The organism is Nonomuraea sp. NPDC050227, from assembly GCF_044459705.1.
GTDB lineage: Bacteria > Actinomycetota > Actinomycetes > Streptosporangiales > Streptosporangiaceae > Nonomuraea.
Genome location: NZ_JBITJF010000010.1, coordinates 1 through 56,907 on the forward strand (window position 1 = coordinate 1; position 56,907 = coordinate 56,907).

General features: G+C 72.9%; 44 protein-coding genes and 2 pseudogenes (1 of these 46 only partly in view). 23 read left to right on the forward strand and 23 right to left on the reverse strand.

Going from position 1 to position 56,907, the window contains the following annotated elements:
• Both ACIBK9_RS33490 and ACIBK9_RS33495 read right to left on the reverse strand, forming a co-directional pair.
• Window positions 1-255: winged helix-turn-helix domain-containing protein (locus ACIBK9_RS33490; RefSeq protein ID WP_397162597.1), on the reverse strand; the 255-nt coding region annotated here is incomplete at its 3' end.
• A 231-nt stretch (window positions 256-486) separates the two neighbouring features.
• Window positions 487-1,236, reverse strand: a complete 750-nt coding sequence (locus ACIBK9_RS33495) for an SDR family NAD(P)-dependent oxidoreductase (RefSeq protein WP_397162598.1) — start codon at window positions 1,234-1,236, stop codon at window positions 487-489.
• A 358-nt stretch (window positions 1,237-1,594) separates the two neighbouring features.
• Here ACIBK9_RS33495 and ACIBK9_RS33500 point away from each other — a divergent pair.
• From ACIBK9_RS33500 to ACIBK9_RS33510, 3 genes and pseudogenes are all read left to right on the forward strand, one after another.
• A pseudogene (locus tag ACIBK9_RS33500) lies at window positions 1,595-4,051 on the forward strand (type I polyketide synthase); the annotation flags it as partial.
• A 185-nt stretch (window positions 4,052-4,236) separates the two neighbouring features.
• Window positions 4,237-4,485: pseudogene (locus ACIBK9_RS33505) on the forward strand (hypothetical protein); the annotation flags it as partial.
• 180 nt (window positions 4,486-4,665) lie between these two features.
• A complete protein-coding gene (locus tag ACIBK9_RS33510) occupies window positions 4,666-6,888 on the forward strand; it encodes a type I polyketide synthase (protein WP_397163076.1) in 2,223 nt (740 codons plus the stop codon).
• A gap of 60 nt (window positions 6,889-6,948) precedes the next feature.
• Here ACIBK9_RS33510 and ACIBK9_RS33515 read toward each other — a convergent pair whose 3' ends face one another.
• The 4 genes from ACIBK9_RS33515 to ACIBK9_RS33530 all read right to left on the reverse strand — a co-directional run bounded on the left by ACIBK9_RS33515 (window position 6,949) and on the right by ACIBK9_RS33530 (window position 17,239).
• Complete coding sequence (locus ACIBK9_RS33515) at window positions 6,949-13,410, reverse strand: PKD domain-containing protein (protein ID WP_397162599.1); 6,462 nt, start codon at window positions 13,408-13,410, stop codon at window positions 6,949-6,951.
• A 206-nt stretch (window positions 13,411-13,616) separates the two neighbouring features.
• Entirely contained in the window at window positions 13,617-15,143 is a 1,527-nt protein-coding gene (locus tag ACIBK9_RS33520) for a prenyltransferase/squalene oxidase repeat-containing protein (protein WP_397162600.1), read from the reverse strand.
• The gene (locus ACIBK9_RS33525; RefSeq protein ID WP_397162601.1) at window positions 15,136-16,086 is read right to left on the reverse strand and encodes a terpene synthase family protein; all 951 of its coding nucleotides are present in this window, start codon (window positions 16,084-16,086) and stop codon (window positions 15,136-15,138) included. The genes ACIBK9_RS33520 and ACIBK9_RS33525 overlap by 8 nt, the downstream gene beginning before the upstream one ends.
• 52 nt (window positions 16,087-16,138) lie before the next feature.
• Window positions 16,139-17,239, reverse strand: coding sequence for a polyprenyl synthetase family protein (locus tag ACIBK9_RS33530; protein ID WP_397162602.1), 1,101 nt, complete (start codon window positions 17,237-17,239; stop codon window positions 16,139-16,141).
• A gap of 287 nt (window positions 17,240-17,526) precedes the next feature.
• Here ACIBK9_RS33530 and ACIBK9_RS33535 point away from each other — a divergent pair, with 287 nt between their 5' ends.
• The gene (locus ACIBK9_RS33535) at window positions 17,527-18,279 is read left to right on the forward strand and encodes a hypothetical protein (protein ID WP_397162603.1); all 753 of its coding nucleotides are present in this window, start codon (window positions 17,527-17,529) and stop codon (window positions 18,277-18,279) included.
• Here ACIBK9_RS33535 and ACIBK9_RS33540 read toward each other — a convergent pair.
• The 7 genes from ACIBK9_RS33540 to ACIBK9_RS33570 all read right to left on the reverse strand — a co-directional run bounded on the left by ACIBK9_RS33540 (window position 18,194) and on the right by ACIBK9_RS33570 (window position 29,515).
• Window positions 18,194-19,987: an ATP-binding cassette domain-containing protein gene (locus tag ACIBK9_RS33540; RefSeq protein WP_397162604.1), complete on the reverse strand. Its 1,794-nt coding sequence runs from the start codon at window positions 19,985-19,987 to the stop codon at window positions 18,194-18,196. The genes ACIBK9_RS33535 and ACIBK9_RS33540 overlap by 86 nt on opposite strands.
• Complete coding sequence (locus tag ACIBK9_RS33545; RefSeq protein WP_397162605.1) at window positions 19,969-21,804, reverse strand: ABC transporter ATP-binding protein; 1,836 nt, start codon at window positions 21,802-21,804, stop codon at window positions 19,969-19,971. The genes ACIBK9_RS33540 and ACIBK9_RS33545 overlap by 19 nt, the downstream gene beginning before the upstream one ends.
• A gap of 170 nt (window positions 21,805-21,974) precedes the next feature.
• Entirely contained in the window at window positions 21,975-22,127 is a 153-nt protein-coding gene (locus ACIBK9_RS33550; protein ID WP_397157544.1) for a hypothetical protein, read from the reverse strand.
• A 101-nt stretch (window positions 22,128-22,228) separates the two neighbouring features.
• Complete coding sequence (locus tag ACIBK9_RS33555) at window positions 22,229-24,004, reverse strand: alpha/beta hydrolase family protein (RefSeq protein WP_397162606.1); 1,776 nt, start codon at window positions 24,002-24,004, stop codon at window positions 22,229-22,231.
• Window positions 24,001-26,760, reverse strand: coding sequence for a class IV lanthionine synthetase LanL (gene lanL, locus ACIBK9_RS33560; protein WP_397162607.1), 2,760 nt, complete (start codon window positions 26,758-26,760; stop codon window positions 24,001-24,003). The genes ACIBK9_RS33555 and lanL overlap by 4 nt, the downstream gene beginning before the upstream one ends.
• Window positions 26,761-26,992: 232 nt before the next feature.
• A complete protein-coding gene (locus ACIBK9_RS33565) occupies window positions 26,993-27,130 on the reverse strand; it encodes a hypothetical protein (protein WP_397162608.1) in 138 nt (45 codons plus the stop codon).
• A gap of 66 nt (window positions 27,131-27,196) precedes the next feature.
• On the reverse strand, window positions 27,197-29,515 hold the full coding sequence (locus ACIBK9_RS33570) for a hypothetical protein (RefSeq protein WP_397162609.1): 2,319 nt from the start codon (window positions 29,513-29,515) through the stop codon (window positions 27,197-27,199).
• 85 nt (window positions 29,516-29,600) lie between these two features.
• Between ACIBK9_RS33570 and ACIBK9_RS33575 the strand changes: the two genes are divergently transcribed.
• The 7 genes from ACIBK9_RS33575 (at window position 29,601) to ACIBK9_RS33605 (ending at window position 36,786) form a co-directional block, all read left to right on the forward strand.
• A complete protein-coding gene (locus tag ACIBK9_RS33575; RefSeq protein WP_358299708.1) occupies window positions 29,601-30,824 on the forward strand; it encodes an ROK family transcriptional regulator in 1,224 nt (407 codons plus the stop codon).
• Window positions 30,821-32,044 carry a 6-phospho-beta-glucosidase gene (locus ACIBK9_RS33580; RefSeq protein WP_397162610.1) on the forward strand — a complete coding sequence of 408 codons (1,224 nt, stop codon included), beginning with the start codon at window positions 30,821-30,823 and terminating at the stop codon, window positions 32,042-32,044. Before ACIBK9_RS33575 ends, ACIBK9_RS33580 begins: the two co-directional genes overlap by 4 nt.
• Window positions 32,041-33,042, forward strand: a complete 1,002-nt coding sequence (locus tag ACIBK9_RS33585) for an N-acetylglucosamine kinase (protein ID WP_397162611.1) — start codon at window positions 32,041-32,043, stop codon at window positions 33,040-33,042. Before ACIBK9_RS33580 ends, ACIBK9_RS33585 begins: the two co-directional genes overlap by 4 nt.
• 77 nt (window positions 33,043-33,119) lie before the next feature.
• Window positions 33,120-33,881 (forward strand): beta-N-acetylglucosaminidase domain-containing protein, encoded by a 762-nt coding sequence (locus ACIBK9_RS33590; RefSeq protein WP_397162612.1) that lies wholly within the window; start codon window positions 33,120-33,122, stop codon window positions 33,879-33,881.
• Window positions 33,882-33,890: 9 nt separating this feature from the next.
• Window positions 33,891-35,129: an ABC transporter substrate-binding protein gene (locus ACIBK9_RS33595; RefSeq protein WP_397162613.1), complete on the forward strand. Its 1,239-nt coding sequence runs from the start codon at window positions 33,891-33,893 to the stop codon at window positions 35,127-35,129.
• Window positions 35,126-35,983, forward strand: a complete 858-nt coding sequence (locus ACIBK9_RS33600; protein ID WP_397162614.1) for a carbohydrate ABC transporter permease — start codon at window positions 35,126-35,128, stop codon at window positions 35,981-35,983. Before ACIBK9_RS33595 ends, ACIBK9_RS33600 begins: the two co-directional genes overlap by 4 nt.
• Window positions 35,980-36,786 (forward strand): carbohydrate ABC transporter permease, encoded by an 807-nt coding sequence (locus ACIBK9_RS33605; protein ID WP_397162615.1) that lies wholly within the window; start codon window positions 35,980-35,982, stop codon window positions 36,784-36,786. The genes ACIBK9_RS33600 and ACIBK9_RS33605 overlap by 4 nt, the downstream gene beginning before the upstream one ends.
• 18 nt (window positions 36,787-36,804) lie before the next feature.
• Here the strand turns inward: ACIBK9_RS33605 and ACIBK9_RS33610 are convergent, their stop codons facing one another.
• Together ACIBK9_RS33610 and ACIBK9_RS33615 are read right to left on the reverse strand one after the other, a co-directional pair.
• On the reverse strand, window positions 36,805-37,461 hold the full coding sequence (locus tag ACIBK9_RS33610) for a TetR/AcrR family transcriptional regulator (RefSeq protein WP_397162616.1): 657 nt from the start codon (window positions 37,459-37,461) through the stop codon (window positions 36,805-36,807).
• 84 nt (window positions 37,462-37,545) lie between these two features.
• A complete protein-coding gene (locus ACIBK9_RS33615) occupies window positions 37,546-38,358 on the reverse strand; it encodes an alpha/beta hydrolase family protein (RefSeq protein ID WP_397162617.1) in 813 nt (270 codons plus the stop codon).
• 114 nt (window positions 38,359-38,472) lie between these two features.
• On the opposite strand from ACIBK9_RS33615, the gene ACIBK9_RS33620 reads away from it, so the two are divergent.
• Entirely contained in the window at window positions 38,473-39,594 is a 1,122-nt protein-coding gene (locus tag ACIBK9_RS33620; RefSeq protein ID WP_397162618.1) for a PucR family transcriptional regulator, read from the forward strand.
• Here the strand turns inward: ACIBK9_RS33620 and ACIBK9_RS33625 are convergent.
• Complete coding sequence (locus ACIBK9_RS33625) at window positions 39,566-40,960, reverse strand: carboxylesterase/lipase family protein (protein ID WP_397162619.1); 1,395 nt, start codon at window positions 40,958-40,960, stop codon at window positions 39,566-39,568. The genes ACIBK9_RS33620 and ACIBK9_RS33625 overlap by 29 nt on opposite strands.
• Window positions 40,961-41,077: 117 nt before the next feature.
• Between ACIBK9_RS33625 and ACIBK9_RS33630 the strand changes: the two genes are divergently transcribed.
• From ACIBK9_RS33630 to ACIBK9_RS33640, 3 genes are all read left to right on the forward strand, one after another.
• On the forward strand, window positions 41,078-41,611 hold the full coding sequence (locus ACIBK9_RS33630; RefSeq protein WP_397162620.1) for an RNA polymerase sigma factor: 534 nt from the start codon (window positions 41,078-41,080) through the stop codon (window positions 41,609-41,611).
• Window positions 41,611-42,537: a CU044_5270 family protein gene (locus ACIBK9_RS33635; RefSeq protein WP_397162621.1), complete on the forward strand. Its 927-nt coding sequence runs from the start codon at window positions 41,611-41,613 to the stop codon at window positions 42,535-42,537. The genes ACIBK9_RS33630 and ACIBK9_RS33635 overlap by 1 nt, the downstream gene beginning before the upstream one ends.
• Before the next feature lie 131 nt (window positions 42,538-42,668).
• Complete coding sequence (locus ACIBK9_RS33640; RefSeq protein ID WP_397162622.1) at window positions 42,669-43,031, forward strand: nuclear transport factor 2 family protein; 363 nt, start codon at window positions 42,669-42,671, stop codon at window positions 43,029-43,031.
• Window positions 43,032-43,155: 124 nt separating this feature from the next.
• Here the strand turns inward: ACIBK9_RS33640 and ACIBK9_RS33645 are convergent, their stop codons facing one another.
• Window positions 43,156-44,166: a serine hydrolase domain-containing protein gene (locus tag ACIBK9_RS33645; protein ID WP_397162623.1), complete on the reverse strand. Its 1,011-nt coding sequence runs from the start codon at window positions 44,164-44,166 to the stop codon at window positions 43,156-43,158.
• Window positions 44,167-44,366: 200 nt separating this feature from the next.
• Between ACIBK9_RS33645 and ACIBK9_RS33650 the strand changes: the two genes are divergently transcribed.
• From ACIBK9_RS33650 to ACIBK9_RS33660, 3 genes are all read left to right on the forward strand, one after another.
• Complete coding sequence (locus ACIBK9_RS33650) at window positions 44,367-45,377, forward strand: aldo/keto reductase (RefSeq protein ID WP_397162624.1); 1,011 nt, start codon at window positions 44,367-44,369, stop codon at window positions 45,375-45,377.
• Window positions 45,377-45,976 (forward strand): TetR family transcriptional regulator, encoded by a 600-nt coding sequence (locus ACIBK9_RS33655; protein ID WP_397162625.1) that lies wholly within the window; start codon window positions 45,377-45,379, stop codon window positions 45,974-45,976. The genes ACIBK9_RS33650 and ACIBK9_RS33655 overlap by 1 nt, the downstream gene beginning before the upstream one ends.
• A 96-nt stretch (window positions 45,977-46,072) precedes the next feature.
• On the forward strand, window positions 46,073-47,008 hold the full coding sequence (locus tag ACIBK9_RS33660) for an NADP-dependent oxidoreductase (protein ID WP_397162626.1): 936 nt from the start codon (window positions 46,073-46,075) through the stop codon (window positions 47,006-47,008).
• 196 nt (window positions 47,009-47,204) lie between these two features.
• Here ACIBK9_RS33660 and ACIBK9_RS33665 read toward each other — a convergent pair whose 3' ends face one another.
• The 3 genes from ACIBK9_RS33665 to ACIBK9_RS33675 all read right to left on the reverse strand — a co-directional run bounded on the left by ACIBK9_RS33665 (window position 47,205) and on the right by ACIBK9_RS33675 (window position 50,608).
• Window positions 47,205-47,984, reverse strand: a complete 780-nt coding sequence (locus ACIBK9_RS33665; protein ID WP_397162627.1) for a hypothetical protein — start codon at window positions 47,982-47,984, stop codon at window positions 47,205-47,207.
• A gap of 333 nt (window positions 47,985-48,317) precedes the next feature.
• The gene (locus tag ACIBK9_RS33670; RefSeq protein ID WP_397162628.1) at window positions 48,318-50,294 is read right to left on the reverse strand and encodes a sigma-70 family RNA polymerase sigma factor; all 1,977 of its coding nucleotides are present in this window, start codon (window positions 50,292-50,294) and stop codon (window positions 48,318-48,320) included.
• A complete protein-coding gene (locus tag ACIBK9_RS33675) occupies window positions 50,294-50,608 on the reverse strand; it encodes a YciI family protein (protein ID WP_397162629.1) in 315 nt (104 codons plus the stop codon). Before ACIBK9_RS33675 ends, ACIBK9_RS33670 begins: the two co-directional genes overlap by 1 nt.
• A gap of 63 nt (window positions 50,609-50,671) precedes the next feature.
• Here ACIBK9_RS33675 and ACIBK9_RS33680 point away from each other — a divergent pair, with 63 nt between their 5' ends.
• A complete protein-coding gene (locus ACIBK9_RS33680) occupies window positions 50,672-51,334 on the forward strand; it encodes a DUF998 domain-containing protein (RefSeq protein ID WP_397162630.1) in 663 nt (220 codons plus the stop codon).
• 228 nt (window positions 51,335-51,562) lie between these two features.
• On the opposite strand, the gene ACIBK9_RS33685 is transcribed toward ACIBK9_RS33680, so the two are convergent.
• Entirely contained in the window at window positions 51,563-52,423 is an 861-nt protein-coding gene (locus ACIBK9_RS33685; protein ID WP_397162631.1) for an aminoglycoside phosphotransferase family protein, read from the reverse strand.
• Between the two features lie 245 nt (window positions 52,424-52,668).
• Between ACIBK9_RS33685 and ACIBK9_RS33690 the strand changes: the two genes are divergently transcribed.
• The 3 genes from ACIBK9_RS33690 (at window position 52,669) to ACIBK9_RS33700 (ending at window position 55,031) form a co-directional block, all read left to right on the forward strand.
• The gene (locus ACIBK9_RS33690; protein ID WP_397162632.1) at window positions 52,669-53,244 is read left to right on the forward strand and encodes a GNAT family N-acetyltransferase; all 576 of its coding nucleotides are present in this window, start codon (window positions 52,669-52,671) and stop codon (window positions 53,242-53,244) included.
• 531 nt (window positions 53,245-53,775) lie between these two features.
• A complete protein-coding gene (locus ACIBK9_RS33695) occupies window positions 53,776-54,237 on the forward strand; it encodes a nucleoside deaminase (protein ID WP_397162633.1) in 462 nt (153 codons plus the stop codon).
• A gap of 242 nt (window positions 54,238-54,479) precedes the next feature.
• Entirely contained in the window at window positions 54,480-55,031 is a 552-nt protein-coding gene (locus ACIBK9_RS33700; protein ID WP_358299645.1) for a DUF2165 domain-containing protein, read from the forward strand.
• An 18-nt stretch (window positions 55,032-55,049) separates the two neighbouring features.
• On the opposite strand, the gene ACIBK9_RS33705 is transcribed toward ACIBK9_RS33700, so the two are convergent.
• On the reverse strand, window positions 55,050-55,613 hold the full coding sequence (locus ACIBK9_RS33705; RefSeq protein ID WP_397162634.1) for a TetR/AcrR family transcriptional regulator: 564 nt from the start codon (window positions 55,611-55,613) through the stop codon (window positions 55,050-55,052).
• 152 nt (window positions 55,614-55,765) lie between these two features.
• On the opposite strand from ACIBK9_RS33705, the gene ACIBK9_RS33710 reads away from it, so the two are divergent.
• Complete coding sequence (locus tag ACIBK9_RS33710; protein ID WP_397162635.1) at window positions 55,766-56,575, forward strand: nuclear transport factor 2 family protein; 810 nt, start codon at window positions 55,766-55,768, stop codon at window positions 56,573-56,575.
• Between the two features lie 110 nt (window positions 56,576-56,685).
• Here the strand turns inward: ACIBK9_RS33710 and ACIBK9_RS33715 are convergent, their stop codons facing one another.
• Window positions 56,686-56,907 carry the 3' portion of a M4 family metallopeptidase gene (locus ACIBK9_RS33715; RefSeq protein WP_397162636.1) on the reverse strand. It continues 2,022 nt past the right edge of the window, so only the last 222 of its 2,244 coding nucleotides appear in the window; its start codon lies beyond the right edge, outside the window — the gene reads right to left on this strand; the stop codon is at window positions 56,686-56,688.

The window sequence follows — 56,907 nt, forward strand, 5'->3', positions numbered from 1 at the left end:
CCTCGGCCGCGACCGCGCAGGCCGATCACGCTCAATCGCCCGCCGCAAATGCGACACATACGACTGCACCGTCGGCAACGCCGTCACCGGCGGTGAGTCCTTGTAAAGATCGTCGACCAGGGTGTCGATCGGGACGAGCTGCCCCCGGGCGGCGAGCAGCCGGGCCAGCACCGCCCGCTGACGCGGCCCGCCCACCTCGACCCGCCGGCCGCCGTCGTCGTAGACCTCCACCGGACCCAGAACCCGGAACTCCACCGCGTACTCCCTTGTCGGCCGGCCCGGACAGCGCCCAGGCCGCGACGTGGTCAGGGGTGCGACGCCTGCGCGACGTCACACCCGCGACCCTCGTCGCCGGACTGCTCTCGGCCTCACGGCCCCCAACAGCCGGGGAATGTATGCCGGAACCACCGCCCGAGTCGTCCGCCTCGCGGGTGATTTCCACGCCTGCGCCGGCCGCGGGGAGCGTCGGGCCGGCGCAGGCAGCCGTCAGGCGTTGTAGCCTCCGTCCACGTTCAGGACGGCGCCGGTGATGTAGGAGCCGCCGGGGCCGGCGAGGAAGACGACAGGCGCGGCGATCTCCTCGGGCCGCGCGTACCGGCCGAGCGGCACCGAGGCGAGGAACGTGGCCGCCGCCTGGCTGTCGGCCGGATTCATGTCGGTGTCGACGCACCCGGCCTGGACGACGTTGACCGTGATGCCGCGCGGCGCGAGGTCGCGCGCCGCCCCCTTGGAGTAGCCGACGACCGCGGTCTTGCTGGCGACGTAGTCGGCCAGCCCCGGCCAGCCGACCCGGGTGCCCGTCCCCGAGCCGACCGAGATGATGCGGCCGCCCTCCTCCATCACGGCGGCGGCCGCCCGGATCGCCGCCACGACGCCGCCGAAGTTCACCGCGTGCTGGCGGGCGAACGCCTCGGCGTCAGGAACGGACGCGTCGACCGCCCCCACCACCCAGACAGCGGCGTTGTTGACCAGGACGTCGAGCCGCCCGAAGTCGCCGGCCACCGCCTCGACCAGGCCGGTGACCTGCTCGGGGTCCCCCTGGTCGGCCTTGTAGGCACGGGCGCGCACGCCCGTCGCCCTGAGTTCGTCCACGAGGGCCTCGGCCTTGCCCGCGGAGGCGACGAAGCTGATGGCGACGTCGGCGCCCTGCTGGGCGAGCGCCCGCGCCGTCGCGGCGCCGATGCCGCGCGAACCACCGGTCACCAGTGCCACCTTGCCCTCAAGCGTCTTTCCCATGATCACGCCTTCCCGCCGGTCAGTGTCCGATCGCTGGAGCCGGCGCGCCGACGAGCGCCGCCGCGTCCCGGCCGGGGAGCACCATGCCAGCTCCGGTTTGCGGATGATCAGAGCTGTCCGGCCGCAAGGTCTTCTGACGAACGGCAAGCCCCGGACGCATCGTGGGAACCGCCGGCCCGGCGGTGGGCAGCCGGTTCCGCTCGCCGCCACGGCGTCACGGCGTCACGGCGTCACGCCGAGCTCGTGACCCGGCCTACGCGACGTGGGTCCCAGCCTTCGCACAACCAGTACAGAGGACTTCGACATGAGCACGACCGACGACATTCGGTCCGCCCCAGAACCGATCGCCGTGGTGGGCATGGCCTGCCGCCTGCCCGGCGCCCGATCTCCCGAGGAGTTGTGGGGGTTACTGTGCCGCGGCGAGAACACGATCTCCGAGATCCCCGCCGACCGGTTCCCCGTCGACGAGGTCTACGCGCCCGCCTCCGGCACCCCGGGCAGGCTCGCCTCCAGGTACGGCGGTTTCCTCTCCGGCATCGACCGGTTCGACGCGGAGTTCTTCGGCATCTCCCCGCGTGAGGCCGCCGCGACCGACCCTCAGCACCGCATGGTCATGGAGGTGGCCTGGGAGGCGTTCGAGGACGCCGGCCTGGTACTGGAACGCATGCCGGAGCTGACCGGCGCGGTCTTCATGGGCGTCATCACCAGCGACTACTGGGATCAGCAGTCGGGAGCGCTGGACGGCCTCGACGTCCACACGGTCGCGGGCAGCACCCGGGGAGGCAACGCGGGGCGGGTCTCCTTCGCGCTCAACCTCACCGGGCTGAGCGTGGCGCTCGACGCGGCCTGCTCCTCCTCCCTGGTCGCCGTGCAACTGGCCGTGCAGTCGTTGCGGGCGGGCTCGTGCGACGTGGCGTTCGCCGGGGGTGTGAACGCCGTCCTGACCCCCGACCACGCCGTCGGCTTCTCGCAGGGCGCGATGATGGCCCCGGACGGCCAGTGCAAGACCTTCGACGCCCGCGCCGACGGCTACGTCCGCAGCGAGGGCGTCGGCGTCGTCGTGCTCAAGACGCTCTCCCGGGCGCTGGCCGACGGGGACCGCGTCCACGCCCTGATCCGCGGGGCGGCGGCCGGCAACGACGGGCACTCCGACGGTTTCATGGCCCCGCAGGTAGGCGGGCAGCAGGCGACGCTGCGAGCGGCCTACCGCGACGCCGGAGTGGACCCGGCGAGCGTCGCGTACGTGGAGGCCCACGGCACCGGCACCAGCGTCGGCGACCCGGTGGAGATCGCCGCCCTGAACGGGGTGCTCGGGCCGGGCCGGCCGGAGGATCGCCCGCTCCTGGTGGGCTCGGTCAAGACCAACCTCGGCCACACCGAGGGCGCCGCCGGCGTCACCGGCCTGATCAAGGCCGTGCTGTGCGTCAAGCGGGCATGGCTCCCGGCCAGCCTCAACTTCACCACCCCCAACCCCGCCATCCCCTGGGACGACATCCGCGTGCGCGTGTGCGCGGAGGCACAGTCCTGGCCGGCCCAGGACGGGCCACGCCGGGCGGGCGTGAGCAGCTTCGGCGTCACCGGCACGAACGCCCACATCGTCGTCGAGGAGCCGCCCGCCACGGCCGGGCCGGAGCCGGACGGCCCGGATGGCGTCCGTGCGATGTTGCTGCCCGTCTCAGCGCGCACCGCGAAGGCGCTCGGCGCGCTCGCCGGGCGGTACGCGGAGCTGCTCGGCGGCGTGCCGCTGGACCGGGTCGCCCGGGCCGCGGGCGTCCGGCGCAGCCACCACGACCGGCGGCTGGCCCTCGTCGCGAGCACGAGCGAGGAGGCGGCGGCCAGGCTCGCCGCCTTCGCCCGGGACGGCCACGCGGAGGGCGTCTGCGCCGGCGAACTGGAGGATCTCCAGGCCACCCACCGGACGGCCTGGGTCTTCCCCGGGCAGGGGGCGCAGTGGCTCGGAATGGGCCGCGACCTGCTCGGCGAGGAGCCCGTCTTCGCCGAGGCGATCGCCGACTGCGAGACGGCGATGCGCCCGTACGCCGACTGGTCGCTGACCGCCGAGCTGCGCGCGGGGCCGGAGAGCTCCCGGCTCGCCGAGATCGACGTCGCCCAGCCGACGATCTTCGCGGTCCAGGTGGCGCTCGCCCGCCTGTGGCGGTCGTGGGGCTTCGAGCCCGACGCCGTCGTCGGGCACTCGATGGGCGAGGTGGCGGCGGCTCACGTGGCCGGGGTCCTCGACCTGGACGACGCCGCGCGGATCATCTGCGGCCGCAGCGGTCTCGTCCGGGCCGGCATCGCCGGTCAGGGGGCGATGGCGGCCGTCGAGCTGCCGGCCGAGCGCGCCCGTACGCTCGTCGCCGGACGTGGCGGCACGGCGGTCCTCGCGGTGAGCAACTCCCCCACGTCCTGCGTCCTGGCGGGCGAGCCGGAGGAGATCGACGCGATCCTGCGTCACCTGGAGGGCGAGGGCGTCTACGGACGCCGCGTCCAGGTGGACTTCGCCTCGCACAGCCCTCAGATGGACCCGCTGCGCGAGCCGCTGCTCCGGCTCCTCGCCCCTCTGTGCCCCGGGACGGGCGACGTTCCGCTGTGTTCCACCGTCACAGGCGGCTTCGTCGAGGGGCCGGACATGGGCGCGGCGTACTGGGCGGACAACCTGCGCGAGCCCGTCTTGTTCGCGGACGCCGTCCGGCGGCTGGCCGAGGCCGGATTCGACACCTTCGTGGAATTCAGCCCCAATCCCCTGCTCGCGCGGGCGGTCCGGCAGAACCTGCGCCACGCGGGCACGGACGGGATCGTGGTCACGGTGCTCGCCCGCGACGTGCCCGGTCGAAGCGCCCTGCTGGAGGCCGCGGCCGAACTGTACGTCCACGGCCGCGCCGTCGACTTCTCCCGGCTGCAACCCGGCGGGTCGGCCGAGGTCGCCCTTCCCCCTATCCCTGGCAGCACAGGCGGTACTGGAAGACGGCCGACCGGGCGGCGGCACGTACGAAGGCAGCCGTGGAAGGCCACCCGATCACGGGCCGGGCCCTCGTCCTGGCGCCCGGCGACACCCTGGTCTGGGACTTCGCCATGGACCTCGAACGACTGCCGTACCTCGGCCACCACCGGGTCCACGACCTGCCGATGTTGTCGGGCACGACCTACCACGAACTCGCCCTGGCCGCCGGGCAGGAGGCGTACACCGGCGCGTACGAGGTGGCCGACCTCCGGCTCGAACGCGCGCTGTTCCTGCCCCCGGGGACGCCGCAACGGCTTCAGTCCCGCCTGGAGCCGGCGGGGGACGACGGGCGCCGCCGCTGGACCTGTCACGTCGCGGAGGCCGCCGGCGAATGGGCGCTCTTGTGCACGGCGACGCTGCGCGCCTGCCCGCCCGGCGATCGGGCCGGCCGGATCGACCCGCCCGATCTCACCCGCTATCCGGAGGCGGTGGAGGTCCCGGAACACTACGCGGCGCTGCGCCGCCGGGGCATCCAGCAGAGCGGGCCCTTCCGGTCGGTGACCGCACTCCGTCGGGCGGAGGGGGCCGCGGCCGCCGAGGTGCGCGCGGACGACGGCACCGCCGCCGATCAACGGGCCCACCTGTTCCACCCGGCGCTCCTGGACTCCGCCCTGCAGCCGGTGATGACCCTGCTCGGCGACGACACGGCGGAGGACACGTACCTGCCGGTGGCCACGCGACGCTACCGGGTCCACGCCAGGCCGGAGCCCGGCACGCGGCTCTGGTCCACCGCCGTGCGCGTGGAACGGCCGGAGCCGGACGTGCTGGAGTTCGACGTGCGCGTCAGCGATGACGAGGGCCGGCTGCTCGCCTCCGTCGACGGTTTCCGGATCAGGCGGCTGGTCAGCGAGCTTCCCGAGGTCGTCGAGCACCGGGCCGCGCGCCTGCTGCACGCCATGGAGTGGGCGGAGCTGCCGCCCCTGACCGAGCCCGCGGCCGAAGGCGATCACTGGCTGGTCGTGAGCGGTTCGCCGCTCGGCGCCGAGCTGTGCGCCCGGGTGGCGGCGGCGGGCGGCCGGCCGCTCCTGATCCGTCCTGGCACCGGTTACCGCAGGCCCGCCTCCGGCCGCCGCACGCTCGACCTCGCCTCGGCGGAGGACTGGCGGCTGCTGGCCGAGGAGCGGACGGCGGAGGGGGCCTGGCCTCCCCGCGGCGTGGTCGTCGTGCCCGCCCCGCCTTCGGAGCGGGTGCGGGGGTCGGCTGCCCTGGAGGGCTGCCACGACGTCCTGTCCGTCGTCCAGGCGCTGGGCGGTGCGGACTCCGGCGCTTCGCCTCGCCTGTGGCTGGTCACCACCGCCGCCCACGCCCTGGACGGCGACACGGACGTCGTCCCGGCGCAGACCGCCGTGTGGGGGCTCGGCCGGGTGGTCCCCTACGAGCACCCGGAGCTGCGCTGCTCGCTCGTCGATCTGCCCGCCGCTCCCGACGCCTCCACGGTCGCAGCCCTCGTCGCCGAGATGGTGAACGACGGCCCGGAGACCGAGATCGCCCTGCGGCCCGGCCGCAGACACACCAGCCGGCTGCGCCGCCGTCCGCTGCCCGCGGCCGGTCCGGTCCCGGTGCGGCCGGACGGGACGTACCTGATCGCGGGCGGTTTCGGCGGGGTCGGGCTGCTCACGGCGGAATGGCTCGTCGGGCGTGGCGCGCGTGACGTCGTCCTGGTGGGACGCTCAGGCGCGCCGGCGGACGCGGAGGAGCGGATGGCGGCCATGCGCGCGGCCGGGGCACGCGTCCATCCCGTCGTGGCCGACATCGCCTCCCGGCAGGATCTCGCCGAGCTGCTCGACGACCTCGCCCGGCGGCTGCCGCCGCTGCGCGGTGTCGTCAACTCCGCCGTCGTCCTGGACGACGGCACCCTGGCCCAGCTGGACAGGAAGCGGTTCTTCGCCCCGATGCCGCCCAAGGTCGAGGGGTCGTGGCAGCTGCACGAGCTGACCCGCCACCTGCCCCTCGACTTCTTCCTCCTGTACTCCTCCGCGGCCTCGGTGATCGGCTCGCCGGGGCAGGGGAACTACTCGGCCGCCAACGGCTACCAGGACGGCCTCGCCTGGCACCGGCACGCGGCGGGCCTGCCCGCGCTGAGCGTCAACTGGGGGCAGTGGGCCGCCACGGGGCAGGTCGCCAAGGCAGCCAACGATCTCCGGCTGGACGAGCGGGGATTCGCCGGGTTCGCTCCCGCCGAAGGGCTGGCCGTCCTCGACCGCCTGCTCGCCGATCCGCCGGTCCAGGCGTCGGTCATGTCGTTCGACCCGGTGGCGTGGACCCGCCACTTCCCCGCCCTGCGTGGGGCGTCCGCGCTGCGGGAGCTGGTCGAGGGTGAGCAGGTGACCGAGGAGCAGGGAGCCGGGCCGGTGCCCGGCCTGCTCGCCGCCGAGGACGACGAGCAGGCCCTGCGGATCGTCACCGCGTATCTGTGCGCGCAGGTCGCCGCCGTCGTCCAGCTTCCCCTGGAGGAGGTCGGCGCCGGGCTGCGCCCGCACCGGATGGGCCTGGACTCGCTGATGGCGGTCCAGCTCCGCAACCGCATCGCCGCCGACCTCGGCGTCACGCTGCCGGTGGCGGTCTTCCTGCAGCGCAGGACGATCGAGGAGCTCGCCGCCCTGGCCCTCACCCACCTGCGTGAGCAGGCCGGCGCCCCCGAAGGGGCCTGACCGTTCACCTGAGCCGCCGGATCCGGGACGTGTCCCGGGCCCGGCGGCTCTTTCAAGGTGTCAGCCGCTGACGCGCAGGGTCCCGCTCATCGCGGGGGACGGCGAACCGGTGGGCTGGTTGTCGTACAGCAGCCCACCGGTGGCGTCCCAGGCGCGCAGACGCACCTGGTCCGCACGGCCCGGGACCGTCCCGGCGTCGACCGCGGTGAGCTCGAAGACGGCCTTCGTCCTCCCGGCCCTGCCCGTGCCACGCAGCGTGGCGGTGCCGTCGGCCGCCACCAGCACCTGGTAGGAGGTGCCGGTGAGCTCGAACCGGGGGGCGGCGTAGCGCAGCTCACCCTTCGGGCCGCCCTTCCTGCCGTCGTAGCGGGCCAGGACGTCGAACGACGCCTGCCCCGCCAGGTCGCAGCCGGGCTCCAGCCGGCAGGACCCGGCCGGTGAGGCAACGGTGCCCGTGCCGACCAGGGCGGCGGTCCGGTCGTAGACCCGTACGTACACCTTCCGTCCTGCGGCGGTGTCGGCCGTGGCCGCGGCCTTGCCGCCGTCGGTCACCGTCACCGAGATCGGGTAGACGCCCGGCTCGGTGAACACGTACGGCAGGCTGACCGTCCCCTTGCCGGAGCTCTCGGCGAGCGCGCCGGCCACCTGGTCGTCACCGACGTTCCAGGTCGCGGTGTGGGTGTCGCCCTTGCCCTGATCGGTGAACGAGGCGGTCAGCAGCACCGGTTCGCCGGCCTTGGCCACCGTCGCGGGCTCGGTCAGCGTCACCACCGGGGCGGCGTTGCCGACCTGCACCTTCACCGTCGCCGTACCGGTGGCGCCCTGGTCGTCCGTCACCGCCAGGGTGACGGTGAACCCGCCGCTGCCGGTGAAGGCGTGCTCCAGCTTCAACTGGCCGGCGGAGAGGGTGAGCGGCTGCGGGCCCGTCCCGTCGCCGTAGTCGGCGGTGAAGGTCCAGCTCGTGGAGTCGGGGTCGGTGAACGAGCCCCGCCCGATCCAGGTGGCGCCCTGGACCACAGTGGCGGGGCCGGTCAGCGTCGCCACCGGCGCCTTGTTCGACGGCTGGCCGGGGGCGACCGTGACGCGGAACGTCCCACTGCCCTCCAGCTCGCCGTCGTGCACCTTCACCGTGACCGGGTAGACGCCGGCGGCGGCCCACTGGTGCTCCAGCGTGATCGTCTGCCCGGTCGTCGTGACCGGCTGGGCGCCGGCGCCGTCGCCGTAGTCCGCGGTCGCGGTCCAGGACGTGGAGTCCGGGTCGGTGAACGTCACCGTGCGACGCAGCACCTCGCCCACGCCCGCCGTGGCGTCCTGGCCCGCCGCCACCTGCGGAGCGGTGTTCGGCCCAGCCTCCTCGATCACGTACGGGACCACCGCGGTGACCGAGGTGGGGTGCTTGTCGTCCGTCAGCAGCACCAGGGCCATCCCCGAGGTGGCGGCCGTGAAGGTGCGGCTCGAGGTGATCGTCCCGCCGCCGGGTTCCTCGGTCACCTGCGCGTCCACCGGCTCCCCGCCCCAGGAGACCCTGGCGGTGTGGGAGTCACCGGCGTCGGGGTCGGTGAACCGCACCTTCAGCGCGAACGGTTTGCCCACCGTGCCCTTCAGCGGGGCCGGCGGCACCACGATCTTCGGCGGGGTGTTCTCCGTGCCGGTCCCCTTCAGCGTCACCGTGAAGGCGGGCGGCGCGTTCTCGGCGGTGGTGAAGGTCAGCTTCCCGGTCGCCTCGCCCGCCCGGGTGGGGGTGAAGGTCACCTTGACCGGGCAGGCGGCTCCCGCCTCCAGCTCCGGCGGGCAGGCGTTGGTCTGCGCGAACGCGCCTTCGACCGCGATCGCCTTCAACGGCATCGGCGTGTCCGACCGGTTGGTCAGCGTCACCGTGCTCGCGTTGCTCGTCGATCCCACGGAGACCGGCTCCGTCCAGGTGATGCCGGAACCGCTCAGGAACGGCAGCACCTTCGCCCTGGTCGAGGCCACACCGTTGGCCGGGACGGGATCGGAGACCGTGAGGCTGGAGGCCGAGGCTTGCGTCTTCAGCTCGGTGTCCACCGGCAGGTCGGCCGGGATCCTGGCGGTCACCTCGAAGGTCGCCTGCCAGCCGGGCTGGAGCAGCTCGATCGTGTCGCGGAGCCCGTCCTTGATCGCGGTGCAGGCGCCCCGCCAGGCGTCGCAGGTCGCCCCGGCGGCCACGGCGTGCGGGATCAGCACGTCCGCCCGCACCTCGGTCGCGTTGTCCGGGCCCTCGTTGGTCACCGTGGTCGTCCAGGTCACCGTCCCGCCCGGTCCGGGCTCGGCGGGCGACACGGTGTGCTCGATCTTCAGGTCCGCCTGCGCGGTGGTCGGCGTGAGCAGGAACGACCGGGGCGACTGGGTGAACCCGGCCGAGGTCGTCGAGCGGTCGCGGACGTATCCCCGTGCCACGATCTGGCCCGAGGAGTTCACGTCGTTGAGCCACGCCGTGGCGCCCGTGGCGGTGTTGCCGACCAGCCCCATGCACGGGACCGTCGTCTCATCGTCGTCGTAGGGACACAGCGGCCGCGGCAGCAGGGCGGCCAGCAGGTACCGCTTGCCGTCCCGCCACAACGCCGGCTCCGCCGGCTCGTTCTCCGACGGCTGGGAGTAGCCCACGACCAGTCCGTTGTCGTTGACCGCGGTGGCCACGCCCAGGCCCAGGTCGCTGCCCTGACCGTCCTTCCAGGTCATCGCGTGCTGTCGGGTGTTCGAGCTGCCGTTGCAGTCCAGCCACCCGGCCGCCTGTCCCGAGGCGTTGACGTCCAGCGCGTACCCGCCGGGTGACGCGCAATCGGTCGTGACCAGCTTCTCGACCGTCCCGTCCCGGTACACCGCCGGTACGTAGTGCAGCGGATTACCGAAGACGTCCCGTTTGAGCACCTGTGTGGCGCTCACGACGCCCCGGGGGTTGATCCGCGGCCCCACGTCGCCGTTGCCGCGGTCGGCCTCGAAGTCGTCGGGCAGTGCGACGGGCGGTCCCTGGTCCCAGATCGCCGGCTTGCCGCCGGAGAACCCGACCACCTGGTTGCGGTCGTTCAGATCGTAGGCCCTGCTCAGCTCCCCGGCGGGAGCGTTCTTGGGATGCAGGTCCTCCGCCTGGCCGCCGGCTCGGTAGACCACGGCGTGCTCGGTGTACCCGCCGCCGGTCCCCACCATCGCCGACCCGGCCACGTCGCCGGCCTCGTTGATGCCGCGCGCCGTCGAGTCACAACTGCCATGGCCGTCGTCCGTGCACGCCGGGCCGGACGGCTCGGTGAAGGCGCCGTCCTGCCAGCGCATGGCGCGGGTCGTGGGCTCCGGCCCCGTCTTCGTCGTGACCGTGGTCGCGACCTGTCCTCGATCGTTGAGCGCCACCGCCACGGCCGGGTGCGCGTCGTCCCCGATCTCGGTCACCGTGTACGACCCGAACCGGGCGACCACCGTGTGCGGAACGTCCATCGTCAGCGTCAGCGCGCCACCCGGCCGCTCCTGGCCGTCCACGTTCCATCCGAGCGGAATGCGTCCTGCCTCCGCCTTCGCGGTCAGCGTCACCTTCGTCCCGGCCCGGTAGGTGTCCTGCGCCGGTGACGCCGACACCGAACCGCCCGGATCGGCCGACATCGTCAACGCGAACTCGCGCGTGTCCTCCTTGGCCACCTCGATCGCCGCGCTGGCACTGCGCGACCCCTTCGGGGTCTGGGCCTGGACGACGACGTGGTAGTCGCCGTCGGCGAGCACGTCGCTGCGCCCGCCGTACACGCCGTCACCGGCGGAGCCGTCGCCGTGCTCGCCGTCGTAGGCCAGTTGCAGCGGGACCCGGGAGGCGTCGTCGGCGATCAGCGACGCCTGCACCGTCGCTCCGGGCACCGGCTGTCCGCCGTCGGTGAGCGTGACCGTCACGGCCGCGCGGCCGTCCTCGGACGTCTCGGCCCCGGGCGTGATCTGCACCGGGTTGCCCGCGATCCAGGCGGCCAGGTCTACCTTCACCGCCTCGGCGGCCGTGTTGGTCACCTCCAGCTTCCACACGCCGGTCTGCGGCATGGCCACCCGCAGCCCGCCGAAGAGCTGCTGGGCCGCCTCACTTCCCGCCGTGTACGAGCCCCTGACCGTCCCCGCGGGATCGCGGAGCGACAGCCCCACCGTCTCCGGCAGCAGCCCGACCACGCCGAACGCCGTCCCCTGCGGAACGTCCACCGGCAGGCTCGATGTCTGTCCCGGCTCCACCGTGGCCGACAGCGCGGCGAACACCGGGGCCGCGTCGTTCCCGGCCGCCGCCGTCTCCGATGCGGACTGCTGGAGCGTGCCCTTGTTCTCCGGCGCCGATCCGCCGTCGAGGGGCGCGCCGGAGAGCACCGACGCCAACCGGGGCCTGACGTAGTCGAGGTAGACGCGGGGGGCCGAGGTCATGGAGGTGTGGATGATCTTCATTTCCTCGGGATCGGGGACGAACTCCGCCGCCGCGCTCCAGTCGGGAACGACGCCGTCACTGTCGTACGGCCCCTTGAAATTCGCGCTCTCGCACGGCAACGGCATTCCCCGGCCCACGAGGTTCGAGATCAGCGCGAGATTCGTCCTCGTGACCCTCGGGTTGAACTTCCCGTCCATGAAGGCCACGGAGTTCTCCTTGAGCGCGGGGAACATGGGAATCTTGCCCTTGACAGCCTCCATCGCCTCCACGACCATGTCGGCGCAGGGGGTTCCGCGGTTGGGCGTGCCCATCTCGATCAGGTTCCGGACGGGCGTTATCCCGTTACCTGACGGCACAAGATAATGCAGGTAATAACGGCTGATGTTCCCGCCCATGGAATGGGCGATGATGTTGACGGTGTTCGCCTGTTCGCGCTCGCGCACCTCCTGGACGTACTCCGCCAGGACGGCCGCGTTGGCGGCGATGGTCTTGGTGCGCTTCTCCTTGTCGCCGGGGTCTCCGGTCTCGAGCTTCAGATCCGGCCGCAGCCTGGCGCTGCCGAGCACGTACGGCTCCAGCTCCGGGTTCACGTCCTTGAGGATGGCGGCGACGTTGCCGAACGCCTTCTGCGCGTCGCTGGCGAAACCGTGCACCAGCACGACCGGCGACGGCCTGACCTTGATCTTCTCCGTCTCCGTGGAACGGGTGACACCGCCGTCGACGTACAACTCGGCGGTCACCGAGCGCGCGGAGTTCGCCTTTCCTGCATGCCACGCGTAGCCGGCGGTGTTCCAGACCACGCGTTTGGTCACCGTCGCGCCCGCCGCGAGGACGAACTCGTCCTCCCACAGCACCTTGCCGGACACGTCCTCGACGACCTTCAGCTTCCGGAACCAGGCTTCGTCGTCGGGGTTGGTCAGCTTCATCGTGACGCGGACGTAGTTGCCCTCGACCGCCCCGTCATCCGGTAGCGGGACCCAGTCGTCGGAGGAGAACAGCTTCGTCTCGAACGACATCGAGTCGATGGAGATCTCCAGGAACGGCGTCTTCATCACGAACGCGCGGACGTCGGAGGCCGCGCCCTTCCTGTGCATCACACCGAAGATCTCGCCGAGCTCGTTGACGCCGGTGGCCCGATCGAGGACGAAGGGAAAGTCCGCCGGCACGTGGTTGTTGAGGTCGACTCCCATGTCGGCCACGTACAGCGCCGCGTGCTCGTCGGGAACGGGATCGCCGGGGGTCTTCTGGTAGTACATCCAGCCCGCGCCCACGGCCGCGTTGTTGATCGCCAGCACCTGGCCGCCCGCGGCGGTCTTCTGCTTGCGGGCGAGCCCGTCCTTGTCCCAGATGAGCGGGACGTAGCCGCCGTCCTTGCCGAAGCCGGCCGCCTCGCCGCGCTCGTTGATGTCGTAGGCCCAGGTGTCGGAGCCGTCCAGGTACTTCAGGGCGTGCTTGCCGAGATCCAGGTTCTTGCCGGGCGGCAGCTTCCAGGCCGTCGCGTGACGACCCCAGCCGCTCGGGTCCAGGGAGGTGTTGCCGACCACCCAGCCGCGGTCGTTGATCTTGAAGGCGCCGTCGCGGTAGTCCTTGAACTTCGCGAACCTCTCCACGCGGCCGTTGGACAGCCGCTTCCAGGTGAGCCCCACCGCCTCGCCGTTGTTGTTGACGGCCTGCGGATCCTTGAGCTGACCCAGGTGGGTGACCGTGCCGTCCTTGTAGATGTAGGCGTAGGACTGCTCGCCGTCGCCGGTCAGGTGGTAGGTGCCGAGCACCGCGCCCTGGTCGTTGACGTCGTAGGCGGTGCTGGCGTTCGCGTCCACGCCGAGGGCGGCGTGCAGGTCGCGGACGCCGTCTTTCTCCGACCAGACGGTGGCTCTCGGCTGGCTGGTCTCACCGTCCTTCACCCAGCGCGCGCCCACGAGCTGGCTCTTGTTGTTGGCGGAACGGATCACGGCGCCGGTCCCGACGGCGCCGAGATCGACGACCGGGAACACGTACTCACCGGCCGTCCGGCCGGTGGCGGCCGTCGCCGGATCGGGGACGGGGACGACGAGCGAGGAGACCACTGCGGCGAGCGTGGCGAGCGTCGCCCGCCGCACCAGGGCAGTGCTGGATAACCAGGTCAAAGAGAACTCCGGGGATGCGGCCGCGAAATGCGGCACAGGACGTGTCTGCCGGGAGCCACGAGAGCTCCCGGACCGGGAGAATCCCCCAGCGGACATGTGGTCCGCTTGCGGTGACATGTGGAAGGGGTCCTGCGGGGCGGCGAGTCTCGCCAACCGTTCGCTGATCGCCTCGAACGGCTCACAAGGACGGCGGGACCGGCCGGCGTTCAGGACGGACGGTCGCCGTCGCAGGCAGTGTCGAGCAGCCGCAGGGCCGCCAGCCGTACCGCACGGCAGATGGCCAGGGGCGCGTAGAGCTCCTTGGCCTGCCACAGCGGCGGGTGCCGGTCGGGGTCCTGCCGCCGGAGGAACAGGCGGGCGCGCGCGGCGGCGGAGGGGCCGCGCGGGTCGGCGCGTCCCGGCCGTGTGCGCAGCAGCACGTTGACGGCGTACGCGGTCTCCTCGCTGGTGCCGCCCCAGATGCCCCACGAGCCGTCGGCGTTCTGGGTGTCCAGCGTCCAGTCCACGGCCCGCCGTACCGCGTCGCGGCCGTCGGCGGCGAGGTCGAGGGCCAGCGCGCAGTGAGAGGTCGCGTAGTACGGCGAGGCGTGCCATTTGTCCGTCCACGACCCGTCGGCGTGCTGGACGCCCGCCAGCCATCGCGCGATCTTGCGAACGGCCGCCTCGTGCCGCGGGCCGCGACCGGGAGACTCGGCGAACGCCTCCAGGACGTGCGCGTTGGCCGTCGGCGACGCGGTGCGTTCACCGTGCCAGCAGCAGAAGTGGTCCTCGAGCTCGAACTCCCAGAGGCGGTCCGGGGCGAGCGGCCTGCCGCGCCTGGCCAGGGTCGCCAGACCCGCACCGGTCGTGTCGGCGTCCGGCGGGAGCCCGGGGGCGCCGCCGATCGCGCCGGCCGCGAGGCTCTGCTCCAGATCGGCCATGACCGGCTCCGGCACGCGTACGTCGAGACCCGCGCCGATCAGCGCCCCGATCACCCAGATCCGCTCGAACCGGTAGAGCGGGTAGGTGCCGGGCAGCGCTCCCCCGTACGCGGCGACCGCCGACTCCAGGAAGGAGATCGAGGCGGGTTCGGCGATCGGCGGGGTGCCGAGCCAGGCGGCCGTGGCGGCCGGGGAGCAGCCGACCGCGCCCCCGGCGGGCCTGACCGTGCGCGCCTGCCGGGCGAGCGGCCCCATGATCTCCAGCGAGTGCCACAACTTGGCGGTGACCTCGCCGGTCGCGCGCAGGCGTTCGCGGGCGAGTGCCAGTGTCCCGGGGTCCGAGCCGCGGGGCAGGGGCAACGTGCCGGAGGCCCACGCGTCCAGGCCCGTGATCGGCTCCGCGGTGAGCCGGTCGAGGTGCGCGTTCAGATCGGCGACGAGCGCGGGGGCGATCAGCTCGGCGGCCACCAGGTCGGGGAGCGCGACGCCGCCGTCGAGCAGCGCTCGCAGCGCGGCCAGGCCCCGGGCGGCGGAGGCGGCGATCCGGCCCGCCCCCGCGCCGCCCTCGCGGGAGAGGGTCAGCAGCGCCTCGGTGGCGCTCAACGTCGGGACGAGCGCGTATCCGCCGGTCCCGCCCCAGGTCCCGTCGGGCCGCTGGTGGTCCAGCAGGAAGGCGAGCCGGTCCGCGCGGCCGGCCAGCCAGGGCGCCAGGGTCGTCACCCGGCCGGTGTCGTAGAAGGACGGCGAGCTCTCCCCCAGCGGGCGGACCGTCAGGCTGGCCAGCACGTCGTCGGCGGCGATCGGCTCAAGCATGTTCTTCCTTCCAGGTGTGGCCCGCGTCGGCCAGCTGGTACATGCGGATGCCCCAGGTCATGATCCGGTCCAGGGCGACGGCGGCCGGGGTCCCGGCGAGGGGACGCAGTCCCGCGCGGCACCGGGCCACATGGCGGGCCAGCCGCTCGGCGACCTCCGCCTGCGACAGGCCCAGGGTGAGCGCGTCCACGGTCCCCTCGGCCCGTTCACGGTCATGTCCGCGCAGGTCGTTGGCCAGCCGTACGGCCGTCGAGGCGTCGCGGAGCGGTTGCCGCAGGGCCGGGAGCCAGGCGCGCACGTCCTCGGGGTCCATCGCCGACCAGGCCGCCGTCGCCTGCATGGCCAGGCCGATGCTGCCGCGGGCGTGCCGCAGGTACTCCTCGACGCCGGGAGCCCGCCCGCCCGCGGCGACCGCGTCGGCGGCCCGCCGTTCGAAGAGGGTTCCGCGCAGGTGCTCGACGGCCGCGCGCCGCCACCAGGCCGCGACGGGCCCGGTGACGCGGTCGCGCAGGTCGGCGAGGGAAGCGGCCAGGGCGTCGCCGGGCTCGGGGTCGCCTCCCTCGACGACCGCCAGGCAGCGCGCGACCCCGGCCTCGACGCTGTCGTCGGCGCTGTCGTCGGCGCTGTCGTCGGCGCTGTGCGGGACGGCTCGGGGGGCGTCCGACCAGGCGTCGACGGCCAGCAGCCAGGCCGCCGTCCCGGCCAGGAGCAGGCAGGCGTCGGCGTCGAGCCAGGGCGTGCAGGTGGCCGCCGTCAGGCAGCAGAGGGGAATCACGGCCGGGTCGAAGGGCGGGCCGTGCCGCTCGGCCCATCCGGTCAACACGCCCATCGTGTCGAGGGCGGCGGTCGCGGCGTCGGCGGCGGCCACGACGTTCAGCGACCGCTGCGCCTCGAACGGCCCCGCTTCCAGGTCCGCCAGGCCGAACAGGCGCGGGTCCGGCACGTGCGCGCCAGCGGCGCCAGCGGCGTCAAGGGTGTCAGGGGTGTCAGGGGTGTCAGCGGTCACGGCGGGCGGCCCAGGAAGCGAGCAGGGCGAACTCGGCACGAGCGGCGGCCGACATCGGCCCGGCCCGTTGCACGCAGGCCAGGGCGGCGTCGATCTGTGACTCGGCCTCGCGCTCGGCCGCCTGCCTGCCGCCGGCGCGCTCGATCACGTCGCCCATCAGCACGATCTCCTCAGCGGTGGGCGGATCGTCGCGGCGGTACACCTCGGCCAGCCAGTCGCCCGGCTCGCCCGGCCGGGCCAGCGCCGCGAGCACCGGCAGCGTCTTCTTCCGCGCGGCCAGGTCGTTGCCCACCGGCTTCCCGGTGCGGTCGGCCCTGCCCCAGATCCCGAGCAGGTCGTCGGCGCATTGGAAGGCGACGCCCAGATGGCGGCCGAACCGATCCAGCTCCTCCGCCTGGCGTGCGGACGCGCCGCCGAGCAGGGCTCCGACGGCACAGGCCGCCCCCAGCAGCGCCCCGGTCTTGCCCTCGGCCATCGCCCGGTACTCCTCGACGGTGATCGAGTCGCGGCTCTCGAAGGCCACGTCCTGGCTCTGGCCGCGCATCAGGTCGGCCAGCGTGCGGATCATCACCTCGATCGCGGCCGGCTCGCCGGTCTCGGCCAGCACTTCGAGCGCCAGCGCCCACAGCGCGTCTCCGGCCAGCACGGCCCGGCCCACGCCGAAGCGCACCCACGCCGCCGGACGGTGCCGGCGCGTGCGATCGTCGTCGATCACGTCGTCGTGCAGCAGCGAGAAGTTGTGCACCAGCTCCACCGCCACCGCGCCGGCGACCGCCTGCCGCGCGTCGCCGCCCGCCGCACGGGCTCCGGCCAGCGCGAGCGACGGCCGCAGCGACTTGCCGCCCGCGGCGGCGGAGCCCCGCGACCAGCCGAAGTGGTACTCCGCCACCTGCCGTACGGGGTCGGGCAGGGTTTCGACCGCCTGGCGCAGGGCCGGCCGCACCAGCTCCTCGACGTCGCGGGCCAGGGTCAGGCCGGGCGACGTCAGGCTGAAGGCCGGGCCGGGCGCGGCGTCGTGCCTTCGCGGGGGGATCGGCGCGCGGCCGTCCGGTCGTTCCGACGACAGTGTCTTTCCAAACTCAGGCGACATCTCGGTCTCCTCAAGGGGGCCCGCCGGGACGCGGCCAAGCCTCATCCGCGCTCCTTGAGATCGGCTGGCGAGGACGCGCCGCTCACCGATCCCCCGGGCGCGGGAGGCCACTGGTCATCCGCAGGTGTTCACAACCGGGCCGCAGGGACGCCGGGGAGCCTGGCCGGGCGGCGAGCCCCTGCTCGCTCCATGAACCCCACCCGAGGAGACGAAGCCATGAGAACCTCCCCCGAACGGGTCCCGCCCGGCCGCCGGGCCGGCCTGCGCAGGTCAGGGGTGTGACCGGCATGGACCTCTACGACGTCCAGGACGTCCTGCGCTCCATCGACGCGCATCCCGTGCCGGTGCTCCTCGCGGGGGCGGTCGCCAACACCGGCGCGTACATCATGTACCTCGAAGGCATCCGGCTGGGGTTCAGGCAGCGCACGTACGCGATCCCGGTGTTCGCCAACATGTACTTCTTCGCCCACGACGTGGTGTTCGTCGGGCTCTTCGCGCACTGGTTCTCCGAGATCGACCATTGGCTGTTCAAGCTGTTCTGGGGCGCTCTGCTGGTGTTCGCCGTGCTGGAGTGCGTCGTCCACTACCAGACGATCAGGTTCGGGCGTCGCGAGCTGTCGCCGGGTCTCAGCCCACGGCAGTACGTCGCGGGCTACGTGGCCGTGCAGGCGGCGGTCGTCGTCCTGTTCTGGTTCCTCTACAGCAACCTCGGCGACCCGCTGTTCCTGGTGACCTTCTCCACCACGATCGTGGTCGCCGTCGCCTGGTACATCCCGCTGCTGCTCAGGCGCGGCGGCCGCGAGGGGCAGTCGCTCCTGCTCGCGAGCGGCCTGGTGCTGCTGAACGGCTACTTCCTGCTGTTCCTGCCCCAGCTGTCGGACGCCTTCAGAACCCCCGTCCACTACGTCACCGGCGCGACCGTGGCCGTGGTGACCCTGGTCTACCCGTGGCTGCTCACGCGGTACCCGGTCGCTGCCACAGGCCGACCATCTCGGCGTACAGGGGCGACCGGGTCATCAGCTCCTCGTGGGAGCCGGTGAGCACGGCGGTGCCGTCCATCAGCACGATCCGCCGCGCCCTTCGCGCGGAGCTGATCCGATGCGCGATCACGACGAGGGTGCCGGGCCTGGCGGCGAACGCCAGCTCGGCCCTCGCCTCGGCGGCCGGGTCCAGGTGGCACGTCGCCTCGTCGAGGACGACCAGGCGGGCCGGGGAGGCGTACGTCCGGGCCAGGGCGACTAGCTGCCGCTCACCGGCCGACAGCGTGGACGGCTCGTCGATCACGGCGTCCAGGCCGCCGAGGCGTTCGACGAGCGGCCCGGCCCCCACCTGGTCGGCCGCCTCGCGCAGGCTCTCGTCCTCGGCACGGGTGCGGCAGAGGTAGGCGAGGTTCTCCCGGACCGTCCCGGCGAACACGTACGCCTCCTGCGGCACGAGCGCCGTCATGGCCCGCGCCTCGTGCTCGGCGATCGACGGCAGAGGCACGCCGCCGAGCCGGATCCCGCCTCCGGTGGGCTGCCGGAGCCCGGTGAGCAGCATGGACAGCGTGGACTTGCCGATGCCGCTGGGGCCCACGACGGTCAGGTGCTCGCCTTCACGGATCGTAAGGTCGAGGTCGCGTACGACGGGGGTCGCCTGCGGCGCGTAGGCGAAGCTCAGCCGCTCCGCCCGTAACTCGTGACCGCTCGGGGAGAGATGCCCGCCGGGCGGGACCGGGACGGCCGGGACGTCGATGGTCTCGGCGATCCGGCGTGCCGCGACGGCGAGCGCCACGCCCCAGCCCCCCACCGTGCTGACCAGCGCGCGCAGGGCGGGATCCAGCCCGGTGGCCAGGTAGGTGACGGCTCCGACGACCTCCCCGGCGCTGAGCCGGCCGTCCTGGATCAGCGGCCGGGCGACGGCCAGCAGGCCGAGCAGCGGGAGGTGCGCGCCGACGGCGACGACGAGACGCCGGCCGAACACCGCCCGCGCGAGCGCCCTGGTGGCCGTCGCCTGGGCGGTGACCGCCGGTTCCAAGGTCGCGTACGCCTGGCTCCCGGCCCCGCAGGCGGCGACGTCGCGCAGGCCGGTGAGGATCGGGGTGGCCTGGGCGGTGAGCGCCTCGTCGGCGAGGATCAGCTCGCGCTGGCGGGCCATGAGCACCCGGAGCAGCCTCGCGAACACGGCCAGCGCCACGAGCACGGGCCCGGCGGCGATGGCCGCGACCAGCGGCGAGAGCGCCAGCAGCCCGCCCAGCGCGGCGACCAGGGCGATGCCCAGCGAGCGGCTGCTGCGCAGCAGCGCGGACACCAGGTTCCGCAGCATGTCCACCTGCTCGGTGAGCCGGGTGGCGGCGGCCGGGTCGGGGCGTTCGGCCGTACGGGCGGCGCGGGTGACGGCGGCGGTGACCACGGCGCGCACGAGGTCGTCGCGCAGCGGCTCCACGACGGCGGCCAGGTGCGGGAACATCAGCCGGGTGGCCACGGCCCTGCCCAGCATGGCGATGCCGAGAAGGGCGAGCCAGGTCAGGCCCCTGGCCGGGTCGCCGATCAGGAAGCCCTGGTCGATGGCGAGGGCGATGAGCAGCCCGGACAGCCAGGCCGGGCCGGCTTCGACCAGGGCCCAGGCCATCGCCATGGCGAGCGGCCGCCTGCGGCGGCGCAGCAGGGTGAGCAGGAGTTCGCGTCCGCTCGTGGTGGACGCGTCCTGCGCCGGGGCGGGCCGGCGGGGGCCCGCCTGCGGGGGGCGGGTCAAGGACGGGCCTGCCACTGGTTCTCCTTCCCGGCCGCCCCACCGCTGATCGCCCGGGCGCCGGCTGGTTCGGTGCGGTCCGATGGGGTGTCCGATGGTTCGGTGTCCGATGGTTCGGTGTCCGATGCGAAGAGGGCGCGGTAGGCGGGGTCGTGCCAGAGGGTCTGGTGGGTGCCCTGGGCGCGGATCCGGCCGCCGTCGAGCCAGACGACCCGGTCAGCCCGGCCCGCGGTGGTGGCGCGATGGGCGACGACGAGCCGGGTGGACCCGTGCATGCCCGTCACCAGCGTGCGGGTCACCTGCGCCTCGGTCACGGTGTCGAGACTGGAGGTGGCGTCGTCCAGGATGGTCAGGCGGGGGCGCCGTACGAGTGCGCGTGCCAGGCCCAGGCGTTGGAGCTCGCCGCCGGACAGCGGCGCGGCGTCGGCGGGCGTCCGGTAGCCGTCCGGGAGGCGGAGGACGACGTCGTCGATGTGCGCGGCCCGCGCGGCCCGCCGGACGGCCTCCCGGTCGATCCCCGGGACGCCGTAGCCGATCGCGGAGGCGAGGTCGCCGCCGAGGAGCACGGGACGCTCGAAGGCGTAGGCGACCGCCTCCCGCAACGCGTCCGCGTGGACGGCGGCGAGGTCGTGCCCGTCGAGCAGCACCGTTCCCCGGTCGGGGTCCATCAGCCGCCCGGCCAGCAGCGCCAGCGTGGTCTTGCCGGCCCCGGACCGCCCGACGACGGCGGTCAGCGCTCCGGCGGGGATCTCCAGGTCGACGCCGTCGAGGAGGACGGCGTCCGCGCGGGTGACGGTGACGCCGCGGAACGACACCGCCCCGGGACCGGCGGGCAACGGACGGGTTCCGGGGGCCGGGGACGACAACGCCAGCACCTCCGCCACCCGCCGCGCCGCGGACCGGGCGTTGGCCAGCCCCATCAGCCCGTCGACCTGGCCGAGGAGTCCCAGGCCGAGTGCGGTGTAACCGGCCACGGACAGCAGCTGTCCCGGCTCCAGCCGGCCGTCCAGGAGACCCAGCCCGGCCACCGCCAGGACCAGCACCTCCACCAGCGGCAGCAGCAGTGTGAGCTGCAACACGCTGCGCGCCTGGGCCCGCCACAGCCCGTGCCCGGCCTCCGACAGGTCCGCCATCGGCGCGAGCACCCGGGTGATCTCGCGGTCGGCGGTCCCCGACGCCCGGATCGTACGGATGCCGGCCAGCGCGTCGGTGAGCCGCGCGGCGAGCCGGCCCTGAGCCTCCTGGTAGCGGCCGTGCAGCCCGGAGACGCGGGCCACGAACAGTCGCATGATGATCGCCGCGACCGGCACGGCGGCCACGAAGGCGGCGCCCGTCCGCCAGTCGGTCACCAGCAGCGCGACGATCCCGCCGGCCGAGGTGAGCACCCCCGTCGCCATGGACAGCAGCGTCAGCGGGACGGAGGCCACGGTGGCGGTGTTGTTCACCAGGCGGTTGGCCAGTTCGCCGACGGGATGGGCCCGGGTCCCCGCGACTCCGAGCGTCAGGACGTGGGCGACGAGCCGCACGCGCAGGGCTGACGTGGCGGACGCGGCGCAGGCCGCCCCCGCCAGCGCCACCACGAGATCGGCGCACACCGTGGCCGCCAGGACGAACGCCGTCAGCCAGGCGGCCCGGCCGCCCTCACCGGCGAGAACACCGTCCACGGCGGCGGCGAGCACGGCGGGCGTGGCCAGCGCGGTGGCCGAGCACACGAGGGCGGCCGACGCCGTCACCGCCAGCGGCCCCCACGCCCCGCGCGCCGTGGACCTCAGAAGCCGGTCGGCGTGCCTGTACGTCGCCTGATGCTGCGGCACGCCCGGTACCTGATCCGACATCGTCTCCTTCTCGGACGTCTTTCGTGTCGTGGTCGGTTCGTTCGCGGCCCTCAGCGCTCACCTGGGAGGCCGCCGATGTGCGGTGAGGCCCGGGACAGGCGCCCCGGGCCTCACCTCATTCAGCTGTCCGTCCGGTCATCACCCGGTACGCCGCAGGCGTCCCGGACGGCTCAGTACCAGCCGCCGGTGGTGGTGATCGTCTGGGTGTTCATGGTGGACCCGCTGCAGTTGACGCTCACGTCGAAGCAGGTCATGTCGCAGTACATGAGGCCGGCCTCGTCGGCGGTCGGCAGCATGTCCAGGGCGGAGACGTTCAGCTCCATGGCAATTCCCTTCCCTATGGTGGTGAGCGGGCGGCCGCCTCGTGCGGCGCCCCTTTTCACGGCCGGTCCCGGAGCGCGTCCGTACCGGCCGAGCCGGTGAGCTACGCGCCTGGTCCGGCGCGGAGGAAGTCGACGACGCGGTCCAGGACCGTTGTGTCGCGGACGTCGTGCTGCAGGTCGTGGCCCCCGCCGGGGACCTCCAGATAGGTCGGTGCGGCGCCCTCGGGCCACTGGGCCGCGCGCAGACGCGCGTACAGACGGCGGGAGTGCTCGACGGGGATGATCGGGTCGGCGTCGCCGTGCACGATGAGCAGCGGCAGCCGCATGCGGTCGGCGAGCCGCAGCAGGTCGCGGGGGCCGAGTTCGTCGTCGAGGTCGGTGCGTCCGCCGAGCCGGTCCAGCAGGGCGCGTACCGAGGGCGGGCCGTCCGCGTACAGCTCCCGTCCGGACAGGAAGGGCGCGACGACCGCGGCGCGCGACCACAGGTCCGACCGGGCGGCGCAGGCCAGCAGCGCGAGGTACGCGCCGTAGCTGGCCCCGTACAACATCGGCCGGGGTTCGCCGGGGTCGCGGGCGGCGGCCAGCGCGTGGCCCAGGGCGAGGACGTCGGCGAGGTCCGGGCCGCCCCAGGCGTCGCGGATGGCGTCACGGTGGGCGGCTCCGTAGCCGGTGCTGCCGCGCTGGTTGGGCGCGACGACGGCGACGCCCGCCCTGGACAGGCGCTGGAAGAGCGGTTCGTGGGCGAACCGCCAGGCGGCCTCGGGGCCGCCGTGCAGCGCGACCACCACCCGGCGGCCGGCCGCGGGATCGCCGTACACGATCGCCTCGATCGGCCCCGCCGCCCCCGGGTAGGACCGCACCCGGGCCGGGGACGTCTCGCCGTCCGCGGCCGGCGGCCGCGACACGGAGCAGCCGGCGATGCCGACCAGGCCGGCGGGGCGGCCGGGCGCACTGTGGACCAGGTGCAGCCCGCCCGTGCTCCAGCGGGCGGCCGGATGGATCACCCCGGCGGGCAGGCCGGCCTCGGCGCCGGTGTCCTCGATCAGATCGTACAGGACGAGGTGGGAGCGGGTGCGGCGGTTCACCGCGAGGGCCAGCCGCCGTCCCGAGGGGTTCAGCGCCAGCGGCGTCACCTCGCCGTCGAAGGCGTTCAGCCGTTCGGGGTGGCGGGTGGGCCCGTCGTCGTCGCGGTCGCGGACGCCCAGGCGGTACGCGCCCTCGCGGCGCACGGCCGTCAGCAGCACGCCCGCGCCGGGGGCCGCCAGCAGGACGTACTCGTCGCCCGCCGGCCCGGCCAGCGGGGTGAGGAGGCCGTTCGAGGTGTCCAGGACCACGGTGGCCGGTCCGGCCCCGGCCCTGGTCAGGGCGAGCCGGTGGCCGGCCGCGTCGAGCCAGATCCCGCCCCTGACCGGGTACGGCGCCGTGGCGATGCGCTCCGGGCGTTCCGGCCGGCCGGACAGGCGCCACACCGAGGTGCGACCGTCGGCGCCGGTGGCCAGCGCCAGGGCGGCGATCCCCGGGGCCGCGCCCGCCACGACCCTGACCACGCCGCCGCGGAAGACCGCCAGCTCGTGCTCCTCGGCGTGCGCGTCGTCGTGCGACGACGCGGTGACCAGCGTCAGGCGGTGCCCGTCCGCTCCGGCGCGGCACAGCAGCACGTCGCCGCCGTCGGTGGGCGTCGGCACGCTCGCCGAGGTCTCGCCGGCGCGGGTGGGGAGGGTCCGCGGGCGTGCGCCGGCGACGTCCCACACCTCGGGGACGAGGTGGCCGCGCCGGGCGAGGCAGGCGACGTACCGGCCGTTCCCGGAGAACCGGAAGTTGATGCGGGTGACGTCGGGCAGGTGGCCCTTCTCCGCTGTGGTGACGTGGCCGCTCATCGGGCGAGCCAGCCGGAGTCGTCGTCCGCCGTCCAGGGGCGGGGCCCGCCGTGCCGGAGCCTGTCCAGGAAGCTCAGGACGCCCGCCAGCCCGGTGTTCCAGCCGACGCCCGTCGCCGTCCCTCCCTCGTCCGGCGTGACCAGCGACCCGCCGCGCACGACGGCGCGGCTCCACAGGACCGCGGCCAGCTCCTCGGCCTGCGCCCGGTAGCCGGGCTCGTCCAGGAAGGCGGCCAGGTCGAGCAGGAACTGCCCGTCACCGGCCAGGCCGTGGCAGGCCGAGGTGCCCGAGGCCAGGCGGCGGGCGTACACGGTGGCCGCGGCGCCCTCGGCGGCCTGCCGGAAGCGCGGGTCGCCGGTGGCCGCGTGCAGGCGGACGAGGAACGTCCCGATCCCCGACGATCCGCTGCACCAGTGCGGGATCCTGCCGCCGCCGCCGGGAGAGTCCGGCCACCAGGTCGTGCCGTCGCGATCCTCCGCCGCGGCCAGCAGCGTCTCCCCTGCCTCCACGGCGGTCTCCAGGCAGTCCGCGCGATCCAGCGCGGTGCCGGCGGCCAGCAGGAACGTCGCGATCCCCGCGACCCCGTGGGCGAAGCCGTAGTGCACGAGGCCGGCCAGCGTGGAGTCGAAGTCGGCGGGGACGGGCCACAACACCGCACCGTCGGTGTGCCGGGCCGCCTTGATCAGGGCGTCGGCGCACTCACCGGCGCGGTCGCCGAAGCGGGCCTCGCCGGTCTCCCGCCGGAAGTGCAGCAGGGCCAGCCCCGCGCCGGCCAGGCCATGGCACACGTCCGGGTTCGGCCAGGTCACCGGCAGGGTGAGCGCCATCTCGACGCCCGCGGCGCGGACGGCCTCGTCGCCGAGCCGGCGTCCCGCCTCGAACAGGCCCCAGGCGATGCCGGCCCGGCCGAAGTACAGACCGGGGGACGGCCGGTGCTCCCCCTCCAGACGGCGGATCGTCCAGGCCGCGGCCTCCCGCAGGACCGTGCCGGCATCGTCGCGCGCCTGCGGGGTGAGCGCCCGGTCACCCGCGAGGACGGACGCCAGCAGGTGCAGCACCCCCGCCGAGCCGTACTGGACGGCACACGGATCGGCCGTCGCGCCGAACCCGGAGGCGGGCCACAGGGCGCCCGCGGGCCGGGAGGCGGCGAGCGCCTCCGGTGACATCGCGCGCCGGAGGTGGGCGATGCCGTCGTGGAGGAGGCGATCCTGGCCGGGCCCGTCCAGGCGGCGGACGTCGGCCGCCACGGACGGCACGTCGCGTCCGGACAGCTCGCCCAGGAACTCCTCCGCCCGGCGCAGGTCCCACCGCTCCTCGGGGTCCTCCGCCATCAGGCCGAGCAGCAGGGGCGCCATCGCGGTCGCCACGGGATCACCGGCGGTGGCGACGCCCACCAGCGTGGCCAGCCGCGCGTCGCGTGACCGCCCGCCGAGGGGGTCGTCGTCCAGCAGCATCGGCGTGGACGCGGTGCACAGGTGGTACAGCGTCGCGCCCAGCGCGTACAGGTCGGCGGCGCGGCCGGGCGCGGGCGCGTGCACGGCGGCGGCGCGCTGCTCGGGAGCCGCGTAGCCCGGCGTGTGGCTCCGCTGGACGACCGTGCCGGGCACGGCGGCCAGTTCCAGGTCGATCAGCCGGCATTCGCGCTCGGGCGTGACCATGACGTTGTTCGGCGTCAGGTCGCGCAGCACGTACCCCTGGTCGTGCACGGTGGAGACCAGGGCCACCAGACTCCTGGACAGGCGCAGGACGATCTCCTGCCAGGCCGCGTCCGAACCGGCGCGGCGGTGCTCGCCGGCCCAGCTGCCCAGCGCGGTCCCGGGCAGGAGTTCCTGGGCCAGGAACAGGTTGCCGTCCTGCTCGAAGAGCGCCACCTTGCGCGCCGTGACGCCCGGCGGGCCGAACAGGTCGAGCATGTGCGCCTCGTGACGGAGCAGATCACGCATGTCGCGCCCGTCGATCGTCGCGCCGAGGTGGGGGCGGGCCTGCTTGACGACCACCTCTCCCCCCTCGTGCCGGTCCTCGGCCAGGAACACGCCGCCCTTGGCGCTGTGCCGGATCGCCTTGCGCACCACGAACCGGCCGGCGAGCAGCACCTGCTCCGGGCGGGCGGAACCCTGCACCGGCTGTTCCGGCTCGAACGGGCACGCCGCCCATGCCGGCGGGGAGTACCACGCCTCGCGCCGGTCGATCTCCTTGGTGCCGTCGGGCGCGGTCAGCCGGGAGACGTAGGCGCCGTCGTGACCGAGTTCGCTCGGGGCGGCGAACACCCCGTAGCGGTAGTGCACGAGACTGCCCGGCCGGTAGGCGCGATCGGACAGGATCGGCGGCCCGCTCAGGGCGTAGGTGGCCGCGTGCAGGTCCTCGGCGATCAGCACGGCGGTGCGGTCGTCCGGCGGGTACACGGTGACGAACTTGCCGACCGAGCCGCGCGGCGTCTCCCGGGACAGGAGTCCGGTCACCTCATGAAGGCCGGAGGCGAACTTGAACGCGCACCGGTGGCGGCCCAGCACCTCGACGACCCGGGTCAGCACCAGGGGCGCCGACAGCGGGGTGGCCGACACGTGCAGCTTCCAGCCCTGCGCCCGCTGGACGGAGTCCACCGGGGTCACGTAGGTCCACGGAGTGCCGGGGTGGATCTCCCAACCCGCGATCTCCTGCTGCCCGGTCGCCTGTTGCCCGGTCACCCGCGCCAGTGCCGCCCTGGCGACGTCCTGGAGCAGGAGACGATCCCCCTCGGGGCGCTCACCGTTGTCCATGGGCTCACTTCCGTCCTCGCGTCTGTGCCGTTCCCGTTCCGCGCGGCGTCGCGCGGAACGGGGACGAAGGTACGGCGAGGAGTTGTGGCCGGCTTGTGGCCGAGCCCGGCGTACCGGACCGCCGGGATCGCCCGGAGCGGCCGGTCGCCACAAGTGATTCCAAGGTTCTGCCAGGACGGGGACGGCGAACCGTCACCGTCGTACGAAGGCGCCTCCTCCGGCGCCGCTGCCGTCAGTACACGTCGAACATCACCAGCCCCTCCACCACGGTCCTTCCGCAGCCGGTGAATCCGCAGCTCATCATGCAACCGGAGAGCTGGGCCTCCTCGTGGGCGGGAAGCATGTCCAATGCGAAGATGTCGAGTTCCATGCGGACGACTGTTCAGCACCGGCCTTGTGGCTCACATGTGGCCGGGGGTGAGAACTCGCGGACGGCTCACTTCTCGGCGATGAACCCGTGGTACCGGCCCATCCAGTACGGCAGCAGGTACGAGGTGCCGTCGTTCTCGCCGTGGCCGTCGCCGCCCTGGTCCAGCTTGTACGGGTCGTGGTTCCAGTGGCTGATCACCCGCTCGTCGATCGGGAGCACGGTGCCGCTGCGGAGCATGCCGAGCTTCTTCGGGTCGGCGTCGGGCCGGATGTGCCGGCCGAGGTTGACGATGTCGAGGCGCTGGCTGTTGCTCTGCTTCCAGTCGATCATGTTGATCGGGAAGCGCTTCAGCGTGTCGATCGACTGCTCCAGCCAGGGCCCGGTCATCTCCAGCGGGAAGGGGCCGTAGGCGTCGGTCCAGACCTGGTCCTTCAGCGTGACGCCGGCGATGAAGTTGAAGAACGGGTTGAGCTCGTACTGCTCCTGCTGCCAGTAGTCGTAGAGGGAGCGGGCCCAGGTGGCCTTCAGGTCGGCGTCCTGTTCGTAGCGGAGCAGGTGGTAGTAGTTCATGAACGCCATCTCGTCGTCGGACTGGTTGCCGCCGCCGACGCCCGGGGTGACCTTGGGCTGCTGGGTGTTCAGGTCGTAGCCGTGCTCGTCGATGAGCTTGGCCTTGGCCTGCGCGTACTTTTCTGGATTTTTCGCGACATGCTCGGCGATGGTGAGGAAAGTGATGATCGTCTGGCTGTTGAGGCCGCGTTCCTCCCTCCGCCACGGGTTGCCGTTGAGCTCCTTCGGGTTGAAGAAACCCCAGCGGGTGGGCTTGCCGTCATGGTCGACCAGCGAGAAGTCGTGGTCGATCAGGTGGTCGGTGAGCCTGGTGATCACACCCGCCACCTCGTCCTTCTCCGCGCCGGTCGCGACCAGGTCGTGGTAGAGCGCGTAGAGGAAGTAGTGGCCGACCAGCTCGTCGGAGCTGGCGTCGGTCTTCCAGAACCACTTGCCGTCGGCGCTCCTGGGCCAGCGCGGGACCAGGATCTTCCAGTACGCGTCGCCCTTCTGCTTGTCGCGGTCGTGCTGCTCGTTGTCCTTGATGTTGGGGTCGGTGGCGGTGGTCTCCAGGATCGTGCGGGCGATGAAGCCCTTGGGCGCCGGGTCGGTGCCCGCCTGGGTGACGTCGCCGAGGAACTTCAGCGCCTCGAACGCCTTGCGCGCGTTGGCCTTGGCCGTGCCGTCCTTGGTGGCGGCGTACCTGAACGCCTCGGCCGCGCCGTACATGCCCGTCCAGAGGCCGTCGTTGTCGCTCGCGCCCTGGCCGTACTGGGTCAGGTCGCCCGGCCTGGCCAGCCCGATGCCCTCGACGAAGCCGTACGGGGTGCGCTTGTGCCGGGCGTCGATGGCCTGCTCGTAGACGGCCGCCTTCTCCGCCAGCGTGGTCCGGCGGGCCTCGATGACGCCGGCGGCCGTGGCGGTGCCGAAGTAGGCGTTGGCGTTCCCGTCCACGGTGATCGCGGCGACCGCGTCGTCGGGCAGCCAGCGGCGGCCCTGCCGGTACTCCCAGGTGACGCCGTCGAAGTGCACGGCGCCCTTGGCCGTGCCGAGCCAGACGTCGCCGCCGGCGCCGGGGGCGATCGCGGTGAAGCCGAGCATGGGCAGCCCTTCGGCGGGGCCGTACTGCTTGAGCGTGGCGCCGTCCCGCAGCGTGAGGCCGGTGGGGCCGGCCAGCCAGAGGCGGCCCTTGGAGTCGTAGGCCAGGTGGGTGGTGCCGGGGGCGGGTGAGATCTGGGCCCACGACCGGCCGGTGTGCTCGAAGACGCCGGTGGCGGTGGCGACGGCGACGGCCCCGGATGCGGCGCGGGCGGCGGCGGTGGCCTGTCCGGGCAGCCGGTCGGGACGCCACGAGCCGCCGGGCCCCTTGCGGTAGAGGCGGTCGCCTTGGACGAGGATCACGTCGTCGCCGCCGAGCAGCAGGGCCGTGGCCGGATCGACGCCCGGCGGCAGCCGATCGGCGCCCTTGGCGACCTCGTCGCCCTCCCCCGCCTTCTGGCCGGCCTTCGCCGCGTTCCTGATCGTCAGCAGGCCGCCGGCGGTGAGGGCGACGAGGTCGTCGCCGCGCCAGACGACCTTGTGGGCGGCGGTGGCCGACAGGGAGGTCCAGGCGCCGGCGGCGTACCGGGCCAGGCCCTTGTCGTGGGCGGCGGCGACGACGCCGCCGGGGCCGGCCGCGAGTGCGGCGATCCTGCCTTGCGGAGCCGGCAGCGTGGCGCCGACCTGGAGGACGAAGGGGTCGACGACCGTGGCGGCCGAGGCGGGTGCGGCGGTGACGGCCGGTCCCGCGCCGAGCGCGACGGTCGCGGCGAGCAGGAGGTTCTGGAGTCGTGCCATGGGGTTCCTCCGGATGAGGGGGCTGCGAGATACAGTAAAGAGTCTTTATTGCATCCGGGCAAGAGTCTTTACTAGAATTCGGGCCATGTCCCAGCATGCGACGCTCACCACCCTGCGCGAGATCAACGCGTCCGTGGTCCTGGAGGCCATTCGAGCCGACCCGCCGATCTCACGGGCCGAGGTGAGCCGCCGCACCGGCATGACCAAGCCGACGGTGGCCAACGCCCTCGACCTGCTCGCCTCCGCCGGCCTGGTCCGCCAGGCCGAACCGCCCGGCGAGATGCATTACGGCGCCGTCTACTTCGAGCCGGTCCACACGCTGGCCCACGTCCTGGCCCTGGACATCGGCACCCGCTTCGTCCGCGGCGCGCTGTGCGACCTGCGCGGCACGATGCTGGCCAGGCACGACGAACGCATCGACGACTCCGACCCGGCGACGATCCTGCGCGCCGCCGTGGCCGTCCGCGACACCCTGTCCCCCGGCGGCCCGGCGGCGGGCGGCGGGGGGATCGAGCTGGTCGCGGCCGGGGTGCCGGGCGTGGTGGATCCCGAGGAGGGGGTCATCCGGCAGAGCAACCGGCCCGCGCTGGAGGGCATGGCGATCCGGTCCGGGCTGGAGGCCGCGCTCGGCGTGCCGGCCGAGGTCGAGACCGACGTCAACCTGGCGGTGATCGGCGAGCACGCCCTGGGCGCCGGGCGTGGGGTCGCCGACTTCGCGTTCCTGTCCATCGGCGCCGGCGTCGGGGCCGGGCTGATCCTGGGCGACCGGGCCCATCGAGGGCATCGGGGGGCCGCCGGCGAGGTCGACGACCCCGCCCCCGGCGAGGACGAGCTGCCCGACAGCCCCTCGGGGGACGCGCTGATGAAATGGGCCCGCGCCTGGATCGCGGCAGGTCTGCGCGACGGCGACACCACGCTGCGGCTCGACGCCACGCCGGAGGCCATCTTCGCCGCCGCGTCCCGGGGGGACGGGCTGGCCTCGGCCATCGTCGCCGAGGAGGCCCGGCGGATCGCGTCGCGGATCGCCACCATCTCCCGGGTCGCCGACGTCGAGCTGGTCGTGCTCGGCGGGGGCATCGGGCTGGCCTGCGCGAGCATCCTGCCGGAGATCGGCGCCGCGCTGGCGGGCATGCTGCGCCACCCGCCCGCCGTCGAGGTCTCGGCGCTGGGCAACGCGCCCGTGCTGACCGGCGGCCTGGCCCACGGCACGCGTCTGCTCAGGGAGTCGGTCGCCACCCGCCGCATCTCGGCCGCGGCCAAGGTCTCCGCGGCGGCCAAGGCCGCCGGTTCCGGGGCGGAGGCCCGATGAAGGTCACCGTCGTCGGCGGCGGCTCCACCTACACCCCCGAGCTGGCCGGCGGCCTGGCCGCCCTGGAGCTGGACGAACTCGTCCTCATGGACCCCGACGAGGAACGCCTCGCCGTCGTCGGCGGCCTGGCCACCCGCATGCTGCGCGGCAGGGCCGGACGCGTCCGGCTCACCACCGGCCTGGACGAGGCGGTCGAAGGCGCGGACGCCGTGCTGCTGCAGTTACGCGTCGGCGGCCAGCGAGCGCGGCACGGCGACGAGACCTGGCCGCTGGAGTGCGGCTGCGTCGGCCAGGAGACCACCGGCGCGGGCGGCCTGGCCAAGGCCCTGCGGACGATCCCCGAAGTGCTGCGCATCGCCGACCGGGTCCGCGCCCTCGCCCCCGGCGCCTGGCTGATCGACTTCACGAACCCCGTCGGGCTGGTCACCCGCGCCCTGCTCGACGCCGGTCATCGCGCCGTCGGCCTGTGCAACGTGGCCATCGGGTTCCAGCGGCTGTTCGCCCGGCTGCACGGCTGCGCGCCCGCGGAGCTCACGCTGGGACATGCCGGGCTCAATCACTTGTCGTGGGAGCGTTCGGCGTGGGTGGACGGGGTCGACGTGCTGCCGGGGCTGATCGAGCGGCACGTCGCCGAGCTGGCCGCCGAGTGCGAGCTGCCCGCCGGGCTGATCACCGCTCTGGGCGTCGTGCCCTCCTACTACCTGCGCTTCTACTACGCCCACGACCAGGTGGTGGCCGAGCAGCTCGGGCGTCCGACGCGGGCGCAGGAGGTGCTGGAGCTGGAGCGGCGGCTGCTGGAGATGTACCCGGCGCTGGACGACAAGCCGGAGCTCCTGGAGCAGCGGGGCGGCGCGTTCTACTCGACGGCCGCGGTCGACCTGCTCGCCTCGCTGCTCCATGACCGGGGGGATGTGCAGGTGGTCAACGTCCGCAACGAGGGGACCCTGCCCTTCCTGCCCGCCTCGGCGGTGATCGAGACGCCGGCGCGGATCACCGCCGCCGGGGCCGTCCCGCTGGCCGTGCCGGCGGTGGAGCCCTTGCAGGCGGGGCTGATCGCGCACGTCAGCGCGTACGAGGAGCTGGCGGTGCGGGCGGCGTCCCGCCCTGATCGGGCGCACGTGGAGGCGGCGCTGCTGGCCCATCCGCTGGTGGGGCAGTACGACCTGGCGCAGGGGCTGGCCGACCGGCTGCTGGCGGCCCACCAGGTCTGGGCCTCGTGACCGGGCCCGCGGTCCTGGCGATCGACGCGGGCAACAGCAAGACCGACGTGGCGCTGGTCGGCGCCGACGGCGAGTTGCTCGCCTGGGTGCGCGGCGGCGGGTTCCAGCCGCACGGGCCGCGGCTTCCCGCCGCGATCGGCCTGCTCGCCGACCTCGTGGCGGCGGCCGTACGGCGGGCGGACCCGCCTCCGGACGGCGGCCGCCGCGGGTTCGTGGCCTCTCGGGTGTCGGCGTTCCTGGCGCACTGTGACCTGCCGGTCGAGCAGGAGATCCTGCAGCGGGCCGTCGAGGCGCGGGAGTGGGCGCCCCAGGTCGTCGTGGACAACGACACCTTCGCGATCCTGCGGGCGGGGGCGGACGTGCCGTACGGCGTGGCGGTGGTGTGCGGCGGCGGAATGAACTGCGTGGCGCGCGGCCCCGGCGGCCAGGTCGCCCGGTGGCCGGCGCTGGGCCGGCGCTCGGGCGACTGGGGCGGCGGGGAATGGCTGGGCGAGGAGGTGCTGTGGTGGGCCGTGCGCGACGAGGACGGCCGCGGCCCGCGCACCCTGCTGCGCCAGGCCGTGGCCGCCCGCTTCGGCCTGCCGGACGTCACCTCGGTGTGCGTGGGGTTCCACCTCGGGCACCTGCCCGAGGAGCGGCTGCACGAGCTGGTGCCGGTGCTGTTCGAGGTGGCGGCGGCAGGGGACGCCGTCGCCGTGTCGCTGGTGGAGCGTCTGGGCGACGAGGTCGCGGCCTGGGCGGGCGCGGCGATCGAGCGGCTGGACTGGGGCGGGGTGAGCGTGCCCGTCGTGCTCGGGGGCGGGGTGCTGGCCGGCCGGGACGCCCGGCTGCTGGCCCGGATCGGCAAGGGGCTGCCCGGGGTGGACGTCCGGGTGCTGGACGCGCCGCCGATCGTGGGGTCGGCCCTGCACGGGCTGGACCGCCTCGGCGCGACGTCCGAGGCGGTGGAGCGGCGGCTGCGAGCCGGATTCGCCACTCGGCGGCCGTCATGCCCATGAACACGACCGTGTCCTCCCGTTCGAGAAGTCTGGTAAAGACTCTTGCCTAGATGAGATAAAGACTCTTTACTGTCTTCATGAAGTCAGCAGGCTTTGCGGTCCGCGGGGTCATCGAAGGGTTCTACGGCCGTCCATGGAGTCACGAGCAGCGGCTCGACCTGCTCGGCTTCCTCGGCGCCCGGGGCATGAACACCTACGTCCACGCCCCCAAGGCCGACCGGCCGTCGTGGCGGGAGGCCGGCGACGTCCAGGCGTTGTGCGTGGCGTTCGAGCGGGCCATGGAGGCCGGGGCCGCCGGCGACGACCCGTACGTCCGGGCCCTCGGCCTGATCGACGCCCGGATCGACCTGTTCTGGACCGGCCGGAGCATCTGCTCGGCCACCATCGACCTGGCCGACGCCGCGGCCGTCGCCCGCGCGCTGAACCGGGCCCCGCTCTACTGGGACAACTACCCGGTCAACGACGTCGCGATGGGTCACGAGCTGCACATCGGCCCGTACCGGGGCAGGGGCCGGCACCTGTACCGGTTCGCCACCGGTGTCGTGGCCAACGGCATGGAGCTCTACGAGTCATCGAAGATCGCCTTCGCCACGGTCGCCGACTACCTGCGCGACCCGGAGGGCTACGACCCGGAGGAGAGCTGGGAGCGGGCCCTGGCCGACGTCGTCGGGGACGGCGCGGATCCGGCCGCCTACCGGCTGCGCGCTGGTGGCCGAGGCCCGGCCCTGGCTGGAGGAGTTCGAGCGGGGCGCGCTGGCGCTGCTGGCCACCGCTCGTCGAAACGTACGACCGCACCCCCGTCGCCCCGCACCCAAGCGGGTGTTCGGCGACTGTCTTGAGGAGTTCTCATGGTGAACAGGACGGCCGGGGCGCTCGCCCTGATGCTGCTGGTGTCGGCCTGCGGTGGCGGCGGGCAGAGCGCGGCCACCGACAAAGTGTTACGGATCGCGATGAGCTCCCCCGGCGAGGAGCAGATCAAGGTGTGGAAGGACGTCGCGGCCCAGTACGAGAAGGCACACCCGGGCGCCAAGGTCGAGCTCAACTTCCAGGAGGACGACCTCTACCAGACCATCGGCCTGCAGAACCTGCTCAACGGCCGGCAGGCGCCCGACGTCTACTTCGAGTGGGCCGGCGACCGCCTGCGCACCCGGGTCAAGGACGGCTTCGCCGCCGACATCTCCTCCCAAGTCACCACAGGCCCCCTCAAGGGCCTCATCCCGGACGAGGCGTACAAGCGCACCACGGTCGACGGCAAGACGGTCATGGTGCCGTTCGCGGCCGATGTCACCAACGTCCTCTGGTACAACACCAAGATCCTGGCCGACGCCGGCGTGCAGCCGCCCAAGACGTTCGAGGAGCTGCTCACGGCCTGCGACACGCTCAACGCCAAGGGCGTCACCCCGATCGCCTCGGGCAACAAGGATCTGTGGGCCGCCGGCAACTGGCTGTCCCACCTGGTCTCCCGGGTCGTCGGCGAGCGGTCCTACCAGGACGTGCTGTCGGGCAAGGCCCCCATGACCGACCCCGCCTGGGAACGCGCGCTCGGCTACGTGGCCCAGCTGCACGACCACAAGTGCGTCAACAGCAGCGCCAACGCCGCCAACGACAACGAGGGCGCGCAGCTGTTCTTCCAGGGCAAGGCGGCCATGCACCCGATCGGGGCGTGGCTGGTCAGCTGGGCCCTGGACGAGGCCCCGAAGCTGGACTTCGACTACGTCAACCTGCCGGCGATGACCGGCGGCGCCGGCGACCAGGACAGCGTGATCGGCGTCGTCACCGGCTACGTGATCAACGCCAGGAGCAGGAAGGTCAAGGAGTCGGCCGAGTTCCTGGCGCTGCTGAACTCCCCGGCCAACGCCGCCGCGTTCGTCAAGGCGGGCACGGTGCCCCAGGCCAGGGCGGCGGGCGCCGGGCAGATCGACGCGCGCACCACCCGGCTCAACGACCTGCTGGCCGAGGCCAGGACCGTGGTCTCCCCGCCGGACACCGGCTATGACCTCAAGCGCGCCGACGCGCTCTACCGCGCGCTGGCCGCGGTGCTCGGCGGGGTGAAGTCTCCCAAGGAAGCGCTGGCCGTCGCGGGATGAGACGCAAGCTCACGCCGTACCTGTTCGCCGCCCCGGCGCTGCTGGTGTTCGGCTTCGCGGTGCTCGTGCCCGCGCTGGCGACCGGGGCGTTCAGCCTGACAGAGTGGACCGGTTTCGGGCCGATGGAGTTCGTCGGCCTCGACAATTTCCTCAGAGCAGCCCAGGACACGATTTTTCTGGATTCATTCGTCCATGTCGGCATCTACATCGTGGTGACCATCGTGCTGGAGGTCGCCGTGGGCCTCGTCCTGGCCGGGCTGCTGGTCACCCGGCGCGGCGGGGCGCCCTGGTTCCGGGTCGCCCTGTTCACCCCGGTCATGTTGCCGATGGTGGTCGTGGCCGTGCTCTGGGCGTTCGTCTACAACGCCGACTTCGGCCTGGTCAACGCCTTGCTGGGGCTGGTCGGCGTGCCGGGCGAGGTCTGGCTGGGTGACGAGAGCACGGCGCTCCTGGCCGTCTGCGTCGTCTCCGGGTGGGTGTACGCCGGGTTCTACATGGCGATCTTCTACGCCGCCTTCGCCCAGATCCCGTCGGACGTGGTCGAGGCCGCCCGCCTCGACGGCGCCGGCGAGCCGGCCATCTTCCGCCGGATCAAGGTGCCGATGATCAGGGACGCGGTCGAGGTCTGCCTGCTGCTCTGCGTCACGGGCGGCTTCCAGACGTTCGACCTGTTCTACGTCATGACGGGCGGCGGGCCGTACAACGCGACGGAGATCCCCACCACGTACCTGACCCGGGTGGTCTTCCGCGACGGCGAGGTCGGCTACGGCTCGGCCATGGCGGTGCTGATGACCGCGGCCGTCGTGCTCATCGGCCTGGCGTTCATGCGACTGCGCAGGAGGCCGACCCGATGAGACGGCTCTCGACCGTGCTGCTGGCCGTGGTGTCGGCGGCGTTCTTCCTGCCGCTGCTGTGGATGGTGGCCTCCAGCTTCAAGTCCAACGCGCAGATCTTCGCCGACCCGTTCGCCCTGCCCGGGTCGCTGGACTTCGGCCGCTGGGCCGAGGCGTGGGAGGTCGGCGGCATCGGCGGGTACGCGCTCAACAGCGTGATCGTGACCTCGGTGTCGGTGCTGCTGATCCTGGCGCTGTCGTCGGCGGCGGCGTTCGCGTTCAGCCGCTTCGACTTCCGCGGGCGCGGCCTGTTCATGGGCCTGCTGGCGCTCGGGCTGCTGCTGCCGCTGCAGTCGTACTTCATCGCCCAGAGCACGATGTTCACCGAGCTGGCGCTGAGCGACACCCGGTGGGCGCTGATCATCCCGTACACGGCCATGGGGCTGCCGCTGGCCACGTACCTGATCAAGGTCTACCTGGACGCGCTGCCACGGGAGCTGTTCGAGGCCGCGCACATCGACGGCGCCTCCGACCTGCGGGTCTACCTGCTGATCGCGCTGCCGCTGCTGCGGCCGGGGCTGGCGACCGTGGCGGTGTTCTCGGCGCTGTCCTGCTGGAACGAGTTCCTGCTGGCCCTGCTCTACATCCAGGACGACTCGCTCAAGACGATCCCGACCGGCCTGCTGGCCTTCTCCAGCCGCTACGTGACCGACTACGGCCTGCTGTTCTCGGCCCTGTCGATCATCACGCTGCCGATGATCGCGGTCTACGTGGTGTTCAACCGTCAGGTGGTGAGCGGCATCACGGCGGGCAGCCTCAAATAGCCCCGGGGCCGTTCGTCGTCAGGGGCTCTCCCCGGTGATGCGCAAGGCGAAGTCCGCATAAGTGTCCGCGACTTCGTGCGGTTCGTACGGCAGAGCGGAGTCGTACCAGTTCGCCACGCGCATCCCCATCCCGCTGATCGCGGTCACCGCGAGAAAGGCGTCGGGCACGGCGAAGACGCCCGCGGCGATGCCCTCGTCGATGATGTCGATGAGCAGTTGCCGGCCGGCCGCGCGCAGCATGAGCGCGGGGCCGGCCAGCTCGGGAGACAGGGCGTGCAGCTCGTTGTCGGCCACGACGGCCAGCATGGGGAACTCCGCGTGCGCCAGGACGTGGGCGCGCACCACCCGGCGCAGGCGCGAGGCGGGATCCGCCGGGCCCGCCGCGGCCGCCTCGGTCAGCCGCCGGTGGTGCTCCTCGTGACCGATGCGCACCAGCTCCGCCAGGACGTTCTCCTTGGTCGGGTAGTGGGAGTAGAGCGTCGCCGAGCGGATCTCGCAGGCCACCGCCAGGTCGCGGATGGAGGTGCCGTAGAAGCCCCGCTCGGCGAAGAGCTGCAGCGCCTCGCGCAGGATCCGGCCGGAGGTGCCCTGGAGCAGGATGTGCTCGGGCAGCCGGATGTCGGAGGCGGCGATCCGGCGCTGGGTCGCCAAAGCGGCCGATCGGTCGTCAGTCACGCGCTCATTCTGCCAAGACGCCGCTCCGGCCGGTCTCCTCGCACGTCAGGACGCCGACGGGGCCACGGCCGGAGGGCCCTTCGGTCACTGCGGCACGAGAGCGTTGCGGCGCACGTCCGACCAGGTGCCGTGGTCCAGGCAGATGCCGCAGCCCGGGCCGTGGAACAGGGACCGCGCCTCGGGGTCGTCCATGAGCTGGAAGCGCCACCAGGCCGTGGTGGGCGCGGCGAACGGCCCGGGGTCGCCGACGACGGTGAAGTGGTCGGCGCCGCGCACCTCGCCGTAGATCGCCGGGATGTGGTCCGCGTCGTCGAAGAAAGCCCTGACCAGCCAGGGCCGGACGATGGAGTCGTTCTGACCGGCCATCAGGAAGGCGGGCCCGTGGACGCCGTCGATGTCGGCCAGCGGACCGGGCTGGATGGGCAGGACGGTGTCCACCCGGGCGTCGGCGCCGACGACGATGGCCGCCGCGCCGCCCTGGGAGTGCCCGGAGGCGCCGACGCGGGTCAGGTCGACCTTGCCGTGGAAGGGGCTCGACGGGTCGGCGTCGCGGCGGGCGAGCGCGTCGATCCCGGCCCGCATGGAGACGCCGAGGTTCGACATCGGGGTGTTGGCGGCCGAGACGATGAAGCCGTGGCTGGCCCACTGCAGCAGCAGGTCGCGGTAGACGAGCGGGGCGCCGCCCGTGCCGTTGCCCCACACGATCACCGGGTGGCGGCGGTCGCTGCTCGCGATGTCGCGCGGGTAGTAGAGGGTGTTGACCACGCCGACCTCCACGGCGGTCGCGTAGGGGCCGGGCGCGCCATAGTCCGTGGTCGCGGCGTGGGCGGGAGCCGTGCCGAGTGCGTGCACGACGAGCAGGGCGGTGAGCAGGGCGGTGAGCAGGCGTCGGAACAAGGCGGCCTCCTGACTGGGGGGTTTGCACGAATCCTGTACACGAGGGAGGCCGCCGTCTCTCCGCATTCGGGCCAAGAATTGACGGGCCGGTTTGGGCAATGTGACGATCACGGGATGTCCGACCTGCAGAGCCGGATGCAGCCGAGGGTGCGCGGGCTCACCGCCGCGGTGATCGCCCGGTGCGCCGCCGAAGTGCCGTTCTACCGGGAGTTGCCGCCCAAGACCCTGCACGGCGAGGTGGCCGGCTCGGTCTCGGCCGTCCTGACGATCCTGCTGCGCGCGCTCAGCCGCCCCGACGCCATGGGCCCGGCCGACCTGACCCGCGTCATCGAGTGGTCCGCGCGCCGCGCCGAGGACCACCTGCCGCTGGACGCGGCGGTGACCGCCTACCTCATCGGCGCCGAGGTCTGGTGGCAGGCGCTGACCGAGGTGGCCGCGCCGGAGGAGCTGGCCGCGGCCGGCCGACGGATGCTCGGCTGCCTGCGCGCGGCGATGCCCGCCGTCGCCCTGGCGCACCAGCAGGCCCAGGAGGACATCAGGAGCGAGGACAAACGGGTGCGCCGCGCGCTGATCGGCGCGTTGCTGAGCGGCCACCCGTACGAGAGCCTGGCCGCGGCGGCGGGGGTCGAGGTGGGCCAGGAGCACGAGGTGCTGCTCCTCGACCTGGGACAGCCCGCGCCGCCGGCCCGGCTCGTGCAGTCGGCCCTGGACGCGCACACCGGGACGCTGGTGCTGATGGACCACGTCGAAGGAGTCGCGCTGCTGCCCGGCGGGCACGCCCTGGACGCGCTCCCGGGCAGGCTGGCCACGGCCGTGGGCCGCCCCGTGCCGGCCGCCGCCGCCCGCGCCGCGACGCCCGCGGCGATCCCCGACGCGGCGCGGGAGGCCCGCGAGGTGCTGGACCTGGTGCGCAGGCTCGACCGGCCGCCCGGCCTCTACCGCCTGGACGACGTGCTGCTCGAACACCAGCTGGCCCGTCCGGGCGCGGGGCTGGCCCGGCTGGCCGCCAAGCTCGCGCCGCTCGACGGCCACCCCCACCTGCTGGAGACGCTGCGGGCCTTCGTCGAGCGCGGCCACAACCGCCGCCGGACCGCGCTCGACCTGCACATCCACCGCAACACGCTGGACTACCGGCTGCGCCGGGTGAGCCTGCTGACCGGGCTCGACCTCGCCGAACCCGCGCAGGCGCGGCTGCTGGCGGCGGCGATCACCGCGCGCGAGCTGACCAGACCCTGAGCTCCTCGTCGCGCGGCGCGTGCACGACGCCCGAGCCCGGCGAGTCGAACACCATGACGGGACGGGAGGAGTCCCACGGCTGCCAGCCCGGATCGCCGGTCGCGGCGAAGGCGACCCAGGCCCGGTGCATCGCGTCGGCCAGTTCCTGCGGGGGCTCGTCGCCGGCCAGCTCGCGCGAGTGCCGCAGGGTGTCGAAGACGAAGCCGATCTCCAGGGCGTGACAGGCGCGCAGGTCCATGACCTTCGTCCGCCACGCGAACTCGTAGACGTGGGCCCGCTGCACGCTGTCGGCCAGGCGGTTGACCGGGGCGCGCAGGAGCAGGTCGGTGGCCATCTCGCCGAGCAGCTCACCGGGCGTGGCGCCGGGGCGGGCGGACCGGTAGAGCCGCAGGGCCCGTCCCGGGACGCGCAGCTTGAGCAGGGCCAGGCGGAGCATGAGCCGGCCGACCCGGTCCACGGCTCCGCTCGGGACGAACCAGAGCCGGTACTCCTCCCGGTTGGCGCCGATGAGCAGGGCGGCCTCGACCGGACCGGCGTCCGGCTCGGTCACGATGTGGAAGCCGGGGCCGCCGGTGATCGGGTCCGCCTTGCCGACCACCTCGGCCTGGACGTCGAGCAGCCGCTCCCGGTCGATCGCGGCGAACGCCTCGGCCGTGGCCGGCGCCTTGAGCCGGTCCGCCATCAGCCGCACCGTCCGCGCGGCCTCGGCCCGCGTCACGGTGTGCGGCGGACCGCTCTGCATGATCGCCCGGCGGAACAGGCCCCTGGCGCGCGGGCTGGTGAGCAGCGCGCCGATGCTGACGGCGCCCGCCGACTCGCCGAAGACGGTGACGTTGCCGGGGTCGCCGCCGAAGGCCGCGATGTTGTCGCGCACCCATTCCAGCGCGGCGATCTGGTCGAGCAGGCCGCGGTTGTCCGGCGCGTCGGGGAAGACGCCGAAGCCCTCGACGCCGAGCCGGTAGTTGATCGAGACCAGGACGACGCCGTCCCTGGCGAAGGCGTGGCCGTCGTACAGGGGCAGGCTGGAGGAGCCGTTGCGCAGAGAGCCGCCGTGGATCCACACCATCACGGGACGCGCGCCGCCGTCCGCGCCGGGGGTCCAGACGTTCAGGTTGAGGCACTCGTCGCCGGGGATCTGCTGCTCGGGGATGAGCCGGTCGAGCGGCGGCCGGTAGGGCCGCTTGGGGGCGGTCGGGCCGAACTCCGCCGCGTCACGGACGCCGTCCCAGCGCTCGACGGGCGCCGGGGCGCGGAAGCGGTGGGCGCCGAACGGCGGCGCCGCATAGGGGATGCCCCGGAAGACCTGGATCCCGTCGTGGAGTCGGCCGCGCACCTTGCCGTGCCGGGTGGCCGCGATGATGTCCATGAGCCGGATCCTACCGATCGATCGGTCGGCAGCCGAGGGGTCGAACTCACATGGAAGGGTGGGCGGCGACCGGGCAATCAGTAGTGTCCGACATCCCCGGCGAGAGAGACCCCGTGCATGACCACGTTCCTCGACGGAGCGGTCGCCGATCCCGAGCGATTCTCCGCCCTCTTCGATGCCCACTACGAGGAGATCCGCAGCTACATCGGCCGCCGCCTCGACCTCGACGTCGCCGAGGACCTCGCCGCCGAGACCTTCCTGATCGCCTTCCGCCGGCGTGCCGGATTCGACGCCTCCAAAGGCGGCATCAGACCTTGGCTGTACGGCATCGCCACCAAGCTCATCGGCCGGCACCGGCGTGGCGAGCTCCGGCGATACCGGGCGCTGGCCAGGTCGGGGCCGCCCGCCGACGAGGACAACCACGACCAGCGGGTGGTCGATCGGGTCGCGGCGCGGGTGACCGTCCGGCAACTGTCGGCCGCACTTGCCGGGCTGTCGCGCGGTGAGCGCGACGTGGTGCTGCTCGTCGCCTACGGCGAGCTGACCTACGACGAGGTGGCGGCGGCGCTCGGCATCGCCTACGGCACCGTCGCCTCCCGGCTGAGCCGGGCCAGGACCAAACTTCGTGACGCGTTGGGAGTTGAGGTGTGATGAAGGAATTCCAGCTCATCGACGAGGTGATGCCGCAGGTGCCGCCCGCCGGCTACGCCGCCATGACGGCCGCCCGCGCCCGGATGACGGGCGCCGCCCGGCGGCGGCGCCGCCCGGTCTGGCCCAAGGTGACGCTCGCGGCGGCGGCGGTGGGCGCGGTGCTGGCCGGCGGTTTCGTGGCGGTGCCCCTCCTGGGCGGGACGGGCGTCCAGACCGCGACGATCCCGCGGGCGGACGCGGTGCTCGACGCGGCGGCCGACCGGCTGGCCGCCCAGCGGCCGGGAACCGGGGCGTGGTGGCGGCGGGAGATGACGCAGGTGCTGCGGACGAAGACCGCGACCTACACCGTCGAGCAGCGGGTCAGAGACGTGCTGTGGGCGAACCGGGACCTCGGATACCGGACGCGGCGCGGGTCCGTCTCCGCCAAGCCGCTCACGCCCGCCGACGCACAGGCGTGGAAGGCCGCGGGCTCGCCCGACCTGTGCGACGGCTGCCTGTCGGGAAAGACCTACTTCACCCCGCTGAAGTTGACGAGGAAGCCGGTGACGGAACTGCCCGCCGAACCCCAGGCGCTCAAGGCCGAGATGCTGGCGGCCAGCGACGAGGAGGCCCCGGAGGCGTGGTTGTGGGGCGCGAGCAAATGGCTGCTCCTCGACGTCGAGAGCACCCCGGCCACCAGGGCCGCGCTCTACCGCGTGCTCGCCGGACTGCCGGGGGTGCGGGTGGAGAACGACGTCACCGACGTCGACGGCCGTACCGGGGTCGCGCTGACCTACGGCCAGGCGTCCAACCGTCAGCAGATCATCATCGACCGGGACAGCGGGCAGCTGCTCGCCGTCCAGGAGGCCGGCGGCTCCTCGGCGTACGTGGTGGAACGACTGGGCTGGACCGACGACCCACCCCCGAAGCAGTCGACCTCCTCGTGAGCGACGCATCAGAAGGACGCCCCCGGTCCGCTCGCGACGCGATGCCCCGTGCCCCCTGGATCGAGCTGCGAAGATCAGCCGAGCGTGAACGTTCTGGCGCTCATGCGGCGCCGGCTGGGAGGGTGGACCTCATGATGGAAGACTTGCGGGACGCCGAGCGCCGGCTCCAGGCCGCGCAGCTCGCCGGAGATGTCGAGGCGCTGGATCGGCTGCTGGACGATCGGCTGATCTTCACCTTCGGCGGGAACGTTGCGACCAAGGCCGACGACCTGGAGCTGCACCGCACTCGGACGCAGGTGCTGACGAAGGTGGCCGAGGAGGAGTTGACCGTGCTCGCCGACGGGCGCACCGGGGTGACGTGGTTCCTCGGCACCGTCGAAGGGACCGTCTCCGGTGCGCCGTTCGCGGCCAGGATGCGCTACACCCGTACGTGGCTGCATGACGAGACGCACGGCTGGCGAATCATCGCCGTACACGCCGGCACGACCGATTGACATAGCCGACACGTTGTTCGACGACCGGCCGGCCGGATGGCCGCCGGTGAGGTGCGACGCCCCGGAGGCGAGCCGCCCGGCGTCGGGCTCGTCCACATGGACGAGCCCGAAGCCGGGCGCGACCCTACTTCTGGGCGCAGAGCATGGCGTCGAGGGTGCTGTCGGCGCGGTCGGCGCGGTCGTCTGAGGTCGGCAGTGCGGTCACGGTGAGGGTGGCGCTCCGGCCGTCCTCGGTGACGCCGTTGCGGGTCTCGTAACCGGGGATGTCGCCGCCGTGGCCCCACGCGTGGCCGCCGCAGCTCAGCTTGATCTTCATCAGGCCGAGCCCGTACCCCCAGCCGCGCGGGAGTGCCGGAGAGTCGATGGTCTGCTTCATCTCCTTCAGCTGGGCCGGCTTGAGCAGGTCGCCGCCCAGCAGCGCGCCCAGGAAGCGGGTGACGTCGCGCGGGGTGCTGACGAGGTTGCCGGACGTCCAGCCCCAGGAGGGGTCCATCTCGGTGAACTTCACCAGCTTTCCGCTCTTGTCGGCGTGGTAGCCGTTCGGGTGGTTGCCGCGGATGGTCTGCTCGCCGACGCCGGGCCAGTAGGTGTCCCGCAGGCCGAGCGGCTTGATGATCCGGTTGGTGACCTCCTCTCCCATGGGCCGGCCCGTGACCTTCTGCACGATCAGGCCGAGCAGTACATATCCGGTGTTGGTGTATTTCCAGCTCTTGCCCGGGGCGAACTGCGGCTTCTGCGTGAGGGCTTTGTCGATCAGGTCCCGCGGCTCGAAATAGGTGTGCCGGATGCCGAACAACGTCGGGAAGTTCGTGTACTCCGGCAGGCCGGAGGTGTGCTGCAGCAGCTGGCGGATCGTGATCTTGCGGCCGTCGTTGCCGTTGCCGCGGACCATGCCGGGCAGGTACTTCTCGATCGGCGCGTCCAGGTCGAGCTTGCCCTCGCCGGCCAGTTGCAGGACGACGGTGGCGGCGAACGTCTTGGTGTGGCTGCCGATGCGCACCGTCCCGTTGGCGGGAACCTTGGCCCGCGTCTCCAGGTCCGCCACGCCGGCGGTGTAGTCGCGCACCCGGCCGTCGCGTCCCCGCACCGCGGCCACGACGCCGGGGAAGTCGCCGGGGCGAACCAGCTTGTCCAAGCTTGTCTGTACGGCGTCGCCGGAAGCGCTCGGCGTCGCGGCGCTGGCGGGAGCCGTGCCCAGACCAAGAGCGCCGGCGGCGGCGGCTCCTGCGGCGACCACCGCCAGGAAACGAGTGGACGTCGAGGGCTGTCCGATTTACCGCGGTGGCAAGTTACAAATTTTGACATCTGTTACCGGTCCGGCCTAGCGTTTCTCGTATGGAGCAGAGAACCTTCGGCGCCGACGTCTGCGTGGGGGCGGTCGGGCTCGGTTGTGCGGGCATGTCCGGCGCGTACGGACCCAGCGCCGACGAGCAGAGCATCGCGACGCTTCGCCACGCGCTCGACGCCGGGATCACGTTCATCGACACGGCCGACCACTACGGGATGGGGCACAACGAGACGCTCATCGGGCAGGCGCTGCGACCCGCCGATCGCGACCGCGCCGTGGTCAGCGTGAAGTTCGGCGCGTTGTTCGGCGTGGACGGCAGCATGCGCGGCATCAACGGCCGACCGGACGCGATCCCGAACTTCCTGGCCTACTCGCTGCAGCGGCTGGGCACCGACTACGTGGACATCTATCGCCCGGCCAGGCTGGACCCCGCCGTCCCGATCGAGGAGACCGTCGGCGCCGTCGCCGAGATGGTGCGGAAGGGCTACGTGCGCGGCATCGGGCTGTCCGAGGTCGGCGCCGAGACGATCCGCCGCGCCCACGCCGTGCACCCGATCACCGACGTCCAGATCGAGTACTCACTGTTCAGCCGCGGCGTCGAGGACGAGATCCTGCCCACCTGCCGGGAGCTGGGCATCGGCGTCACCGCCTACGGGGTGCTCGCCCAAGGAATGCTGACCGGTACGTGGCGACCGTCGGCCGGCGACGCACGGCATCGCGGGCACCTGCCCCGCTTCGCCGCCGGCAACATCGAGACCAACCTCGCGTTGGTCGAACGGCTGCGGGAGATCGCCACCTCCCGCCGCGCCACGGTCGCGCAACTCGCGATCGCGTGGGTGCTGGCGCAGGGCCGCGTGCACCGGGACATCGTCGCGCTGGTCGGGGCCGGCCGACCGCGCAGCGTCACCGAGGCGGTGGACGCCGCCGGCCTGCGGCTGACCGAGGACGACCTGGACGCGATCGAGCAGGCAGTCCCCCGAGGGGCGGTCGCGGGAGAACGCTACGCCCCCGCCCTGCTCGCGCTGCTGGACAGCGAGCGAACCGGCGGCAGGCGCTGATGCCCGCCCGAACCCCGCTGGACGCGAACGCCATCCTGGCCGCCACCGAGGAGATCCTGCGCCGCCACGGGCCGGACAAGGCAACGGTCGTCGACGTCGCCCGGACACTCGGGGTCAGCCACGCCGCCGTCTACAAGCACTTCCCCTCCAAGCAGGCGCTGCGCGAGGCCGTGACCCGGCGCTGGCTCGACCGCAACCGCGACGCCCTCGCCGTCATCGCCGCCGACCCTGCGGTCCCGCCGGCCCGGCGGCTGCGTGCCTGGCTGCACGCCGTCCTGGCCGGGAAGCAGGCCAAGATTCGCGAGGACCCGGAGCTGTTCGCCGCCTATGGAATCCTCGCGGCCGCGCACAGCAGCGTCGCCACCGACCACGTCGCCGACCTCCTGGGCCAGCTGACGGCCATCATCGCCGACGGCGCCGCCGACGGCAGCCTCCGCACCGACGACGCGGAGGCCACCGCCCACGTGGTCTTCAACGCCACTGCCAAGTTCCACCACCTCGCCCACGCGGCCGAATGGCAGAACCCCGGCATCGGCGCCGAACTCGACGAGGTGTGCAGCCTGCTGCTGGAGGGTCTGCACGCCCCCACATCGCCGTAGCCGAATCGGGTCGACCATACGCCGCGACTCGTCGGCGGCGCGGTCGGCGCTGCCCGTCGCCACCCCGGCGGCAACGAACAAGGAGGACGAACGACCATGGTTCAAGCAATCGGAGTGACGCGGCCAGGCGGACCGGACGCTCTCGGCGAGTTCGACCTGGTGGCCGAACCGATCGGTCCCGGCCAGGTCAGGATCGGGGTGAGCAGTGCCACGGTGAACCCGGCCGACGCGATGATCCGTTCTCGTCCGCGGCAGGACGAGGCGGACGCGGTGCGGGTGCCGGGCATGGAGGTTGCCGGCGTGATCACCGAGATCGGCCCCGCCGTCGAGCGCCCGTTCACGATCGGGGACGCCGTCATGGCCATCGTGGTGCCCTCAGGGGCGCACGGCGGCTACCGGGCAGACCTCGTCGTGTCGGCGCGCTCGGTGGCGAAGATCCCGGCCGGGCTCTCGGACGTTCAGGCCGCCACCCTCCCGATGAACGGGCTCACCGCCCGGCTCGCACTCGACACGCTGGCGCTCCCGGCCGGCGCGACGGTCGCCGTCACCGGCGCGGCCGGCACCGTCGGCGGGTACGTCGTCCAGCTCGCCAAGCAGGCCGGGCTGGTCGTCGTCGCCGACGCCGCCCGGCGGGACGAGACGTTCGTCCGCGAGTGCGGAGCCGACGAAGTCGTGCCGCGGGGGGACGACTTCGCCGCGATGGTCCGCCGTCACCACCCGGGCGGCGTGGACGGGCTCGTCGACGCCGCCGTGCTGGAGGCCGCCGTGCTGCCTGCCGTCAAGGACGGCGGCACCGTCGTCACCGTCCGCGGTTATCGGGGCGACGGGACCGACCGGGTCCGCGTCGCCCCGATCTTCGTCCGCGATTACGCCGAGGCCGCGGCCGAGCTCGACCGGCTCGCCGAACTCGCCGGTGAGGGACGGCTCACCGTCCGCGTGGCCGGCGAACTGCCGGCCTCCCGAGCCGCCGAGACGCATCGCTCGCTCGAACGGCGCGGCGTTCGCGGGCGGTTCGTCCTGCGGTTCGCCTGACCGGCGCAACTGCTGGAGGACGAGCCGGCCCTGGTCGAGGCCGCGCGGGGAACGGCCGGTCATGGGCAGGTCGGCGGTGGTGGCGTCCCGCTCGGGGTAGCGGATCGCCACGCGGATGCCATGGGGGGTGAGCACCCGGCTGATCATCGTGCCGACGTCACCCGCCCCTGCGGCGGCCGGCCCGGGGTCGATCGCGTCAGGAGACCTTGGACGAGGCTGCCGCCCAGGTGTTGCAGGAGGCCGGGTCGGCGGTGCGGAAACCGGCCTTGACCCACCGCTTGCGGTTGGCGGCCTTGCCGTACTCGGCGGAGTCGCGGTAGAAGGACGACGCGGCCTTCTCCCAGTCCTGCTCGGTCTTGCCAGGCAGCGGCCAGACGCTCTTGGTGAAGGCCGCGCCCAGGCAGTCGGCCTGCTGGTACAGGCGCCGCCCCTGCTCCAGGTGCTCGGCCTTGCTGGCGGCTCTGAGGTTCTCGCCGGCGTCGTAGAGACCGGCGAGCTTCTGCACGTGGTAGCTGTACGTGCCGGCGATCGTGTCGAAGAGATCGAGGCCGGTGATTGGCCCGAGGAGCCAGTACTTGCCGATCTTGAAGGACAGCGTGTGGTCCCAGTCGCAATACCACACCTCGGACGACTGGATTGTCTCGCCGTCCTCGGACCCGCAGTAGTTCTTGGGCAGGCGGGTCACGTACCGCACCTTGACCGGCTCGTAGGGCAGGCCGGCCTTCTGCAGGTGCGGTCCCCACGTGTTCTCCAGGCAGCGCAGGGCCTCGTTGATGTAGGTACGGGCCTCGGCGGGCGTCGTGGGCTCGTCCGGCAGGTTGTCACAGGTCGTGGTGGGCAGCGGCCCGGCCTGGTACAACGCGTTCTTGACGAGCACGGGGTCCTTCACGGGATACGCCGAGGCGTGCGCGGCCGCCGTGACGGTCAAGGGGATGAGGAGGGCGCAGGCGAGTGCCGCGATCTTGAGGGGCTTCACGATGGGTGAGAATAGGGCTTGCGGGGGTGGAGCGCCATTTCGGTACCGGCCTGGAGCTGGAGCCATTGATCCGCGACGCACGCCGCTCGCCGGACGAAACGGCTGAGCCCTCACCGGCGGGCCATCGGCTCAGGATCGTTCTCGTGCAGGCTACACATCCGACCCAGGCGGATCTGCCGCGATCCGGGCGCCGGCCACGTCCGCCGATTACTCATCGTGAGGAGCGGACCTGGTCGTCGGGCCGGCCGCCATCGCAGCGTCCCCGAATGCTTCGCGCCCACCGCGGGACAGCAGGACGGCTGTGCGTTCTCGACCTCACCGGCGCGGTGGCGGTCACCGCGTTGCTGTGCGTGGTGCTGGTGCCGAGCGGCGTACGGACGCTGCGAGCTGGTGCAGGGTGAAGCCGCCCGAGACCTTCTTGAACAGGTACTCGGCGCGTTCGTAGGACAGGCGGCGTCTGCCGGTCTCGGGGCACAGGTCGGCCGGGTCCGGCGTCCGGGCGGGGGCGGGCCTGCGGTCGGCCAGGAAGAGGGGGCCGCGGGTCCGGCCCGCGACCAGCTCCTCCAGCAGGGGCGCGGCGCCGTCGCCCCACGTGATCGTGGCCGCGCGGCGGGCGGGCAGGTCGAGGTCCTCGACGTTGAGCGCGAGGACGGCGGCGGCCGAGGCGCCCGACTCGTGCATCAGCCGCCACAGTGCCCTCTCCCGCGTCGACGGGTGCCGCCAGAGCGCGGCCAGTGCCCGGTCGTCGACGGCGGGGCGTCTCCTGCGGTCGTCGTGCTTCCTGGGCAGCTCGGCCGTCAGGTCGCCGAGGCCCGCCCACGCGCCGAACGACCGTACGGCCGCGCGGTGGCGGTTCCAGGTCCTGGGCGCGGCCGTGCTCCAGGCGGCGGCGAACACCCTGGCCACCAGGGCGGGGGTGATGTCGGCCAGCGGCGTGGCGGCCCCCAGGTCCAGGCTCAACCGCCGCAACGTCTGCCCGTACGACCGGATCGTCCCGGCGTCCAGGTCCGTACGTGCCAGGAACCGGTCCGCCGCGTCGCCGAGCAGGGCCGTGTCCGGAGCGCCCGCCGTACGGGCGAGGGAGGAGGCGGTGCGGTGGCGGGCGGCGCGGGCGAGGAGGAAGGCGCGCTCGGCGGCGTTGCGGGTGAGGGCGGCGGACCGCTCGAACGCCGTCGCGGCCTCGGAGTCACGTCCCGCCCGCGCCAGCAGGTCGCCGTGGACGGCGGACAGCGGCGGGTAGTCCCGCAGAGCCGGGTCCGACAGCAGCGGGTCCATCAGCGCCAGCCCCGCCTCCGGCCCGGTCGCCATGCCGACGGCGACCGCCTGGTTGAGCCGGACCACCGGCGAGGGCAGCAGCCGTACCAGCGGGCCGTAGAGGGCCGCGATCCGGTCCCAGTCCGTGTCGGCCGCCCCGGCCGCCTGCGCGTGACACACCGCGATCGCCGCCTGAAGGACGTACGGCCCGAGCCCTCCGCCCGCCTCCCGCGCCCTCAGCATGGAGGCGAACCCGCGCGCGATCAGCTCCCGGTCCCACCGTCCCCGGTCCTGCTCGTGCAGTTGCACCAGCTCCCCCGACGGCCCGGTACGGGCGTCCGCGCGCGACTGCTGGATCTCCATCAGCGCCACCAGCCCGTGCACCTCGGACTCGCCCGGCGCCAGCCCGGCCAGCAGCCGTCCGAGCCGCAGCGCCTCCAGCGCCAGGGCGGGCCGCGTCAGGTCCTCGCCCGCCGTGGCCGAGTAACCCTCGTTGAAGATCAGATAGATGACCTCCAGCACGGACGCCAGCCGTACGGCCAGCTCGGGCCCCTGCGGCAGCTCGAACGGCACCCCCTCGTCGGCGAGCGTGCGCTTGGCGCGCGCGACGCGTCCGGCCACGACCGCCTCCCGCACCAGGAAGGCGCGGGCGATCTCCGCGGTGGTCAGGCCGCCGAGCAGCCGCAGCGTCAGCGCGGTCCGCTCCTCGGCGGGCAGCACGGGATGGCTGGAGACGAACATCAGCCGCAACACGTCGTCGCCGGCCTCGGCCTGTTCCGGCCGTTCGCGGTCTCCGGGCTGCTCGGGCTCAAGGTCGCGGCGCGCGTGGTCGTGCCGCCTGGTGCGGCGCAGGTGGTCGAGGGCGCGCCGCTTGGCGGTGGTCGTCAGCCACGCGCCCGGCCTGTCCGGTATGCCGTCACGCGGCCAGGTCTCCAGCGCGGCGACCAGCGCGTCCTGGGCGAACTCCTCGGCCAGGCCCACGTCGCCGAGCATCCGGGCCAGCCCGGCGACGATCCGCGCGGACTCCTCCCGCCAGACCGTCGTGACGGCGTCCATCAGTAGATCTGGCGCATGTGGCACTCGCCGTCGCCGACGACCGTGAAGAAGCGCCGCGAGACCTCCAGTGCCTCCTCCCGCGACCCGACCTCGACCAGCGCGAAGCCGCCCGCCATCTCCTTGGCCTCGGCGAAGGGCCCGTCGGTCACGGTCAGCTCGCCGCCCGCGGACCTGAGCACGGTGCCGCCCAGCTCCATGCCTCCGGTGGCGAGCAGCACGCCCGCCTCGGTGAGCTCCTGGATGAACCTGCCCATCTCGACGTGCAGCGTCTCGTCGTCGCGCCGCTCGCTCACGTTCGTCAGCAGAAATCTCATGTGCGTTCCCTGTCACATCGCTCGTTCGTCGCGTATGCAGTAGAACACGAAAGGACACGGGACATGACCGCCATCGCCCCCACCTCCCCCACCTCCCCCATCGCCTCCTCGACCCGCACCCTGCTGGCCGCGGGCGCCGTCGCCGCTCCCCTGTGGACGGCGGTCAACCTGGCCCAGGTGCTCACCCGTGAGGGCTTCGACATCGTCCGCCACCCGCTCAGCCAGCTGTCGACCGGGTCGCTCGGCTGGGTCCAGGTGGCCGACTTCCTGGTCGTCGGCGCGCTGGTGATCGCCGGCTCGTACGGGCTGCGCCGGGCCGTCCCCAGCCGGTGGCTGCCCCGCCTCCTGCTGGTCAACGGCATCGGGATGATCCTCGCGGGGATCTTCCGGATGGACGCCGGCGACGGCTTCCCCGTCGGCACCCCCGCGGGCCCGCCCGCGACGATGAGCTGGCACGCCGGGCTGCACATGGCCTCCGGCTCGATCGCCTTCATCGCCCTGGCGGCCGCCTGCTTCGTGCTCGGCCGCCACTTCTCCCGGGCCGGAGCCCCGGGCTCGGCCGTCGCGTCCTTCCTGGCGGGCGTGGCCGTCATCGCCGGGAACGGCTGGACGATGAGCGGCGGCCAAGGGGGTTCGGTGCCCCTGGCCGTCGGCGTGACCGGCGCGATGTTGTGGGTGTCCGCCGTCGCCTTCCGGCTGCGCCGCCGGAGCTCTGTCACCTGGTAGCACGCTTGCTGATCCGCGGCGCCAGCGACCGCCCGGGCCGCGGAGATCCTGGCGCTGAACGTCGAGGACGGTGCCGGCCGTCTTCGCCTCATCGGCTGCCAGGTCGGGGCTTGATCGACAAGGGAACGGCCAGTGGCGACCGACAAGCCGTCGCAGCCCCCGTTGCGCGCGCCGAACTCGCCGCCGACAACCGAGCCACGCTGCTCTGTCAGGTGCTGCGTCACACCTCTAGGTGAGAAGCACCTGGTCGAGGACGTGCTCGCCGATGGCCGCCATGCTGGGGTTGTCGGCCGAGTGAGCGGCCAGAGCAGTGCCCATGACGAGGGCCCAGCCCCGTGCGCGTTCCCAGGTCACCTCGTCGGCGTCCACGTGTGATCGGAAGACCTCGCGCGCGTTCTCGTCGAACACCAGCCACGCGGCGGCAAGGTCGGTGGCGGGATCGCCGCTGGTGAGGTCGCCGAAGTCCAGGACAGCCGCCAGCTCTTCCCCGTTGAGCAGGAGGTTTCCCGGGTGCGGATCGCCGTGGAGCCAGAGCGCGGGGCCCTGCCAGGGCGGGAGGGCGGCCAGCTTCTCCCAGAGCGGGAGAAGGTCAGCTGATCGGGAAATGGACTGTAGGCGTTGCCGTACCACTTCGTCGCGGGCGGTGAGCGGGACGCCGCGGACGGGGTTACGCGGTGCCTCAGGCGGTGCGGGCCGGTGGAGGCCTGTCATGAAGTCGGCCAGCGGAACGGCGATGCCGGAGCGGTCGGGCGGCGGCACGTCGGCGACCGTGCTGCCTTCGAACCAGGGCGCGATCGTCCACGGCCACGGGTAGCCCTCGCCGGGCACGCCGACCCTGACGGGTATGGGCAGTGCGACCTCGACGTACTCGGCCAGGACCGGCAGCCAGCGTTGCTCGTTGACGATGAGGTCGACGGCGACCTGGCGGCGCGGCAGCCGTACGGACAGGTCTGTCCCCAGGCGGTAGATGACGTTGTCCCAGCCGTTGGCGACGGGGGTGAGCGGGCCTGCCAGATCCGGGTGCTGCACGCGGATCAGGCGGTCGACAAGGTCGACGTCGATGTCGGCTTCCGCCGCCGGGGTGTTCATGCCGCAACGATAGTGCGGGATGTCCTTGACAGCCGGAGGCGCCGAAGCCGGATATGCCTGGCTGTCTCCGTGGTGCGCTTGGCGACCCAGTGTGAGGGCAGCCTGTCTGCCGACCGACGGCGGCCACGCTGGTCGCTTCGGTGTCCTGTCGGTTCCTGGAGGGCGATCGTCGCGTCGTTCTCGGAGATGTCGTCCGCAATAATCCGTTTGTGTGTCACCACAGCCCGCTGTCACCATGAGGGCCCATGCGCCACCCTCTTGACACGCTGGACTGGCCGATTTCCACCGAGCGGCTGCTGTTGCGCCGAGCTGCCCCCGACGACCTGGACGCGACCTGGGCCTTCCGGCAGCTGCCGGAGACCCACGAATGGATCGCGGCCGCCACAAAGACCTACGACGACTACCGTGAGCGTTTCCTCAGCGAGGAGCGGCTCGCAGATCTGCTCATCATCGAACTGGACGGCCGGGTGATCGGCGACCTGACACTGAGGGTCCAGGACGGTTGGGCCCAGGAAGAGGTCGCCGACCAGGCGAAAGGCGTCCAAGGAGAGCTCGGGTGGACGCTCGATCCCGCCTACGGCGGCAAGGGCTACGCCACCGAAGCGGTGCGCGCCCTCATCGACATCTCCTTCAGGAGTCTTGGCCTGCGCCGCCTGCACGCGGACTGCTTCTACGACAACGAATCCTCCTGGCGGCTGATGGAGCGGGTCGGGATGCGCCGCGAACAGCACACGGTGAGAGACTCACTCCACCGCACCAAGGGATGGCTCGACGGTCTCTCATACGCGCTCTTGGCCGAGGAATGGCCCGCTCACGAGTGATGACGGCGGAGACGCTTGTGAGCCCTCGCCGGGACGAAGATCACGCTGTCACTCATGCACGCGGCCGCTCTCCTGCCGGCGCTGCGGCAGGAACCCAAGGACGCCACCGCGCCGGCACGGCTCAGTGCGTGGGGTGCAGCGCGGTGAGAGGTGCCGGACTACGGATCTCGCAGAGTCCGTGACCGGTCCCAGGGGCAGGGGTCGGCCAAAGAAGTGATCAGCGTGCGGGCAGCCGCTCCGTCCCGGCGACACCGACGGCATGGTCGCCCGCAATCTCGGCGAGGTCTGCCACCTGCTCGGCCGCTTCGACGAGGCGTTACGGCGCCTGCGCGTCGCTCGGGCCCGTCCGGACCGACCGGGTCCGCGTCGCCCCGATCTTCGTCCGTGACTGTGCCGAGGCCGCGGCCGAGCTCCTGGCGCCCCGCCGCCGGTCGCTACCGTTGTTTTCCTGCGATCAGCCTTCTCCAAGGCCGTAAACGGGGATGACAACTTCCAGCAGACCGGACCATCACCTTCGCCGGGAGGGCAGTCATGAAGGACGGGCCGCCGTGGCCGGACGACGACGCCATGATGCAGATCGCGTTCGAGCAGGCGCGGACGGGGTTCGGGCAGGGCGGGATCCCCGTCGGCGCGGTGCTCGCCACTCCCACCGCCCTGCTCGGGGCGGGTCACAACGAGCGCGTCCAGCGAGGTGATCCGACGGCGCACAGCGAGATGGCCTGCCTGCGCGACGCGGGATCGCGATCCTCCTACGCCGGCACGACGCTGTACACGACGTTGTCGCCGTGCCCGATGTGCAGCGGGGCGATCATCCTGTTCCAGATCCCGCGGGTGGTCATCGCCGAACGGGTGACCTACGCGGGGGACGTCGGCTTCCTGCGCGGACACGGCGTCGACGTCGAGGTCCGGGCCGATGAGCGGTGCATCGCGCTGATGTCGGAGTTCCAACGGCGCTCGCCCCAGCTGTGGAGCGACGACATCGGCGGCCGGTGAGCCGCGTCCGGGACCCGTCGCGCCGCTCGGCGCGAGCCTGCGCCTTTATGCGTGCTTTGCGGAGTCGGCTACTATAAGTCACGTTGTTCCACCTCAGGCTGAGGGGCCCGCGACGTCACCGCCAGTGACGGAGCCAGTGGAGCGGCCCGGCGAGTTCCTCCACGCCGGGCGAGCGGGCCCCGTGGATCTTTCCCCTGTGCAGGACACCTCCTCTGGGCTCGTGTGCTCATTCGATTTCAGAGATGTCAAAGGAAAGAACCTTGGCCCGCTTCGACACCATCGTCGCTCTTCGCCTGGCGAAGGCGCTGCTCACCTTCACCGTCGGCGGCTTCGCGCTGCTCGTCGTGTTCGGCAACCTCACCGACTACGGCACGAACTTCGAGTTCGTCCGGCACGTGCTGGCCATGGACGCGCAGAAGCCCGAGCTCGCCGCGGTCAGCCAGATCAACTACCGCGCCATCCCGTGGACGTGGGCGCATCACGTCGCCTACGTCGGCGTCATCCTCACCGAGGCGGTCATCATGGTGACCTGTCTCGTGTCGGCCTGGCAGCAGGTCAGGGCCGTCGGCCGCGACGACGCCGCCTTCCAGCGCTCCAAGCGGTGGGGCGTCGTCGGCTGCACGGTCGCCCTGCTGCTGTGGTTCTTCGGCTTCCAGGCCATCGGCGGCGAGTGGTTCGGCATGTGGATGAACGGCACCTGGAACGGCATCCCCGACGCGGTGCGGCTGTGCACCTACATCGGGATCGTGCTGGTCTTCCTCAGCCTCCGCAACGACGCCCGCGAGAACGCCTGACCCGATCGCCGGCAACGGTCATGGCCGGACGTCGCCGTGGCGGAGTCCGTTCAGCAGGAGGGTGAGCAGGCGGTCGGCGCGCGCCGGGCTGTCGGGGGTGTCCTGGGCGGCCCAGGCGATCGCGCCGACCATCCTCAGCACGTCCGCGTCGTCCGCCTCGGCGACGACCACGCCTGACCGCCGCGCCCTGGCCAGCAACGCGGCTCCCACCTCGAACATCTGCGCGTGCCAGTTCGCCACCGGGTCGGTCTCGCGATCAAGCGCCGCGTTCATCACGGCCGCCGACAGACCTCGATAGGTCAGGCCGTGCGCGAGCGCGGCACGCAACCACGCGGACACCGCGTCGAACGCGTCCTCGGCCGCCAGCAGCCGGTGGCCGAGGTCGACCAGGTCGGCCATCTGCCCGGCGAGCACCGCCTCGATGAGATCCAGCCGGGTGGGGAAATGCCGATAGAGCGTCCCGCTGGCCACCCCTGCCCGCCGGGCGATCTCATCCAGGGAGGCGTCGACGCCGGACTCGGCGAACGCGATTCTCGCCTGCTCGACCAACTGCTCGTAGTTGCGCCGGGCGTCCGCGCGCATCGGACGCCCCTCGCGGGATCGTGGATCGTGGCCTGCCGTCACGGTCGCCCATCCTTGCTTACCGGGGACACAGTCCGCTACCGTGCCCCACATAACCGGACTATGCCTCACCTTACTGGCGTGGCTCACCCGGAGCATGGAGGGCCGCCCCCATGGCGCTGACGGAACAAGACAGAACCGACATCACCGATCTGATCCATCTTCACGGCCACCTCACCGACGCCGGCGAGCTGGACCGAGCCGACGAGCTGTTCACCCCGGACGTCGTCTACGACCTGGACGACTTCGGCCTCGGCTGCCTGCACGGGATCGCCGCCGTCCGCGCGGCCGCGCTCGCGGCGGGCGACGCCAACCCGGTCGGCCATCACGTCACCAACATCCTGATCACGCCGATCGACGATCGTTCGGCCCGGGTCCGGTCCAAGGGGATCGGCATCAAGGCCGACGGAAGGGCCGGCAGCGTCGTCTACGACGACGTCCTCACCCGCCGATCCGACGGCTGGCGGATCAGCCGCCGCAGGGTGACCGCCCGGCGGGCGGCGCTCGCCGGGCAGGAAGCCGGTCCGCGTGCGGTGCTGGAGCGTTGGCGCCGGGCCACCGTCACGCAGTCCGCCGACGAGCTGCGGCGCCTCTACGCCCTCGATGCGGTCCACGAGTTCCCGTTCACCGGCCCGGGTCTGCCGTCCCGGCTCGCGGGCCGGGACGAGATCGTGAACTGGATCACCGCGGGCTGGCGGGACCACCCGCTGACGTACGAGCGCTACCGCACCCTCGCCGTCCATGACACCGGCGATCCGGGAACGATCGTCGTCGAGCAGGAGGCCCTCGGGACCAGCGCGGCCACCGGCGAGTTCGCGCTGCCCAACCTGATCGTCCTCACCGTTCGCGAGGGGCGGATCACCCGTCTGCGCGACTACGTCAACCTCTCAGCAGCCGCGGCCGCCATGGGCGTGGACATCTGAACGGCGGCCCGCCCGGACGAACCCGGAGCTCGGCGTGCGCATCCGCCGGCGACGTGAACGAGCCCCGGCCGGAGGACCGGCCGGGGCTCGCCACCTCTGATTGACGACGCTCAGAGCGTGATGCTCCAGGTGTCCAGGAATCCGGTGTCACCGGCGTAGACGTCCCTGATGTCGAGCGTCCAGGTGCCGGCGGCCTGCTGGCTGACCGGGACCGAGAAGGTCCTGGTGCCGTACTGCGTGCAGCTGGTGCCACCGTAGGCGTCGACCAGGTAGAAGGTGCCGTTCGGGCCGCGGAGCCGGATGTTCAGGTCCTCGGCGCAGGTGTGGCTGAT

Bases quoted from the DNA above. Each gene is read 5' to 3' on its own strand.
- ACIBK9_RS33495 (WP_397162598.1), bottom strand. From the start codon at position 1,236: ATGGGAAAGACGCTTGAGGGCAAGGTGGCACTGGTGACCGGTGGTTCG.
- ACIBK9_RS33520 (WP_397162600.1), bottom strand. From the start codon at position 15,143: ATGCTTGAGCCGATCGCCGCCGACGACGTGCTGGCCAGCCTGACGGTC.
- ACIBK9_RS33530 (WP_397162602.1), bottom strand. From the start codon at position 17,239: ATGTCGCCTGAGTTTGGAAAGACACTGTCGTCGGAACGACCGGACGGC.
- ACIBK9_RS33535 (WP_397162603.1), top strand. From the start codon at position 17,527: ATGGACCTCTACGACGTCCAGGACGTCCTGCGCTCCATCGACGCGCAT.
- ACIBK9_RS33545 (WP_397162605.1), bottom strand. From the start codon at position 21,804: ATGTCGGATCAGGTACCGGGCGTGCCGCAGCATCAGGCGACGTACAGG.
- ACIBK9_RS33550 (WP_397157544.1), bottom strand. From the start codon at position 22,127: ATGGAGCTGAACGTCTCCGCCCTGGACATGCTGCCGACCGCCGACGAG.
- ACIBK9_RS33555 (WP_397162606.1), bottom strand. From the start codon at position 24,004: ATGAGCGGCCACGTCACCACAGCGGAGAAGGGCCACCTGCCCGACGTC.
- lanL (WP_397162607.1), bottom strand. From the start codon at position 26,760: ATGGACAACGGTGAGCGCCCCGAGGGGGATCGTCTCCTGCTCCAGGAC.
- ACIBK9_RS33565 (WP_397162608.1), bottom strand. From the start codon at position 27,130: ATGGAACTCGACATCTTCGCATTGGACATGCTTCCCGCCCACGAGGAG.
- ACIBK9_RS33570 (WP_397162609.1), bottom strand. From the start codon at position 29,515: ATGGCACGACTCCAGAACCTCCTGCTCGCCGCGACCGTCGCGCTCGGC.
- ACIBK9_RS33575 (WP_358299708.1), top strand. From the start codon at position 29,601: ATGTCCCAGCATGCGACGCTCACCACCCTGCGCGAGATCAACGCGTCC.
- ACIBK9_RS33580 (WP_397162610.1), top strand. From the start codon at position 30,821: ATGAAGGTCACCGTCGTCGGCGGCGGCTCCACCTACACCCCCGAGCTG.
- ACIBK9_RS33590 (WP_397162612.1), top strand. From the start codon at position 33,120: ATGAAGTCAGCAGGCTTTGCGGTCCGCGGGGTCATCGAAGGGTTCTAC.
- ACIBK9_RS33595 (WP_397162613.1), top strand. From the start codon at position 33,891: ATGGTGAACAGGACGGCCGGGGCGCTCGCCCTGATGCTGCTGGTGTCG.
- ACIBK9_RS33600 (WP_397162614.1), top strand. From the start codon at position 35,126: ATGAGACGCAAGCTCACGCCGTACCTGTTCGCCGCCCCGGCGCTGCTG.
- ACIBK9_RS33605 (WP_397162615.1), top strand. From the start codon at position 35,980: ATGAGACGGCTCTCGACCGTGCTGCTGGCCGTGGTGTCGGCGGCGTTC.
- ACIBK9_RS33620 (WP_397162618.1), top strand. From the start codon at position 38,473: ATGTCCGACCTGCAGAGCCGGATGCAGCCGAGGGTGCGCGGGCTCACC.
- ACIBK9_RS33625 (WP_397162619.1), bottom strand. From the start codon at position 40,960: ATGGACATCATCGCGGCCACCCGGCACGGCAAGGTGCGCGGCCGACTC.
- ACIBK9_RS33630 (WP_397162620.1), top strand. From the start codon at position 41,078: ATGACCACGTTCCTCGACGGAGCGGTCGCCGATCCCGAGCGATTCTCC.
- ACIBK9_RS33635 (WP_397162621.1), top strand. From the start codon at position 41,611: ATGAAGGAATTCCAGCTCATCGACGAGGTGATGCCGCAGGTGCCGCCC.
- ACIBK9_RS33640 (WP_397162622.1), top strand. From the start codon at position 42,669: ATGATGGAAGACTTGCGGGACGCCGAGCGCCGGCTCCAGGCCGCGCAG.
- ACIBK9_RS33650 (WP_397162624.1), top strand. From the start codon at position 44,367: ATGGAGCAGAGAACCTTCGGCGCCGACGTCTGCGTGGGGGCGGTCGGG.
- ACIBK9_RS33655 (WP_397162625.1), top strand. From the start codon at position 45,377: ATGCCCGCCCGAACCCCGCTGGACGCGAACGCCATCCTGGCCGCCACC.
- ACIBK9_RS33660 (WP_397162626.1), top strand. From the start codon at position 46,073: ATGGTTCAAGCAATCGGAGTGACGCGGCCAGGCGGACCGGACGCTCTC.
- ACIBK9_RS33670 (WP_397162628.1), bottom strand. From the start codon at position 50,294: ATGGACGCCGTCACGACGGTCTGGCGGGAGGAGTCCGCGCGGATCGTC.
- ACIBK9_RS33675 (WP_397162629.1), bottom strand. From the start codon at position 50,608: ATGAGATTTCTGCTGACGAACGTGAGCGAGCGGCGCGACGACGAGACG.
- ACIBK9_RS33680 (WP_397162630.1), top strand. From the start codon at position 50,672: ATGACCGCCATCGCCCCCACCTCCCCCACCTCCCCCATCGCCTCCTCG.
- ACIBK9_RS33685 (WP_397162631.1), bottom strand. From the start codon at position 52,423: ATGAACACCCCGGCGGCGGAAGCCGACATCGACGTCGACCTTGTCGAC.
- ACIBK9_RS33690 (WP_397162632.1), top strand. From the start codon at position 52,669: ATGCGCCACCCTCTTGACACGCTGGACTGGCCGATTTCCACCGAGCGG.
- ACIBK9_RS33695 (WP_397162633.1), top strand. From the start codon at position 53,776: ATGAAGGACGGGCCGCCGTGGCCGGACGACGACGCCATGATGCAGATC.
- ACIBK9_RS33700 (WP_358299645.1), top strand. From the start codon at position 54,480: ATGTCAAAGGAAAGAACCTTGGCCCGCTTCGACACCATCGTCGCTCTT.
- ACIBK9_RS33705 (WP_397162634.1), bottom strand. From the start codon at position 55,613: ATGCGCGCGGACGCCCGGCGCAACTACGAGCAGTTGGTCGAGCAGGCG.
- ACIBK9_RS33710 (WP_397162635.1), top strand. From the start codon at position 55,766: ATGGCGCTGACGGAACAAGACAGAACCGACATCACCGATCTGATCCAT.